Here is a 57,671-nt window from a genome sequence, read left to right on the forward strand (position 1 = left end):
GGTTGCGGCAGGCGGTTTTCCAAAGCGAAGCCAGCCGAAAGCAACTCGGTGAGAAACCAAAGAAGGCCGTCCCAATCCGGGGCGGCCTTTTCTTATTGGGAAGCAGATCAGATGGTTCCAAGTCTGCCATTGTTTTCGATTTGGTAGTGCCCCCGACCCTCGGCTTGAGAAATCTTAACCTTCCGCCCATCTGCTCCAGAAGCTGAATGTCTACCTGATGTGCAACGCCGAAAGCGACCTGTGCACGCTCGGCAGAATGCCCGAACAGCAGGAGGACGCGATGTTTGGCTTTGAGTTTCTGAATTACGGGGCGCAAATCCTTCACAACAAGGACCTGGAAGACATGCGCGACGCCATTCTCAGCGATGATGATCACGAAGTCGACTGCACCGTCAGCGATTTTTTTCGGGAACGCAGAAGGCTTGGGGGCAAGCAAACCGGTGCCCTTCGCCGTGACTTTGGCGGAAAGCAGGCGGGCTGATCAGAGCTTTGGTTCCCACGGGGCGCGACCGACCATACGATCCGCCTCGGCGGTGATGTCATTCATGTGCTTCTCGAGGCTTTGACGCAGTTGCTCGATCTGCTCTTCCGACGCCTTGCGGGGTACGGTCTCAGTCCATTCGCGGCAAAGGAAGACGCCTTCGTTGCGCCAGGGGCGCGGCAGCAGCAGCCGGTCCCAGGTGCCCGCCTCACGGCCATGGCGGGCCGAATAGGTGATGCCAAAAACGCGTTTGCCCGAGCTGCGCGCCCAGACCAGCGGGACGGTCGAGCACACCCGTTCCGGGCCGCGTGGACCGTCGGCAGCTATGCCGATCGAGATCCCCTGCTTCATCTTGCCCAGCACTTCACGCGACAGGGCCACGTGACGCTTGTGGCTGGACATGGCGATGGTGTCCATGCCGAAGAGCTTCTGCACCCGGCCCACCATGCTGCCGGCGCGCGCGGCCGATGTGATCGAGCAGATGCGCCCTTTTTCCAGCGGAAAGAAATAGGGCGATTGGGCCAGCCGCTGGTGCCACAGCACGACGATGACCGGCTCGCTCTGTTCCGCAAGTTTGTCCAGTTCGTCATAGCCGATCCGCTGCCATTTGGTGTTGCGATGGACCATCCTGATGTAGCTGGCGATGCGGCGCGCGGCCCAGTTCAGGGTCGTCTCGCTGTCGGCAATCTTCTTGCGAAGGCTCAAGGGTAATTTCCTCTCGGTGGGCCGAACCTTGTCTTATAGAACTGCACGACGCACGCAACTTCTTTGTCGATTGCATATGTGCCCGAGAAACTGAAAAAGCCTCTTGAGTCCGTCGCGCCGCTGGCATATCTGATGGCGCACCACAGGGGTATAGCTCAGTTGGTAGAGCGACGGTCTCCAAAACCGTAGGTCGCGGGTTCGAACCCTGCTGCCCCTGCCATTCTCCAAGAAATTCAGCAATGCTGCCTCCACGGTCAACCGTGCTGCGCCGGTTTGGTTCGCCAAACCTCTTGACGTGCGGGTAAAGAACGAAAAGGCTGTTCAGTCAGTTGGATAATGAACAGGCCACGGTTTGCGACGCGCGATCTGCGCGGGGTGGACCGAGCCAAAACAAACCGGCGTTGGACAGGCCGTTGGGGGAGAAATGACGGATATCGCCGCTTTTCTGGAGAAGTTGGGGCTATCCAAATACGCCCCGGCCTTCGCTGCGGCAGAAGTGGCCTTGTCCGACCTCGTTCATCTGTCCGAGCATGATCTGATCGATCTCGGGCTGCCGCTAGGGCCCAGACGTCGCCTGCTTGCCGCAACCGCGCGTTTTGCCCAGGACACGGCCGGTGACGCCGTGCACACTCGCCGACAGGGCAAAATCGTGGCCGAGCGCCGGCAATTGACGGTCATGTTCGTTGATCTCGTCGGCTCGACGGCAATGTCCGAGCGCCTGGATCCGGAAGATCTGGGCGAGCTGGTGCGGCGATTCAAAGAGACTTGCACAACCGCCGTTTCGAAATTCGGTGGTCACATCGCCTGTTTCATGGGGGATGGCGCGATGATCTATTTCGGCTATCCGCACGCGCAGGAAGATGCGGCCTCGCGCGCGATCGAGGCCGGGTTGCAGATTTTGGACGAACTGCCTGCGATCGACCGAAAGGAAGAGCTGCAGGCGCGGATCGGAATCGCCACGGGACTTGTGGTGGTCGGCACCATCTATGGGGACGGGTTGCGGGAAAACGACGTGGTCATGGGGCGGACGCCGAATCTGGCCGCCCGTTTGCAGGGTCTGGCCGAACCAAATTCGCTGATCATCAGCCCCTCGACGCGCCGCCTGATCGGGGGCGCTTTCCGGCTGAAGGATGCCGGCAGGCATGTTCTCAAGGGGTTTGCGGACGAGATTCAGGCCTGGACCGTGGAGGGTACCGCGCGGATCGAACGGCGGTTCGAGATCAATCCCGAAGCGGGTTCCGGCCGTCTGATCGGTCGCGGCTCCGAGTTTCGCAAGCTGTGTGACAAGTGGAACGAAGCCAGTCACGGGGCGGGTCAATCCGTTCTGATCTCGGGTGAGGCGGGGATCGGAAAGTCCCGGCTGATCGAAGGGTTGGCGCACGAGTTGCAGGGTCAGGACATTCTGCGTCTGAATTTTCAATGCTCGCCGCTGCACACAAGCAGTGCTCTGTATCCGATCGTGCAGCAACTGGAACGTTCCGCCGGGTTCGCGCCGGCGGATACGGACGCCCAAAAGCTGGACAAGCTTCTGCCGCTGCTGCGGTACCTGACATCCGAACAACAGCGCCTGATTGCGGATCTGTTGAGCATCGATGCCGATGATGCATTGGGACCCTTGGACCTGCCGCCGCAGGTCAAGCTGGAAAAGACGCTGGAAGCCGTCACGCAGCAATTGGTGTCGATGGCCCGAAGCAAACCCGTTCTGTTGCTGTTCGAAGACGCGCATTGGGTGGACCCGACCACGCTTTCGCTGACTGACAGGGTGATCGAGCGGATTCGTGACCTGCCGGTTCTTATCGTGGTCACGGCCCGGCAGGGATTCGACCCCAGCTGGGGGCACCACCACAACACGTTGCACATCCCCCTGACCCGATTGTCGAATGCCGAGGTGGCGGAAATCGTCACGGATGTTGCGGGGGGCAAACCTTTGCCGGGACCGGTCTGCGACCTGATTGCCGCCAAGACCGATGGGATCCCGCTCTTTGTTCAGGAGGTGACGCGCGGCCTTCTGGAATCCGGCCAGTTGCGGCTGACCGAGGATGGCTATGTCCTGCGCGGTCCGCTTCCGTCGCTGTCGGTACCCAGCACGCTCAAGGATTCGCTGATGGAGCGCCTCGACCGCCTAGGCATGGCAAAGGACGTGGCGCAGACCGGTGCGGTGTTCGGTCGACGCTTTTCGGTGGCTCTGGTCGCGGCGGTCTCCATGCTGCCGGCGGCGTCGATGCAGGCCAGCCTGGAACAATTGGCCATGGCGGGCATCATCCAACGGCCGCCTGACGGGGCCGAGGACGAATATCTGTTTCGCCATGCTCTGATCCGGGACATGGCCTATGACAGCCTTCTGCGGTCCGAGCGGCAGGTCCTGCACGATCAGGCTGCGGGTGTATTGCTGGACCAGCAACCCTATCTTGCGCAGACCCAGCCCGAAGTTCTGGCCCAGCACTATACGCTGGCAAACCGACCCGAAGAGGCCGTTACCCATTGGCAAAACGCCGGTCAGAGAGCGATCGAGCGGTCGGCCCTGTCCGAAGCACTGACCCATTTGTCCAAGGCGCTTGGTCTTGTGTCTGAGCTGCCGAAAAGCCGCGACCGCGACTTGCGCGAGATTGATCTGCAAGTACTGCGGGCGGGTGTCTTGCGCTCGACTGACGGGATTGCGGGCGAAGCGACAGGCGAAGCCTATCGCCGGCTGCGCGAGCTGTGCCGCCGGGCCCGCGAGACGGAACGCCTGTTCCCGGTTCTCAATGGGCTTTATGCGTTTCACCTTGTGCGGGCCGAGTACCGCCTGGCCGGTGAGGTGGCGGACCAGATCCTGGACCTGGCCGAAGTCAGCGGCCGGACCGAGCATCGGATGGTAGGGCACCGCGCCATGGGCGCCGTGCAACTGCACATCGGCAATCTGACAGATGCCAGAGCGCACCTTGAGCAGGCCTGGACCCTTTACGATTTCAAAACACATGGGAAGCTGGCCTATGTCTACGGCACCGACCATGCGGCCATCACAGCCGGCTTCCTGGGGGTCTGTTACAGCCTGATGGGTGAGCCGGCCCGCGCGCGGAGGGTTCAGGCGCAGGCTCTGGAGTGGGCCAATGAATTGCAACACGCGCACAGCGTGGCCCAGGTCCTGACCTATACGTGCATGGTCCATCTGTTGCACCGCGATATCGACGCACTGGTCGCGACCGTCGCACCGCTGGAGGAGATTTCTCGCGAGCACAGGTTGGCCTTCATGTCGATCACGGCCCGCATGTGGCTCAGTTGGGCACGGGCGCACCAGACCCCGGACGCCGAGCACATCGCGGCCCTGCGGCAGGCGTCGGATGACTGGTGGTCCAGTGGCGCCGGAAACTACAAAAGCTTCTTTCTGTCGCTGATCGCGGAACTTCTGGTGCGTGCCGGGGGGCTCAAGGCCGCCAAGCAGGCGCTGACGCAGGCCGAACTTTGGCGCAAAGACACCGACGAAGGATGGGCCGATGCCGAGGTTTTCAGGGTCCGCTCGTTGCTTGACGATCATGGGCGGAAAGATCCCGAACCGATGCTCAAACAGGCGGTGTCCGAGGCGCGCAAATGTGGGGCCAGCCTGTTCGAATTGCGCGCAGCCGTTGAGCTGACGCGCCGCGTATCCAAAACCGGGGGGCCGCCGGGGCCATGGCTGTCCGATGCCCTGGAACGTTTCGACCCAAAGGCCGACATCCCTGAATTCCTCGAAGCCCGGGCATTGCTTGAAACGATCTCTTGACCGGCACGGAAACTTTCTGCCAGCTTGGGACGGGCAGAAATGGGTTGATGGAAAGACCGTAATACGTGCGCGCAGTGTTTTTTCCCTGCGCGTTCTGCATGTTATGCCAAGGGAGCGTCCATCATGCGCAAGATAAGCAAGACCATTCTGGCCAAGGATCGCGTCGCCTCCAGCCGAACGGACCTGTCGCTGCAGCGCTATCATCCGATCACACCCGAACAGATCCGGGAGTTTGAAAAAGGCCTGGTTGGATCGGTTGTTTTGCCGACGGATCCGAACTACAACACGGATCGTCAGCTTTGGAACCCGGCCTTTCAGGACTACCCGGAAATCATTGTCTATTGCGAAACCATTCAGGACGTGCGGGCCAGTCTGGCCTTCGCGCGGAACCATGATCTGTGGGTGGTCAGCCGATCGGGCCGGCACAGCACCGCGGGGTACTCGGTCAACAATGCGATGGTGCTGGATACCAGCAGGATGTGGTACGTGACGGTCGACCCCGATACCCCGATGGCCTATGTCGGCCCCGGCACCCCGTTCAAGGTCCTGAACTCGGTGCTGGATTCCTATCATCTTCATGTGCCGGGTGGCGCGTGTCAGGATGTCTGCGTGGCCGGGTTCATGATGGGCGGAGGATACGGGTTCACGTCGCGCCTGTTCGGAATGGCCTGCGACAATGTCCTGGGCGTGACGGTGATGCTGTGGGATGGCAGTATCGTAATCGCGGATGACACGACCAACCCCGATCTTTTCTGGGCGATCCGGGGAGGCACCGGCAACAATTTCGGGGTGCTTCTGGAAATCCGGTTCAAGCTGCACAACCTGTACGAAGTCTGGGGCGTTCATATCAAATGGCCACTGGACAGGGCTGCCAAGGCTTTGGAGTTTCTGCAGGCCAACTACATGAAGGACGGTCTCTCGGACAAATTTGGGGCCTACATCTTTCTTGCGTATCAAGGAGACCAGAAGGTTCTCTTGGTCTCGGCCCTATATCACGGGCCCGAAGACGAAGGGCGCCGGGTCATTCAGCCGCTGTTGGACGAACCCATTGGCGGCCACATGGAAAACAGCAAGACAGGGACCTACCAGCAGATCAATTCCTGGCTGTATGATGAGAAATACGACATCCCGGTGGTCCCGGATCAGGCCCGCGAAGACAAGCAGGGCGGGTATATCGCCCGCCAACTGTCGCAAGATGAATGGAAAAGGGTCGTCGACTATCTGGACAGCACGCCAAACGCCTACGGGGCGGTGGCGATCGAGCCGTATGGCGGGGCGATCAATCGAATGCCGGTTGGCAAACAGGGAAACGCCTTCATTCACCGCGACGTGTCGATGAATTTCTACGTTGACGTGTTCTGGTTGTCCGAGGATGAGAAAGACGTCGTGGTCCCATGGTTGGATGGGTTCATGCAGATGATGACGGACGAGGGCTTCTTCATCGATCGCTGTTATCAGAATTATCCGCGGCGCACTCAGTTGAACTATCGTTGGCTCTATTGGGGCGACAACTTCAACTCACTTCTGTTCGTGAAGCGGAAATTCGACCCACAGAACTTCTTTCACTACCAGCAGAGTATTTCTCCGGTTCCGGACGACGCTCCGCCGGACATCATTCGGGACAAGTCGACTCCGTTCTTCTCGGACCCGACGATTACCTATCAAAGCTATTCGTACCCCTGAAAACGGGTTGCGGACCGGCATGGCCAAACTGGAGAGCGCCCGGCATGGACACGATACAGGAAATCTTCTTTCTGCCGCCGATGGCCGTTGCCAGGCTTGGCCCGGGCGAGACCCCGCTGGAAAGCTACGAATGGCAGCAGGATCTGGACGCGCATGGCAACAACAAGACGGTCATACGCTCGAACGTGACTTTGCGGGAAAACGAGGATGGGAGTGTCTCGGCCTACCTGCCGGACCCGCGGAAGATTCGATTTCGGGATGAAGGCACCGGCGCCCTGCGCCCGGTCGCGCCGTTCTTTGAACTGTGGGCGCGAATGTTCGATGCTGAAACCGGCGAGGCCTATGAAACTCCTGTGACTCTGAACCTTCTTGAAGGGCAGGGGTTGTCGCTGAAGAACATCCGCTACACGGTCGCTGTAGGTAATCAGAAAGCCGCCCGCCGCACCGGAGATGCAGCCTGCGGGTTTCGTACACGGGTCGAGATCGCGGCCGAGGATTTTACTCCTAAACCCTTGCTGGCCTTCAGTCCGCACACGTCGGAACAGCAACCGCTGGTCTATGAACACAACCCGATCCCGCTGGGCTCGGTGCGGGTTGTCCGCCCGGTCCAAGGGACGGACGAGCCGGTGCCCGGCGAGATGGTGGACCGCAGTCTTCTACGTTTGCGGTTCACTCCGCCCAAGGGCGAGGTATACGGCCCGCCCGACGCCGCCTTCGGCCCTGCAACCCTTGCTGTTCCGGGATACAAGAATGACCCGCCCAAATCGGAATATGGCCGGATTCATGAGATCGTGCCGGCGCAGAACCGCATCCTGAACCCGGACACGCCGTGGTCGAAGTGGATCATGATGTCGGGGTTGTCTGACGATCCCGAACCGCATGACAGTTATGATGGTGCACGGGTCGGCAATGATCAGTCCTGGGGGGTGGTTGACGACACGTGTGATGGAACGATCGAGGCCACGCTGGCTGTTCGCGGTCAGCGTTTGGTCGCCCGGGCGCGCATCTTCACCGGACCGCCGGATTTCGCACCGGATTGCCGGCCTTTCTACAGCCTCGAAGACGATCTGGCGGATCGCGACATGTCGTTGATCTCGGTCACCGCCGAAAACTATGTTGATGCAAAAACCGAAGTGGTCGACATCTTCCGAAGGGCGTTCGAGACCAACAGCCTGATCAATCTGGATGACATCCGGGCACAGGGCCTCAAGGACAATGCCTCTCTTCAGGCGCAGACCAAAATCGCACCCACACCGGGCCTGCCGTCCACCGATGCGGCATCGATGACGGAAAAGGACGCGGTGCCTCTCGACAAGATCGATGAGTTGATCCGCCCACAGCCGGTGTCGGTTTTCTCGAACTCGGTCCCGAATGAACAGCTGCCCTATACGGTCGCCACCAAGTTTGTGCATGAGCAGTTGATCGATGAGGAAAACCTTTTGGACTTTCTGCGCCGCAGGCCTGATTTCGTGCGGCGATTGATGCGCCCGCCCTTTGGCGTTCTGGCCCAGTTCGAAGAGGACCCGAACCCTGACCAGACACCCGATCCTGCCTTCCGCGACCCACGGATCGTGCGCGACATAATGCACGACGCCCGCATGCCGCCTTACATGCGGGATTCAAACTATTTTCCGCTCTCGTTGTCACGGCGGCAGTACCACCTGGTGATGTCTTTCATCGATTACCTCGAGGCGCACCCGCCCGCGCCCGAAACCGAACCGGTAGGAGAGCCTCGGGATGTCTGACAAACCAGCGCCGATCCGCATCAAACCCCGCAACCTGACGGCCCGTGCGGCCTACAAGGTGCCCGGCAACCCTGACAACACCCGGCTGGACGGGTCGGTCGGCAATTGTTTTCCGGGGCTGGAAATGGACGTACGCGACCTCGATCGCCGGTTCTTTCCGGGATTGGTTTTCAATGCCGTACGTGTCCCGCTGAACCCGGTTCCGGAAGCACCCGAAAACGCGCAAGGGTTTCATCTGGTCTATGTCGACTATTTCTATGACCCGATGTTGCCCGATGACAGTTCGGCACCTTGGGTGCAGGATTTGCTGGACGCCTATCGTGGTGACATCGGCGCCGAGCTGTCCAGCGGCCGGTGGTTTCTGGCCTGGGTCGAACAAGGCGGGCGACGTATCTCGTTCCGTGATGACAAGGGCAATCCCTACGACGGCATGCTGGTCTGGCGGTTCATCCGCAGCCTTGAATGCGGCGACGACCATCCGGTGACCATCGCACTGGAGCGGCGCAATCACGACGGTGTCGTCGATGCACCGCCGGTCGTCCTGCACGGATACCGCCGGCAGTACCGCACCGAAGCCGGCGTGTTCGATACGGCCTACGACCCCGGAGAGCTGACCCAAAGCCTGTGCAATCCCTGGTCGCATGACTTTCGGGATTGCGGCTGCCACTACTGGCCATCAAACCACCCGGATGTGGTCACTGCCGAAGTACCGCATGACACCCGCCTGCCGACTGGTGCGCCCGACGATCCGGTCGTGGCCGAAACCTATCTGGATTGGCTGCGTTCGGACAAATCGCCCTCGGGCAATGTGGCGGCGTTGAATACCGTCGAACAGAACCGCCCGTTCCAGATTGACCACTACGAGGTCAACCAGATGTGGAGCGACCTGCCGATCGTCGTCGAGGGACGCGAGACCGGCGAAGTCTACGAGGCCGACACGGACCTGCCCGGTGTCGAACCGTATGAAAGCGTAGCGGCGATGGTCCAGGACCTGCAGACCCGTCTGGCGCCGATGGAGATGACGCTCAGCCTGCAATACCTCTATGCCTATTTTTCGCTGGCCGATCCCGAAACCGTCGGTTCCGAGCGCTGGCCAACGCTGAAGGATGATCTGATCTTTGCGCGGCGCGCCCTGCTTGAAGTTGCGATCGGCGAGATGACCCACATGCGCTGGGCAAACCAGTTGCTGTGGTCGTTGCAGGGCAAGGATTACGAACCGGTGCTGACGCCCGCGCTTGCCCTGCCCATCGGACCCAAGCGGATCATCCCACGGTCGTTGCGCCCTTTGACGCCTGAGGCCATCGACGACTTCATCGAGATCGAACGCCCCGACGGGTTCATCGACCGTGCTTATGCCCAGTGCGTGGCGACACTGGAACACAAGGCGTTCACCGATCGGCGTCTGTATGCTTTGGCCGTGCGGATCGACACCGACGGCGACGAGCATTTTCTGCGGTTCCGCCAGATGAAGGACGTTCTGGCCAAATACCAAACGGGCCGCGGCACACCTGCCTATCTGCGCCCGATCCAAGTGGGCTCGGAAACGCAGGCGAAAGAGGTACTGGATCTGTTCCGCCGCATCACCGATGGGCTCGAACAGGCCTATCAAAACGAGGCTCAGAACCGATTTACCGAAGCGCAGAAGTATATCCAGCAGGTGCGCGACACGATGAAAAGCTTCCGGGTCACCGGTGAAGCCTTGGCGGAAAAGGGTATCGGTATCCCGTTCTGGCCCGAGGTCGAGACATGACCGACCCATCTGCCGAGGTGCATTTTTTCGAAACGACATTGGGCGAGCACATGCTCGCCGTAGATGGCTCGCGCGTGTTCGATGTGGCCGAAGGAACGGCGGATCACTTCGCCCGTATGGCCGCCGAAAGTCAGCGAGAGTTTCTGACGCAGATGGGTCTTGATGGTGTGCCGTTCATTGACGACGCGCCGCCGCGCCGCATGCCGGTCAGGTCTTTGTCGCTGGCGGTCGCGCAGAAATGCAACTTGGCGTGCACCTATTGCTATGCCTCGCAGGGCAGCTTTGGTGGTCCTGCCCGCAGTATGGAATGGGAGGTCGCGAAAGCCTCGGTCGATCGGCTGATCATGGACTCGGAACCCGGCACCCGGATCAATCTTGCCTTCCTGGGAGGCGAGCCGTTGATCAATCGCAACCTGATCCGAAAAACGACGGTTTATGCTGCTGAACACGCGCAACGCAACAAAGTGGATGTGGGATTTTCGATCACGACGAATGGCACGTTGCTGCGCCCGGAAGACGCTGAGTTTTTCGAAGACCACGCCTTTGCCGTCACCATCAGTCTGGATGGCGTTGGCAAGGCACATGACCGGTTGCGCCCCAACCAGGGTGGGCGCGGCAGCTACGACACCATTCTGCGCAAGGTGCTGCCGTTGCTGGACAAACAGCATCGCATGCAGGTGGGCGCTCGGGTCACCGTGACACCGCGCAACCTCGAGTTGCCTGAGACCCTGAGCCATTTCATAGGCATGGGTTTCCACTCGGTCGGGTTCTCACCCATGCTGGCTTCGCCAACCGGGCGCGAAGAAATGAGCAGCAAGGACATGGCCGAAATGCTTTCGCAGATGATCCGCTGCGGACGCGTTTTCGAAGACGCAGTGCTGCAGGGCCGCCGCTTTCCCTTCTCGAACATGGCCGCCGCAATGCACGAGATCCACCTTGGCACGCACCGGCCCTACGCTTGCGGAGCCGGTGGCGGATATTTCGGGGTTTCGGCGGATGGCGATCTGTTCGCCTGCCACCGCTTCGTCGAGGATGACTTGGCCGCGATGGGCAATGTCCATGACGGCCCGGATGCGCGGCGAGAAGCCTGGCTGGCCGAGCGCCACGTGCACAACCAATCGCCGTGCAACACCTGTTGGGCACGGTACATGTGCGGTGGCGGTTGCCATCACGAGGTCATTCATCGTGGCCGCCCGGCATGTGATTATATCCGCGGCTGGCTGGATTATTGCCTGCAGGCCTATGTCAGGCTGTCGGCTGCCCGCCCGGATTTCTTCGGCGACGCTGCCCGCCGTTCGGCCTGAGGGCGCAGCGGATGGCGGCCGAGATTGAAGCCGAGATCTGCGTGATCGGCGGTGGCCCGGCCGGGGCCGTGACAGCGATGCGGCTGGCACAGCTGGGGCGACGGGTCTGTCTGCTGGAACGGGCCATCTTCCCACGCCAACACATCGGAGAGTCACTGCCTGCCTCCATCTGGCCCATTCTGCGGTTTCTGGGTGTGGGCGATGCTATGAAAGCTGCGGGATTCCTGCAATCGTCGGGTTCCGTCCTTATGTGGGGCGGTGCGTTTGAAAGGCGGGGTGAGCCAGTTGACGATCCGGGCCTTCTGGTGGATCGCAGCCGGTTCGATGCCATCCTGCTGGACGCTGCACGCCAGTCGGGTGTTCGTGTGTTGCAACCCGCACGCGCCTATCGACCACGGCGCACCGGCGCCGGTTGGGAGGTACCGATCCTGACTGCGCAGGGAAAAGGCCGGCTGCGCGCCGACCTTTTGGTGGATGCGGCGGGCAAGCATGCGGGACTTGGTCGGAGGTTCCGCCCGGCCTCAGCGCCATTGACGGCGCTCTATGCCTACTGGCAAGCCCCTCCGGGTTTTGGCACGCAGGCCCGCGTGGAGGCTGGTGATGCCCATTGGTATTGGGGCGCAGCACAGCCGGATGGTACGGTCAACGCTTGCGTTTTTGTCGACCCGTCGGATTGCACTGGTTTGTCGCCGGCAGCCCGGCGTGATCTGTATCTGAACCTTCTGGCACGATCGACTCTTCTGGCCGGCTGTCTGGAGCAGGCGCGAATGGGCCCGGTGCGCCGGTGTGATGCCAGCAGCCAATGTGAATTGACCCCGCCCGCCGATGATCTGCTGCGTGTGGGCGAAGCGAGTTTCTCGGTCGATGCGCTGTCATCGCAAGGGGTGCATCTGGCTATGGCGCAGGCCATGCAGGCCGCAGTGGTTGTAAACACGATTCTGACCCGGCCCGGCGACACCAACATCGCGCTGGGATTCTATTCGGAACGACAGCGCGAACGCGTCGAAACCCACGCCGAATTGGCGGCGGCATTCTATGCACGTCACCACGAGGTCACCTCTGGGCCGTTCTGGAGCCAGCGCGCACAGCCGCTGGACTGGCTTCGCCGCCCGCCTGCGGACCTGCAGAATGCCGAGCTGTCCACCGGCGAGGTGCTTCGCCGGTCGCCGGAGGCGAAGCTGGTACAGGGCGGTGTGCAAGGCGACGCGTATGTTCTGAGGTCAGAGATTCTGACCCACCCCAATCTGCCGCGCGCGGTCCACTCGCTGGCAGGGGCCGAACTGGCGCCGTTGATATCCGATCTGCGCGAACCACTCTCTGTGCCCGATATTTTGCAGCGATGGTCGAGCCGCATCGGACCCACCTCGGCGGCACAGGTCCTGCGGTGGCTTTGGCACACCAAAATCCTTGTGCCGGCCGGTGAGCTGTGGCGCAATCGCGGTTCCCCTTGACTGGCGAATGGCCTAATGTCCCGCCAGGATAAAACAGCCGAAAGAGGTCACATGTCGCGCTTTGATGGGTATTTCCTGCGGCAGCTATTGGTTCTTTTCGGCTTCTTCACGCTTGTTCTGGTGGGCGTGTTCTGGATCACCCGCTCGGTCAGCCTGTTCGAACACGTCATCAGTGGCGGCCAGTCAGCTATGGTGTTTCTGGAGTTCACGGCGCTGACCCTGCCAACACTTGTCCGAACGGTCATGCCGATGGCGGTCTTTGCCGCCGCAGTCTATGCCACCAACCGGCTGAGCCGGGAAAGCGAGCTGACCGTGATGCTGGCCACCGGGTCCAGCCCATGGCGGCTGGGCCGGGCGGTGTTGCTATTTGGTCTGGTGGCGGGGCTGATGATGGCGATCGTCAGCGTCATTCTGCGGCCCGCATCCGTAGAACAGCTGGAATTGCGCCAGGCTGAGGTGGCAGGTGACATCACCGCGCAGTTGCTCAAGGAAGGGGAGTTCATGCACCCGGCTCGGGGCGTGACCGTCTATATCGGTCGGATTGATCTGGATGGCACATTGCACGAGGTGTTCGTGTCCGACCGTCGCGATCAGGAAAACCCCGCCACATACTCCAGCACGTCCGCCTATCTGGTGAACAACGGATCCGGCGTTCATCTGGTCATGGTGGATGGGGTTGCACTGCGGCTGAACAAGGAAGGCAAGACGCTGTCGTCGACCCTTTTCGACGACGCATCATACGACATTTCGGAGCTGTCCCGAAGCACCGACAATGGACGCCGCAGTCTTGAGGCGATTCCGACGATCGAGTTGTTGGGCGATCTTGACGCTGTCGCCGCGGCGGATGGCTACCCGTTGGGGGAATTGGTGGAAGAGCTGCACCAGCGGTTTTCCTGGATCGCGATCTGCATCACTGTGGCGCTGGTTGGGTATTCGACGCTGATGCTGGGCAGTTTTTCCCGGTTCGGCCTTTGGCCTCAGATATTCGCGGCATTCACGATTCTTGTCTTGTTGGAAGGCGTGCGTGGGTTCGTATCTCCGGTGGTGATCAAGGATGCGAAGCTATGGCCGCTGCTCTATGGTCCAGCCGTTGTCGGGTTCGCAATATCGGCCGTGTTTCTGGCTTTCGCCGGAAGACCGATCATTCGCCGGCGGGTGAGAACTGCCGCACCCGCGCCATCCCCGGCCTGAGGTCAGCCCCGCAGCTCTGACAGGCACTGGTATAATTCATCCAACAGTTTTGTGTGGTCATCCTCGGCGCGCGAGACTAGGTGAACCGGTAGAATTAGTGGTGCCGCTTCCTCGACTTTGCGCAGCGCGCCACTTTCAAGGTGCGGGGCGACGACGCTGAGCGGGAAAAAACCGCGCCCACCGCGTTGCAGGATATAGCGCAGTGCCATCATGCAATTGCCCAGAAACACGGTTTGCCCAGCAGACAGCCGGGCAAGACCGCGTACATGCTCCTGATAGCCTTCACCAAGTTCGAGATTGATGAAAACAGGATCGGTACCGGACTCAGCCAGATGGGGCGTCTCGACAAGGATCAAGTGCTCGCGCGGCAAGTCCTGGCACGAAATCCCGGACCGCGATGGCCTCTCATGTGTCAACGCCACGTCCAGAACGTGCGAAGCAACGGCCTCGGACATGTTCAGCGTGTGGTCATAGTTGAGCGTCAACAGAAGTTTGCCAAACCTCTGCTCGAACCGGACGGCCAGATCGACCAGAAGCGGGTCCCAGATGCTGAGCTGAGCGCCCAGGCGAAGGGCCACACGACCTTGACTTTGGGCCGGCAGGTCCTGCGAGGCGAAGGACCAAAGCGACAGCATCTGTTCGGCATAGGGTTTGAACTGCGCCCCGAAGTCGGTGAGGCTGGTACCGCCGGCACCACGTGAAAACAGGGCTTTGCCCGTAGCGGCCTCAAGCTGGCGAATCCGTGCACTGACAGCCGTCTGTGTCACGTTCATCCGTCGGGCCGCAGCATGGAACCCACCGGTTTCCGCCACGCATAAAAACGTTTCGAGCTCACGCATCTGCATGTGAGACTATTTTTTGATCGACGTGATAAAATCAATTCATTTTTTCTATTGGCTGGTCGCGGCTAGTCTGGCAGTGACCCGCAGCCAAAGGACCTGCCATGCTGGACAAAAGCCACAAACCCACCTGGACCAGTTTCGAAGAGGCCACCAAGGCGGATTGGGACGCCGTCATGGAATATGAAGAGGCCTATAACGCGGCTTTGCCCGACCGGATTCTGGACGCGATCCGGTCCTTGGACGAGGAATGGACACCCTATCCGGTCAACCGGTATCAGCACAGCCTGCAGGCCGCGACGCGGGCCTACGAGGATGGCGCGGATGAGGAACTGGTCGTGGCTGCTCTGATCCATGACACCGGGGACATCCTGTCACCCTACAACCACGGTGAGCTGTCAGCGGCGATGATGAAGCCCTATGTCAGCGAACGCACCCATTGGATCCTGAAACATCACTGCGTGTTCCAGGGCTATTACTACAACCACCATCTGGGTGGAGACCGCAACGCGCGGGACAAATACCGCGACAGCCCCTATTGGGAGGACTGCCGCTATTTCTGCCACGAATACGATCAAAAGGCGTTCGACCCGGACTATCCGACCAGGCCGCTGGAGTTCTTCGAGCCCATGCTGCGCCGCGTGTTGAACAAGGGCGAGGGGCACATGGAACTCAACGAAACCGCCGAGGACTAGCAGGAGGCCATCAGGCGATAGACGATCTGTGCCGTGGTGAAATCCCACGCCGCGTTGCCGTCCGGGGCCAGTTCGACCACGTCGAAGCCCACGCAGCGGCGGCCTTTCAAGGCGTGTTCGACCAGATGCAGCGCCTGATAGTATCCCAGCCCGCCCGGAACCGGCGTGCCGGTTGCGGGCATCAATGACGGGTCCAGCCCGTCGACGTCAAAGCTGACATAGACCAGTTCGGGAAAGTCCTCGGGCAGGTCGACGGCATGAATGTTGCCGGTGACCAGCTCTTCGGCATCCACATGGAAGACACGGTTCCTCAGACGGCTTTTGGCTTCTTCGGTCGAGAAGGCGCGTACGCCGAATTGCGCCAGACGGACGCCTTCCTCGGCCAGCAGATGCATGACCGAGGCGTGGCTGTGTTTCTCGCCCTGATAGGCGTTGCGCAGATCGGCATGGGCGTCGATCTGCACGATGCCGAGGGGCTGACCCAATGCGCGGGCCACGCCCATCACCGCGCCATAGCTCAGCGAGTGTTCACCGCCCAGCGTGACCGGCACCGTGCCGGCGCGGATCGCGGCCTCGGTGCGCTGGGCCAGACGCTCCATGACGTCCGGCAGCGGGCCGGTGCAATCCAGCGAAGGTTCGGTGAAGATGCCATCGACACAGGGTTCGGAATGTCCAGTAATGCGTTCGAGTTCATTGCTGGCTGCGATGATCGCGGCGGGGCCGCCTGCAGTACCCGAACCGTAGGAGACCGTCCGTTCCAACGGCACCGGGATGACACGGAACCGGGCGTCTTCGCTGCGTTCGGCCTCGGTCAGTTCGCTGTCGAGGAAAATGCTCATGAAAGCCTCTCTTTGAAGTCGTCGTAGCCGAATTCCCTGATGATCTTCAGGTCATCGGTTTCGCTGTTCCACAGGGCGATGGTGGGCAGGGGCACGCCGTTGAACGTGTTGGTCTTGACCATCGAGTAATGCGCCTGATCGAGAAAGGCGAAGCGCTGCCCGATCCGCAGCGGCTCGGCCCAAATGTAGTCGCCGATCACGTCTCCCGCCAGGCACGAGGGGCCGCCCAGGCGATAGGTGTGGCCGGTTTCGGCTTCGTCCATCAGGGCGGGGCGGTAGGGGGCCTCGATCACGTCGGGCATGTGGCAGGTGGCCGAGATGTCGGTGATCGCCAGGTCCATGCCGTTGTGCGGCAGGTCGAGTATTTCACCCACCAGGATGCCCGCGTCCAGTGCCACGGCTTCGCCGGGTTCCAGATAGACCTCGACGCCGTATTTGGCGCGGATGTGTTTGATGAACTCCACCAGCCCGTCGCGGTCATAGTCGTTGCGGGTGATGTGGTGGCCGCCGCCGAAATTCAGCCATTTCAGGCTGTTCAGGAATGGCGCGAGCTTCGGTTCGACCGCCGCCCATGTGCGCGCCAGCGGCTCGAACCCCTGTTCGCAGAGCGTGTGTATGTGCAGGCCATCCACGCCCTCCAGCGCCTTGGCGTCTAGTTGGCTGACCGGGGTGCCGAGGCGCGAACACGGGGCGCAGGGGTCGTATTTCGCGACCTCGCCTTCGGAATGCTCGGGGTTGATCCGTAGCCCGACTTGCCGCCCCTCAGCTTGTGCCTTGGCACGAAAACGGTCTTTCTGCCCGGGGCTGTTGAAGATGATGTGATCTGAGAGCGCAAGGATTTCGTCGATGTCGGTTTCCTTGTAGCCCGCGCAGAAGGTCGCGACCTCGCCGCCATATTCCTCGCGGCCCAGCCGGGCCTCGTAGATGCCGCTGGCGCAGGTGCCGCCGATATACTGGCGCACCAGCGGGGCCAGAGCGAACATGGAGAAGGCCTTGAGCGCGGACAGAATATGTGCGCCGGACCGCTCGCCGATATCGGCCAGAACCGCAAGGTTTCGCTCCACTGCCTTTTCGTCGACGACGAAGCAAGGCGTAGGAACGCGATTGAGGTCGAAGGTGCGGAAGGCACCGGCGTCTCCGGCCTGTGTCTGCATCAGTTGGGTCATGTCCGGCGTCTCCGATTGGTGGATAAGCCGGGGGTGCGACTTGTCGCCATTGTCGCTCGGACCAATGGCGACCCCCCGGGATATTCTGGGCCAGATGAAGCAGGGCGGTCGCGCGGACCGCCCCGAGGGTTCAGAACTCGACCGGGCCATCGAGTTCGTGGACCTGCCAGGGAAGGCCGTGCTTGTTGAGCATGTCCATGAAATCATCCGGGTCGAGCTGTTCCATGTTCCACACGCCCGGCTCGCGCCAGTTGCCCTTCAGCACCTGCGCCGCGCCGATCATGGCCGGGACTCCGGTGGTGTAGCTGACCGCCTGGCTGCCGACCTCGCGGTAGCATTCCTCGTGGTCGCAGATGTTGTAGATGTAATAGGTCTTTTCGCCCGTACCGTCCTTGGCCTGGCCGGTGGCGATGTCGCCGATGCAGGCCTTGCCCTTGGTTTCGGCGCCCAGATCGCCGGGATCGGGCAGCAGGGTCTTCAGGAACTGGATCGGGATGATCTCGACCCCGTTGTGGACCACCGGGTCGATCCGGGTCATGCCGACATTCTGCAGCACGTTGGCATGGGTGATGTAGGCATCGCCGAAGGTCATCCAGAAACGGGCGCGCTCGATCTCGGGGAAGTGGGTCGAGAGTGACTCCAGTTCCTCGTGATACATGAGGTACATGTTCTTCGGCCCGATGCCGGGGAAGTCGAACTCGACCTTGTGGGTCATGGCCGGCGTCACTTTCCACTCGCCGCCTTCCCAGTGGCGGGCGTCGGCCAGTACTTCGCGCAGGTTGATCTCGGGGTTGAAGTTGGTGGCGAATTCCTGATCGTTCTGGCCGCCATTGGCGTCCAGAACGTCGATCTGGCGGATCGAGTCCAGCTTGTGTTTCTTGAGCCACTTGGCAAAGACGCTGGTCACGCCGGGATCGAAGCCCGAGCCGAGGATCGCGGTCAGGCCGGCCTGCTTGAACTTGTCCTGATAGGCCCACTGCCAGTGGTATTCGAACTTGGCCTCGTCCTCGGGCTCATAGTTGGCGGTGTCGAGATAGTGGCACCCGGCCTCGAGGCAGGCATCCATCAGCACAAGGTCCTGATAGGGCAAGGCCAGGTTCACCAGAAGCTCGGCCCCGGTGTCCTTGATCAGCTTGACGGTGTCGGCGACCTTGTAGGCGTCAAGCTCGGCAGTTTTGATGTCGACGCCGGTGCGTTCCTTGACCGATTTGGCGATGGCATCGCATTTCGCCTTGGTGCGGCTGGCCAGCGTGATCTCGGTGAAGATGTCGGAATTCATCGCCATCTTGTGCACGGCGGCGTGGCTGACGCCACCCGCGCCAACAACCAGTGTCTTGCCCATGGGAAATTCTCCTTTCGCCGGGGTTATTCGTAGTAGGTATAGCCGTTGATGCTGTCGCGATAGGCAGTCATCAGGGTTTTGCGTTCATTCGCCTTGAGCGTGCCGGTCGAGATCGCCTCGTCGACCATCTTGCGGAAGGCAGCGATGCAGTCGCTTGGGTCGAACTCGACATAGGACAGGACTTCGCTGATCGTGTCACCCTCCTGTTCATGCAGCAGGTCGAACCCGCCATCGGCGCGCAGGTCGATGGTGACCACGTTGGTGTCGCCGAACAGGTTGTGCAGGTCGCCTAGGGTTTCCTGATAGGCGCCGACGAAGAACACGCCCATGTAATAGTCGCGATCTTCGGGCAGGGAATGCACCGGCAGGCTGGGAGAGACACCGTCGGCCAGAATGAACCGGTCGATCTTGCCGTCGCTGTCGCAGGTGATGTCGGAAAGTACCGCGCGGCGGTCGGGGGCCTGGTCCAGCATCTGCAGCGGCACGATCGGGTGCAGCTGGTCGATCGCCCAGACATCGGGCAGCGACTGGAACAGCGAGAAGTTGCAGTGATAGATGTCCGCCAGCTTTTCCAACTGGTCGTCCACATCGGTTTCGACATCGTCCGAGGCAGCCAGCGCCTTGATCCGCGCCATCAGCGACAGGTAGATGCGCTCGGCCCGGGCCATCTGGCGCAGGTCCACGTAACCGCGGCGGAACAGGGCGCGCAGCTCGTTGCGGTAGAAGGTGGCGTCGTTCCAGCATTCCTGCAGGCGGTCTTGGCTGAGATAACCGTTCACCGCCGCCAGATCTGACACGAGGTGGTGGTCGTCGGGTTCCACCTCGGGGCCGTTGGGTGCGTCATAGAGCGTGCTTTCCAGCACGTTGAACACCAGCATCGACGAGGTCGCCACCACCGCGCGGCCGCTTTCGGTCACCAGCGTGGGGTGGTCCACTTCGGCCTCGTCCATGGCATAGGCCACGGTTTCCACCACATTGGCGCAGTATTCCTCGACCGTGTAGTTGATCGAGTTTTCGGTCGCCTTCTTCTCGCCCGTGTAATCGACGCCCATGCCGCCGCCCAGATCCAGGTGCGTCAGCGGCACGCCCTCGCGGGTCAGTTCGGTGTAATAACGGCAGGCCTCGCCCACGGCGCGGCGTACGTCGTTCACGTCGGGCACCTGGCTGCCCAGATGCGAATGCTGCAGCTTCAGGCAATGCAGCAGGCCGGCATCGCGCAGCTTGTCGACGACCGCGACCAGCTGATCGGTGTTCATGCCGAAGGTCGACCGATCCCCCGAGCTTTCCTGCCATTTGCCGCTGATCTGGTTGGTCAGTTTCACCCGCACGCCCAGCAGTGGTTCGATGCCCAGCCGTTCGTAGACCTCGATGACCGTGTCGGCCTCTTTCGGGCTTTCCAGAACGATGACCGTGTTGAACCCGATCTTGCGGCTGAGGATGGCCAGTTCGATGAACTCTGCGTCCTTGACGCCGTTGCACACGATCAGCGCCTCGGGTGCCAGACGGTGCGCAAGGGCGATCACCAATTCGGGTTTCGAACCGGCCTCGAGCCCGTAATTGTATTGCTTGCCGAATTCGACGATCCGGTCGACGACCTGCGCCTGCTGGTTCACCTTGATCGGGAATACGCCGCGATAGGACCCCTTGTAGCCAGTACGCGCGATCGCATCGCGGAAGCTTTCGTTGATATGCGCGATCTCGCGTTCCAGATATGAACTGATGCGCAGGATCATCGGCGCCTTGATTCCGCGCTGATCAAGGTCGTGCAGAATGCCGGGCAGGCTGATGGCCGCCGCATCGGGTACCATGGGATTGCGCAGACCGATCTCGCCGTCCTCCGTCACCTCGATGAGACCCTTGCCCCATTTTTCAACCCCGTAGATGGAATGCGGTGCGACGGGCGTCTGTTTCAATCCAGTCAGTCCTTGCGTTGCAGGCGTGGAAATTTCGCCCGCCAATACGGCAGCCGTTCGATTCTTCCAAGTGTAATCTGTATCGGAGGTTAGCCCAATTCAGATCGCAGGGCGAATGGGAACCAGATGGTTGTCCCAACGGACCCGAGGATGGGGCGATACCGCCGGGTTTGACCCAACCAGATGCCCCACATCGCCATGCCCGGTGGTAAAGACAAAGCCGGATGGCCCGGGGCCCAACCCGCACACGTCGCCGAGCGAATGGGCGCTGTCAAAACGAGCTGCCTCGGCATCAAAGACGTGCAGCGCGTTGCCGCGTGGGCAGGTGATGGCGACCTGACGCCCCTCGGCGGAAAAGGCGACACTGCCTGCATAGCCGGCCAGCGTCGCCTGAATGTCATCCGGCGCGGACAGAAGGTGGTAACGGCCACCCCGCCGATTCAGCCCCAGCAAGGCCGGCTTGTGGGACAGGTCGCCCTGCCACTGCATCGCGAAGGCCAGCAGGCCATCCGCACGAACGGCCAGATGCCGGATCGAGTTTTTGTGCAGCGCCGCGGGCAGCTCGACCTGCTCCAGAACCGATCCATCGAGGCTGACATAGGTCAGGTTCGGGCGCATGGTCGGCAGGTTCAGCTTGCTGCGCCCTGTGTCCGGATGGGTTTCGATGCCGCCGTTGGCGATGGCCAGCGATTTGCCGTCGGGCATCAACACCACGTCATGGGGGCCGACCCCCGCCGAAGAAAACTCGCCCAGCCGGGCATAGCTGTTGGCCGCGTCCCAGACGCCGATGACCCCGGTGCCTGCCTCATAGTCGTTTTCGGTGGTGAACAACCGGCGGCCGTCGGGCGAAAACGCGCCGTGGCCATAGAAATGACGCCCGTCCGGCGCGTCGAGCCGGGCCAGCTGGTCTCCGGTCGCGCAATCGATCACCAGCGCAAACCGCCCCGGGCGGCGCGCGAACGCAACGGCCCGGGCCAGATGGGGATGGGCGGCGGCGGCATGCCCGCGACCGGGCAGCGGGATCGAGAACCGCACATCCCCTGAACCGGTCAACCCGACCAGGCGATACGACCCGTCGTCGAACAGCGCAGCCGACAGGAAATCGGGCGAACCGACCGCAGCCCAGCCCGGCAGGGGGGCAAGAGTGGCCGCTGCCAAACCGGCCAGGAATCCTCGGCGGCTGGTCATGGGTCAGTCTCCGTCCAGCGAATTGAACCCGGCGCTGATGCCCAGGGTCGGACCCAACTGCGCGGCGGCCAAGCTGCGGATGTCGTTGATCGACTGCTGCAGCGCCTCGATCCGCAGCCGCCCCTGTGGCTCGGCCACGCCAGCCAGCGCGGGATCGTCCAGCGCCTGTGCCCGGGCGATGCTGCGGGCAAAGGCATCGTCCAGCGCGGCGGCAATCTGCGGGTGGTCGGCCGCCAGCCGCGCCGCAAGATCGCGCAGCGCCACCAGCAACAGTTCCACATGCCGCAGCGACCGCAGCGACCGGCGGGCCTCGGCCCGGTTGGGGCGGGGGCGGTCGAAACTGCCCATCGGGCGGCCCAGACGCGTATCGGCCGTGAATTCGAGCCCGGTGGTCAGGGCCTTGTAGAGCTCCTGCAGGGCTTCATCGGCGGACCGATAGGGGCTGTCCGGCCCGGGTTGGGTAAGGATGCGGGCATAGCCGTGCCAGTCCCGGTCGATGGCCCGGGCGGTGCGATGGATGTCGGCGGCGATGGCGCGGATCAACCCGCAGCGATAGGCCGCATCGCCCTGATCGGCAAAGGCCGGGTCGTACAGCATCCTCTCGAGCGCGAGGAAACCGCGCCCGGCGATCGAGGTTTCTGCAAAGGCATCGGGGCCGGCAATGGCCGGATCTTCAGCCGCGATCATCGCCGACAGCGCCTTGGGCGTGAACCCTTTGCTGTCGGGCCAGAAGGCCAGGGCAAAGGCACGGTCTCCGACCTCGGTCGGGCCGAACCGCAAGTGGCTGGCGGATATCCAGGCGTCGAAGGCGACGTGATAGGCCGCGCGCAGGTCGACGGATCCGGGCGCGCAGTCCGCGCGAGCAGTGGCATCCAGCGCAGCCGTCGTTTCGACAAGGTGATCGAAACGCGGCAGGATATGGGCTTGGGTCACGTCGGTCAGGATCGCATCGCGGCTTTGTGCCACCGCGCAGAGCGGCATCAATGCGGAAAAGATCACGGCAATCAGGCGCATCGGTCAGAGACTTTCCAGGAACCGGATCAACGCATCCCGATCTGGCTTGGGCAACGAAACGACTGCATCACGCGCGGCCTGGGCCTCGCCGCCGTGCCACAGGACTGCTTCGAGAAGCGAGCGCGCCCGGCCGTCATGCAGGAACTGGGTGTGTCCCGAAACCCGCCGGGTCAGGCCAATCCCCCACAGCGGCGCGGTGCGCCATTCGCGGCCCGTGGCGCGGGCCTCGGGGCGGTTGTCGGCCAGTCCCTTGCCCATGTCGTGCAGCAGCAGGTCCGTATAGGGCCAGATCAGCTGGAAACTGTACTCGGGCCGGTCGGGCAGGCGGTGGGTGACGAAAGCGGGCGTGTGACAGGACGCGCAGCCAATGGTGAGGAACACCTCTTTCCCGCGCAGAACCTGCGGGTCATCCACATCGCGGCGGGCGGGAACGCCCAGGTTGCGGCTGTAGAAGGCCACCAGATCCATGCCTTGCTGGTCGATCTCGAAGCCGCGTTCGTCGCCGTCACCATGCGGGGCGGCCTGGCAATCGGCCTGCGCAGGGGTGCAGTCGCCAAAAGGCGCGGGGTAGAGCGGGCTGGAAATGCCGATATCGCCGGCGAAGGCCGCGGCCGACTGCTCCATGATCGTCGGCATGCCCGCCTTCAGCCCGAACCGGCCCAGCATGGGTTCGCCGAATTCCGTCGACCACACGATGTTGGGCCGCCCCGAGATCCCGTCCCCATCGGCGTCGTCGGGGTCGGCCTTGGCCAGGATGTCCTCGACCGGGATCGCCTCGAGCAGGCCCAGACCGATCATCTGCGGCGCCACGCGCGGGCTGAGCATCGCGTCGGGGTGCAACGGCCCATAGCCCAGATCGGCCGCCCTGTAGGTGGGCTTGCGCAGCGACACGGTTTCGCCGTCGGACAGAGCCACCGGGATTTCCTCGTAGGTGATGTCCAGCCGGTATTCAGCCTTGTGGCCGGGCAGGGCGAAATCCTGCATCTGGCCGCCATAGGTGGGTTCGGGCAGGGTGGCGAGATACCCTTCGATCCCTTCCGGCGCGTCCGCGGGCGTTCCGGGGATGGAAACGCGCAGGAACATCGAAATGGCGTTGTCTTCGGGTCCGGCCGGGGTGTGGCCACGCCCGTCCTTGATGTGGCAGCGCTGGCACGACCGGGCGTTGAACAGCGGCCCTAGCCCATCCGAGGCCAGAGTCGAGGACGGAGACGACACCCAGACCTTCTTGAACAGCCCGTTGCCGACCTTGAAATCCAGCTCCTGCTCAAAGCTCAGGTTGGCCGAGGGTTGCGAGAACGCATCCGCGTCGGTCCGGGCGCGCACCGTTGCGGCGCCTGCCGGCAGGTCCTCATAGCGCTGGGGCTGCGTCAAATCCGACGGCGCTGCGGTGACTGTGGCGATCCGTGCCCGTTCAGCGCCGGTTCGGGGGAGGGGGTTCAAATGACTGTCCCGCAGATCCTGAGACAGGGAAGGGGTGGCCGCAAATACGGCCACCACGAAAAGGCCCGTCTTATTCGGCCTCGTCCATTTTCGATGCATTGAGTTGCGCATAATTTGCTTCGCCGAGTCTTTCGTACAGATCGAGCTGGGTTTCGAGGAAATCGATATGGCCTTCTTCATCGGCCATCAGTTGTTCGAACAGCGCCATCGACACGAAGTCGCCGGCCTGTTGGCAGTATTCGCGCGCTTCCTTGTACAGGGCTCGGGCGTCGATCTCGGCCGCCAGGTCGCATTCCAGGGTTTCCTTGGGCGTCTGGCCGATGCGCAGCGGGTCGAGCTTTTGCAGGTTGGGGTGGCCGCCGAGGAAGATGATCCGCTCGATCAGCTTGTCCGCGTGCTGCATCTCTTCGATGCTTTCCTCGCGGCTTTTCTTGGCCATGTGGCCCAGGCCCCAGTCCTCCTGCAGGCGGTAATGCAGCCAGTACTGGCTGACCGCCGTCAGTTCATGCCGCAGGGACTTGTTTAGGTATTCGATGACTTTGGGGTCGCCCTTCATCTGCACTCTCCTGTGTATCATCCACGCGCAGGGCGCGGAGTTGCATGGGTACTTCGAGGTTATCGGTTGCGCGCATCGTGTCCAGAAACAGCGGCATACACCCGCCACAATCCGCCGATTTTCCCAAAGCATGGTAAATCTTGCCCGGCGTGATGATGGTTTGAGGATCTGCCGCGCGCATCCAGTCGATTGCCGCGCGGATGTCGTGATCCGTGATGTTGGTGCAGTGGCAGACGATCATGGCGACTCGGCCTTTCGTAATTCCTAGTCAAATAGTAGGGTATTTGCTTCGGGTCCAGACACAGCTTGTCGCAGGGCCGGGCGCAAGCGGTCGCTGCGCCCGGCTGCTTTGGTTCATCAGTGGAAAACGGCGTCGGGGTTGTCGAGGCTGTCGGACCCTTCGAATGCGACATTGCCCAGGCCCAGCACGGACACGATGCGTTCGATCGTCTTGGTCTGATCGATCAGACCTTCAACGCCGCCCATAATCAGTGTTTCGCCACCGACATTCCCGCGCTCGAGCATCTGATCGTATGCAAATCCGGCCTCGGCTGCGGTTTTGATCTGGCCCAGCGCGTACATTGTGTTCGCAAGCTTGGTCTTCATCTCGGTGTCCAGAGCCGGGTCCGAGGCCGCAACCAAATCCGACAGGGACGGACCCGAAACCGGAGTGCCGTCAATCTGGACATACCGACCCAGATAGACGTTCTGAATCCCCAACCCGTCATAGTAGTGGCTGTTGTGCGTGTTGTCCGAGAAACAGTCATGCTCTTCTTCCGGGTCGTTCAGCATCAGTCCAAGGCGCATGCGCTCACCGGCCTGTTCGCCATAGGACAGGGAACCCATGCCCGTCAGAATTGCACTGATGCCCGAGTCGGCGTCGTTGGTCAGGGCCGCCCGCGCGGCACCGTTGTCCTGCCATTGCGCAGCCATCCACTCCAGATCCGAAACCAGCAGGTCGGTCGCCGCCACCAGATACTGGGCCCGACGATCGCAGTTGCCGCCGGTGCAGGATTCGTCCTGCGCATAGTCCGTCCACGGACGGTTGCCGGCGCCCTCGCCGTGACCGTTCAGATCCTGGCCCCACAGCAGGAACTCGATGGCGTGATAACCCGTTGCCACATTGGCCTCGATCCCGTCGGCCTCGTGCAGGGTCTCAGACAGCAGCTCGGGCGTGATCTCGGTGGCGTCGACCGGCTGGCCAGACAGCTCAAAGCTGGGCGAGGCAACCACGTTCAGAACCGCAAGCTCGTTTTCGTCCGTCGCGCCGCCATAGGCCGCATCCACATAGTCGATCAGACCCTCGTCCAGAGGCCACGCATTCACCTTGCCTTCCCATTCGTCGACGATCGGATTGCCGAAGCGATAGACCTCGGTCTGTTGATACGGAACGCGCGCGGCAACCCAGGCCTGGCGTGCGGCGGTCAGGTTTTCAGCAGAAGGCTGGTCAACCAGCGCGGCAACGGCGGCCTGCAAGTTGCGGGCAGCACGCAGGCTGTCGTCATATTTTGCTTCGGCAATGTCAGCATAGGTGTCCAGAATGTCGACCTTGGCGGGAGCGTCGCCGGCGGCTGCAGCCGTTGCCATCAGCAAGGCTGCCAGGCTGGTCGTCGAAAATACGCGGGTCATGAAGTTCAGGCCTTCCTGTCGAAATGAATGGGCAAGAGCACCCAGTGCGGGTGCAGAGATGAATATTAACTGAGTGAAATTGTAAGTTATGTCAACCCGAGTCTTTAAGTCGGGAATTAATTTTGAAACACGCCGCTGTTTTGGCCAAATACGGTTTGGCTGGATGGGTTCTCTGGATCTGTCTAGCCATTTCCGGCGGGGTCAGACGGCGTTGCGCGCCGTTGCCTGCGGATGGCGCGAAGATACAATGATGGTGTGATTCTTGAGTTGGTGGTGGTTGCGTGATGAGATCCTTGGCGTTTGCCCTTTGCGTGTTTCCCCTTGCGTTGGACGCGCAGCAGGAAGTGGCGCCAAAACCCGCAGCACTGAAGATCGCCTTATTGGATTCGGGGTACACGCTGTCCCTGTCTGTTCCTGCGTCAGAAATCGTTGGCTTTGAACTTCCCGCTTCAAGCGCAGAGGAAAAGGCGAAGGTCGCGGTCGCCATTTCGGACCTGTCACAGCCCATGACCCTGTTCGCGGTCACGGCCGAGGCGGGTTGTGCCACGGCCACGGCGAACGTGGCGCTGGTCGGCGGCGAAGCCGGTTCGGCCTTGGGGCCTGGCGATCACCGGCCCGAATTTCAGGCCGAATACACGATCAGGTGCAGCAACCTTCAGGCGCTTGGTGAAATGAGATTTGATTACTTCGACCGGTTTTCGCAGGCTGAACGTGTGGACGTGCGGGTTCAGTCACCGGGTGGTAGTCACGCCGTCGCGGTTACACGAGAGACCCCGTTGGTTGATCTCTCCGAGTTTATGTGACCGGGGTTTCTTTCATTCCTTGTGGTGAAAGATGAAGCCGATGAAGTTCAGCAACAGCTGCGCAGCAAGGATCTGCGTGCTTTCGGTCGGGTCATAGGCCGGGGCAACTTCGACAAGGTCGATGCCAGCGACCTGCCCTTTCCGGGCAAGGCCCTGCAGGATTTCCAGAACGTCGTAGTACAAAAAACCGCCGTGGCTTGGTGTTCCGGTGCCCGGTGCAATGGATGGGCAAAACGCGTCAATGTCGATGGTCACGTAGTATCGGACGCCCGAGGGGATGCGGCCCAACACTCCTTCGGTCCCCAGCTTGCGGATCTGCCGTACCGACAAGATGTCGGAGCCGCGCGCGCGTGCATCTTCGTAACCTTCTTTCGCCGTCGATGAGACGTTGCGGATGCCCAGCTGGGTCATACCCGAGACATAGTCCTTCTCGATCGCCCGCCGCATCGGGTTTCCATGGCCCGCCGTAACGCCATGACGCTCGTCCACGAAATCCAGATGTGCGTCGATCTGGACCACGTGAATGGGACCGTTTCGGGCGCAGTCCTGATCAAAGGCGTTGATGCAGGGAATGTTGATGGAATGGTCACCACCGATCGTCACGGGCAGAGCGCCGGCCTCAAGGATCTTGCGTACCCCGTATTCGATATTCGCGTGGCTGGCTTCGGTTTTGGTGTGGATGATGTCGGCATCCCCCAGATCGACGATGCGCACCTCTTCGCCCAAATAGGTGGCATCGTCCTCGTGATCATAAGCACCTGCATGACCAAAGCTGAACAGAGTCGATGCCTCGCGCACCGCACGCGGGCCGAACCGGGCTCCGGACCGGTATTGGCAGCCGAAGTCGAACGGGGCGCCCAGGATGGCGACATCGGCATCGATCCGGTCCCAATCCTGCACATATGGCTTCTTGCCGAATGTGGCGATGCCGACGAACGGCAGATTCAGGCGGCCGGATTCATATCCATGTTTTGACATTGGGGGCTCCGTTGCTTTGAACCGGCCGCGGGTCTGGCGGGTTGCTTGCACGTTGGCGTCTATCACCCGATCAATCAAGGCCACTCTGCCCCAGCGGTGCATCAGGTTGCGAAGCTGGGTAAACCCCACAATCCCGGTGATTTTTCTGCAAATCTGTACTAAGAATGCAAGTATCGCTCGTATTGCCTGCGCAAATTGAGGGGTGGAGCCAGCATTGAATGGCGCCACGCGTCGGGCGGTCTGCCGTTTGTCCGGCGGGGGAGACTGCAAAATACAAATGCTGATTTCAGGAAAGTGACCACGAAATACGAAACCATTGCGCCACTGACTTTTTGGGGGAGGAACTGGCCGTGACCACACAGACGATTTCCAATTCAAAACCGATTGAAGCCACATCTGCCGATTGGGAGAAGGTATTCGCAGTCCTGCCCGGCGAAAAGGTGCGGCAGAGCGCCGAGCGGCTCAGGCAGCATTTCGATCTGTTCAAAGTTCTTGAGGACACGGTTCTGCCGCCGCGCGGGATGTATGTGGTTTTGGACGGCATCGTGAAGCTGCGCCAGAACGACGTTGATCTGGCGACCGCCGATACCGGGGACTATTTCTACGAGGAGCATCTGGAGATCCGCGACATACCGGTCAGCCTGCAGGCCGTGGCCTTGCCCGGCACTCGGCTGGCCTTTCTGGCCAGTAACGAGTGGCTGGATATCCCCGCGGAAATTCGACGCGAATGCTACGCCACGCTGTTCGGCGATTTGGTCAGTGTGCATCTTCAGAATTTCCAGCAACCCATCAACTGCTGCAGCGTGACCGCGGCCGCGCTGAGCATGTCGGCGCTGGGCTTCAGCTGCGAGGTGAACGACATCTTCCGCGTCTGCGAACTGCCCACCAGCTTTGTCGTCAATGACGGCATCTCGCTGGGTGAACTGTTCGACGTGGCGTGCACCTATATCCATTCGCAGGGTCTGCGCGACCTGGTGCAGGTCCAGGCCTATTTCATGGACGAGGCCACGACCTCGGTGCCGCTGCTGCTTGAGGCGATTGACGAATCCAATCGACTGGGCGGAGACAACGACATTCTGGTGGCGAATTTTCAGGTTGGGGTCGCGCATGGCAAGCCCACCATGCCCGGCGGCCATTTCGCGGTGATCGCCAAGTGCAACCCCAGCACCGGGTTGGTGCACATGATGGACGTGCATCCCGAAAAATACGGCAAGCTGTGGGTCACCACGATCGACCGCCTGTACGCTGCCATGTCCGACCGCGACGGCACTTCGATGCGGGCGCGCGGCCTGCTGCGGTTCTCTGCACGCGAAGCGGTACAGACCACGCTGCAGACCTTCCGGCAGGACTGCAACTATGTGGACAGCACCAGGTATCTGGCCCGCGATCCCAAGAAGCGCCGCAACCTGTTCCGGCGGGCCAGCCCGAACATGAACAGCCTGGGCGTTCTGGCCGAAAGCCTGCAGATCTTGGGCGATGTCCAGGTCACCGAAGACAAGCTGCTTATTGCGACCCAGACCTCGTACACCGAGGCGCTGAGCCGGGTATCGACCGCCAAGAAGATGAGCGAGATGGCCCAGCGGTATCTGGCTGGAACGTCCGAGGTGCATATCGGCAGCACGTTCCGCAGTTATGCCGAACGATCCGGGAAGGACAAAAGGTCGCCGCAAGACTGGTTCCGGGATCAGCTGCGCAGCCTGAACGAACATGAGGGGCGCCACCTGATGATCAACATCGACTTCAACCGCGTGTTGGGGTTCGAGGTGATCCGGCCGCCCGAAAACGTGTTCCGCGAGACGGCGCTGCTGGAAGAGTTCTGGTGCTTGTGCGTGGCCTATGACGAAAAGGCCGATCTTGTAACGGTCGTAGATATGAGCCCGGCGACTTCGCAGGTTTGGCAGGCGCCGCGCGGGCATATCTTTCGCGGGCTGCGCGACCTGAAAAGCCCGGCCATGCTGGTGATCGAAGAGACCCAGCCCCCGGAAGACCCCAGCGACGTGGCTCGGATCGTCCGGGAAAACCCGCTGGTTTTGTTCTACGAGGATGAGGACCCGTGGTCGAACATGCTGAAGAACATTCTGGCCAATATCGGCGCGACCGGTCTGAAATTGGTCGATGTCGCCGGACACGGGGCCAACGCCATGAAAATGCGCCGGCAACTGGTGGCGGAAAGCGGCAAGGAAAAGGTGCCTTATCTCTTCTTCCATGGGAAATGCCTGGGCAAGCGCAGCGATATCGTTGACATGATCCTGGAAGGCGGCCTGCAGGAAGACATGAAGAAAGCCGGTCTGCCTGTCTTGCTGCGCCACGAGTCGCCGAGCCTCGACAAGAACATCTTCGGGTATCCCAAGGGCGGGTTGACAGCCCCGCCAAACGGGCGCCGGAACGTTCTGCTATGCGCCTGCGGCTCGTCGGCTGCGGACAAGGTGCCTCAGTTGGTCGCCCGGATCACCGAGGCAGGTCACAATGTGAAACTGATACCTTCGGTTTCGGCCGAAAAGTTCTTTCGCGATATCGGGACCGACAAGGCCAGCGAGGCCCGCAAGGCAAAAAAGACCGGGAAGAAAAGCAAGACAGTCGACGACTACATCACCCACAATGACTACTACCGCGACGATGACGAGTGGAACTTTCGCTATACCGAGTTCGGAATGCCCTTGCGCGCCTCGCATCTTGCGCTGTGCGACTGGGCCGATTGCGTCATTGTCGCGCCGGTCACCTGCAACACGATGGGCAAGATCGCCAACGGCATTGCCGACAACCTGCTGACCTCGGTTTTTGTGGCCTGGCAGTACCGCAATAAGCCGGCGATCCTTTGCCCGGCTTGCAACACCAACATGTGGAACAACGTCACCACCCAGAACAATGTCGAAAAGCTGCGCGATCTGGGGATTGATCTTGTGGGTCCCCGCAAGGGGCGCTTGTCGAACGGGATGATGGGCATCGGCATGATGGCCACGCCCGACCAGATCATGGAGGTGTTGGAAGAAGCCTTCGAAGAGCTGGAAAACCACGAACACAACATCTGCAAATGGGCGCAGGATGCTGCGGCCTCGGATGACTTCGCCCAATGGGAGCCGGTGTTTCAGGCCATAGATGATGGGGTCGCCGGTATCGACATTGTCGATGACCATAATGGCGACACGCTGCTGCACTATGCGGCCGGGGGCGAGGGCGAGCTGACCGAGAACGGGCAAGACCTGGGAAAACCGGACATCGAGGCTGCCAAAGCCCTCATCGCAAGAGGTATCAACGTGAACGCGGTCAATGATCACGGATTTACCAGCCTGCATGTCGCCGCGATGAACAACTCGGCCGAGATGGTAGAAACACTGCTGGCGGCGGAGAGCATCGATGCAAGCCCTCTGATCCACTTCCTGCAGGATCCGGTGCGGTCCAGGGGCATCAGGGTGTCGGACGAGATCCGCGCGATGCTGGATGAATGGGCCAACACGCACGCCCTGTCAGAACCGGAAGAGGTGGAAGACGAAGACGACCTGATCGATGAACGCGAAAAGACCTATCTGTATTTTACCTACGGATCGCTCAAAAAAGGATTTCCCAACCACGACGCTCATGCGGACGTTCTGGATGATTTCGTTGGACAGGCGGTCACTCGGCAGCCCATGCCCCTGATCGTTCCGAAAGAGCCGTTTTGCGACAACCCGAACTGTGCCTATCTGCACCGCATGGCCACACTGGTGGATCGCAAGGGCACTGGCCGTCCAATCAAGGGCGAAGTCTACCGGGTAACCTCGGACGGGTTGAAGGAACTCGACAAGCTTGAGGGTTTTCACGGACCGGGCGCGGCTGACAATGTCTATGTCCGCAAGCGGATCAATGTCCTGATGGATGGGGTGAAAAAACCGGCCTACGTCTACGTCATCGCCAATCCGGAAAAATACCTTGCCGAACTGGAAAGCGGTGCGTCCGAGTTGGTCGACGAATACTCGATCGACATGGCCACAGGGACGCTCAAGCCCGGGTATGAGGCGGCCGCTAGCCGTCCTGATGCGTGATGGCTTCGGGCGCATCCGTTGACGGAGGTGACTTGAGGCTGAGGTTGTAGGCCGTGATCGCGATCATGCAGCTCAGGACAAAAGGCCAGAACGCGGCCTTTGGAATCAGGTTGTCACGATAGTGGATCAAGCGCAGCGACGGCGCGGACTCGGAGACGAACAGATAGGTGTTCACCGAGACCACAAGCAGCATGAAGTACATCAGGAAAAAGAAGGACTCCATGTAGATCACCGGTGACCCGGCAAAACCTTCGCGCAATTGCACATGGGCCAGCAGGATCACGAAGAACAGGACCGAGCAGGTTCCGATCACGCTTGAGGTGCTGAAATCGTGCCGTTCGACCAGGTTCGGCTTCCGCGTCACCGTCATTACGGCGCCGAACAGAAGCATCGTGACTACGATCAATGGGATCATGTGCACCACGAAGGCGTTCGCAAAGTTGCGTTTGATGACAAAGTTGTAGTGCAGTTCGGGCAGTCTGGTCTGAAACTCGTTCTGATTGATGCCCAGCGTCGTGTCCAAATCGGACAGCTTGTAGTCAAAATAGGTGTTTTCGCGCTCCCAAGTGCCCATGACGATGCGGTTGTCGATCCCGAAAATGTCCTTTGGTCCAGTCGCGGGATAGGCGTCGAAGTCGGGAACCAGGGCGACGTTCACGTCAAACCGGCCCGGCCATAACCGCACCCAGACGGTTTTGTGGTCGAAAGGATAGCTGGTGTAGTCGAAGGACTGGCGCAGGGTCTGCTCAAAGTACCAGCCGATCACTTCGCCACCGGGTTCTGGCATCCGGTAGGCTTCTTCGATAAGGCCGCTCCCGACATCCACGGACTCGGGCAGAAGGAACCCGGCCTGACCGGGTTCGGGCTTGATCGCGTCATGGATGCCGGTTTGATAGTGCTGCCAGACATAGCCAGTGACGTGGACATCGCTTGCGTCGACGAAGCTGAAGGATTTGAGGAATATTCCCGTCCTGACCCGATAATCCGGCGCGTTCTCCAGCGACTCCAGATAGGTATCGACCGAGGCCTGATCCGGCAATTGGGTCGGGTCCTGCTCGAAATGGTTCAGCGAGGCCCAAAGGTAGAACAATACAGCCGTCAGGATCAGCGACACGAGGCCTGACAGACCCCAGACCTTTTTCTCGACCGTCATTCCGCGCTCTGTTTCTTTCTGTTGTTCCATCGTCATGCGGCTCATGCCGTCGATTGGCCGGCCATCCCGGCCACCGGGAAATCCAGATGCCCCATCAGCGACCGCACCACGCCCAGATCATCGAACTGTGATCGAAGTTCTGGAAACTCGGCGTGGTCAGACAGGGCGAGGCCCTGTTGCCCGGTCGCAGCCAGAAGGCGCGTGTGACGGATGGACAGATCGGCCATCGGCAGTGGTTCTGAGGCGGTGAACTCGGACAAGGCGTCGGCAAAGCGGATCGCGCGGTCCCAATCCTGGCGGGCCAGCATTACGGCGCAGGCGTCTGCGTAGAAATGCAGGTGGCTGTGCCCAACGCAGCCTTCGCCCAGTATCCGGACGCCCTGATCCAACAGATCATCCTGGGCATCCGGGTCGTCCAGAGCCAAGGCCAATGCCGACAGCGCCTTGGGGCCGACAAAGTTGCGGCCATGTTCCAACGCGATTTCCACGGCGCGCCGCCCCACCTGTTCAGCCTCTTGCCTTTGCCCGGCGTAAACCTGCGCCCGCGCCAAGTGTTCCAGCGCCTGAGCCTCGAGTCGCTTGGCACCGACGCGCTGGGCGATATCGGCGGATTGGATGAAGGCCTGCAGCGCACCGTCCATGTCATCCTGAAAGGTGCACGCGACGCCCAGGCAGGTCTGCGCGACACATTCCGGCACGAAGGCAAAGTATTTCTGCGAGATTTCGATGGCTTCCTGCGCATCGGCCCGACCTTGCTCCACGTCACCCGAGTAACTGCGGGCAACACTGAGATTGTGAAGGTTGGCGGCCAGGTCCCGGACCAGTCCTTTGTCCCGCGCTCTTTCGACGGCCTGAGTGTAGAACCCTGCGGCGGTACGCATTGCGGCATTCATGAAATTCGCATCGCCAAAGCCGCTGAGGGCGCCGACCTCCAGCCGGACGGATTCCAGTTTGCGGGCCAGCGTCAGTGCTTTTTCGTTGCTTTGCAGAGCATCCGCGACCCGTCCCAGCGGGAAATAGATATTTCCGCGAACATAGCTGATCTGGGCCAGATCCCGTTCCGATCCATTGCGGTCAGCGGCGGCCTCGGCGATGTCGAGGCTGTGCAGCGCATCCTGGTACAGGCTGGCCTGGCGTGCGGCTTGTGCCAGACCGATATGAACGCGGCAACTCTGCGCGTCAGTCTCGGCCAGGGCAGCGGCTTCGTTGAACTCGCTCAGGGCCTCGTCCGACAGGCCCTGAAGTCGATGAGTTTCCGCGCGGGCACACATCAGGTCAAACCGGATACCCGGCGGCGCCGAAAGCTCGAGCGCGCGTTCGATCAACGGGCTGGCCTCGTCAAACTGGAAGGCCTGGATCAGGTTTTCGGCGGCCTCCAGATAGGCTTCGGCTGCGTTGGAGGCGTCGGCACGGTCCAGGTGTTGGGCGCGCAAGGTGGCGTCCTTGCCCTCGTACCAGCTTGCTGCCTGCCGGTGCAGCCGGGCGCGCTCGGACTTGACCAGCGTCGCATAGGACCCGTCGCGGATCAGAGCATGCGCAAACATCAGATCTGCCCCGGCCTCGCGGATCAGGGCCGAGCGGATCAGGTCGGACGTGTCCAAATGGCCTTCACCCAGCAGATAATTCAGAACTTCAGGCGAGAACCGCTGCCCCAGAACCGATGCTGTCTGGATCGCCGTTCTGCTACGACGATCCAACCCGTCCAGACGGGATTGCACGATGCCTTGGATGCTGCCGGGGACGGTGTCGCGGGTCAGGCCGTCGATATTGCGCAGCAGTTGCTCGAGAAACAGCGGATTGCCTCCGGCGCGTTGCACGCAGGTTTCCAACAGCTCGGGGTCGATGGCGGTGAATTCTTCGACCAGTTTCCGCGCCTGTTCGTCGCCCATCGGCGAAAGCTCAAGCTTGGACACCAGCGCACCGTCCGTTCCCATCTGCCATTCCCGATCGATCGGGTCGCCTTCGACCCGGCTGGTCATCATCAGAACGCAAGGCAGGTCCCGCGTCGCGGCAGCCATGTAAGAACACATGGTCAGAATGTCCGGTGGCGCCCAATGTATGTCCTCGACCTGGAGCAGAAGGGGGGCCTCGCGGCTGCGGGCCTGCAGCAGTTCGTCGATGACCTGTCGCCGACCCCGCATGCGTGCGGCGTTGTCCATCGCGGCATAGACTTCGGCCAATCCGGGATCCTGTTCAAGTTCGAGCAAAGCGTTCAGATGGGCTGAACTGGCAGGGTTGATCCACCCCCGGTTGATCGCGTCATGAGCGGCCGCGGTGCTGGCATCGGAGTCGTCGATCGGGTCGAGCCCCAGAAGGCTGCGGGCGATGGACTGGATGGCCGAATGTCCCTCGCGTGTGCCGAAATCCATCACCACGCCCCCGTGGATCGAATAGGAGCGGTTTGCGGCCAGCTCGGCCACCTGTTCCGAAAAGTGGGTCTTGCCGATACCGGGTTCGCCAAGAATGATGTGAACCTCACCCTTTCCATGGCGCTGGCACCGGTCGAATGTCGCCGAGAACAACGACATCTCGCGTTCCCGCCCGATGAATTTGTGGCGCCGCGTGCGGATGTTCCGGGCCAGACGGTCCAGACGCCAGATTTCGACATCCTTGTTCAGGCCTTTGATTGCCTTGGTGCCGATCGCCTCGCCCACGAACAGAGGGCCAAGCGCGCGCTGGATGTCATCCGACACCAACGTTTGACCCGGCGCAGAAATGTCGGTCAGGCGGGACGCAAGATTCACGCCGTCCCCGGTTACGGTGTATTCGGTATGGGCTTCGCTTCCGGTGGTGCTGGCGATGACCTGCCCCGAGGCGATGCCGATATGGCACGATAGGGGCGGGTCAAGTGTGGGCAGCGCGGCGTGAATCTCCAACGCGGCGCGGGCCGCCCGTTCGGTGTCATTGGTGTGCGAGATCGGCGCCCCGAACACCGCCATGACAGCGTCTCCGATATGCTTGTCGATCCGGCCTCCAAATTTCTCGACGGCGCGGTCGACCTTGCCAAAGAACGCATTCAGCAGCGCGTGCATGTCTTCGGCGTCGTGTTCGCTGGACAATTTGGTAAAGCCGGTCAGGTCCGCGAATAGAACCGTGACCTGACGTTTTGCCGGCTCCAGTTCGACCTCGGGTTCAAACGCGCCGACGGTTTCGGGGACGTCCAGCTCGGATATCGCGCGCAGCAGCCGGCGACGGTCGCCGACGGCGGTCACCCCGATCTCGCGCAAATCCTCGCCCGTAAGTTCAGGAAGAATTGCAAAGTCGATTTTGTTTTCCGCGAACGCTTGGGCGTAATCGGACAACCCAAGGGCGCTCAGCCATTCCCTTAGGTCGCCAGACATTGGTGCCCTCAGAAGTATCCACCCGCAGGCAGCCTAGTACAGACCACCGGGTCGAGTCTGCATTTTTTATAGTAATATTCGATTATGACTGCGCAATCCGCCGTTTCCGGTGTTTCGCAACGGCTTTGTGCCGCACCTTTCCAGGGTGGTGTTTCAGGAAGGATTCGTTTGCTCAATCCATGAGCAAATCTGATCAAGATCAAGTCAGAGTTGACTCGTATCCGCTATCCACGCAGCATGAACGGAGTACCACAAATGTTTCTAGAACAGGTGGGCGGCACATGTCCGCAGTAGCCAGCAGGCGCGCGTTCCTGACAGGACGCCTGCCTCGCGAAGACGAAAGCGTGAAGCGGCCGCCAGGAGCGGCGCGCGAAAACTTCCACGATCTCTGCAATCGATGCGGCGACTGTGTCGCGGTTTGCCTCGAGAGTGTTTTGGCGATGGACGACGCAGGCTTGCCGGTGTTTCAGCCGCAGCAGAGTGGATGCACCTTTTGCGGAGACTGTGCCGATGCGTGCAAGACCGACGCATTGAGCCTGGACAGGTTCGCCGAGTGGCCTTGGCGCGCGAAAGTGTCCGACACCTGCCTTTCGGCAAATGGTGTCAGTTGCCGGGTGTGCCAGGACAGCTGCGATGAAGGGGCCATCCGATTCCGCCTGAAAACCGGAGGCCGCGCCGAAGTGAACCTGGAACTGGCATCATGTGTCGGTTGCGGGGCCTGCTCGGCCGCATGCCCGACCGGTGCCGTTTCCCTTGAGAGATACCAACCCGCCACAGTGGAGGTGCGTGAATGAATATCTGTGGATGCCTCGTGCATGTCGCGCCGGACCAGACCTCGGCGGCACGGTCGGCGATGACTGCGTTCGACGGGGTCGAAGTCCATGCCGAATCCGACGACAGCCGGTTCGTTGTCGTTGTCGAGGACACGCCGACACGGCTGGCGTCCGAGATCATCATGGACCTGCATCAGATCCCCGGGGTCGTCTCGCTGACCCTGACCTATCACCATTTCGAAGATCTCGCGGAGACCCGTCCGCGTCCTGAAACTCCCAGCCAAGATTCCAGCCGGAGGCTCTTGTCATGACCATTTCCGAATCTCGCCGTACGTTTCTGAAAGCAACCGCCGCCGCCGCGACCGCGTCCGCGGCCGGTATCCCGTTGGCGACGGGCCAAGCTGCCGCCCAAGTCGCCAATGCCGACATCCGGTGGGACAAGGCACCTTGCCGGTTCTGCGGCACGGGCTGCTCGGTTCTGGTCGGCACCAAGGAAGGCCGCGTGGTTGCAACGCAAGGCGACCCGGACGCTCCGGTGAACCGGGGGCTGAACTGCATCAAGGGCTACTTCCTTTCGAAGATCATGTACGGCAAGGACCGTCTGACCACCCCGCTGTTGCGCAAATCGAACGGCGTCTATGACAAGAACGGTGACTTTGAGCCCGTCAGCTGGGACGAAGCCTTCGACGTGATGGCCGAGAAGTGGAAAGAGGCGCTGGCCAAGAAAGGCCCGACCAGCGTGGGCATGTTCGGCTCGGGACAGTGGACCGTGTGGGAGGGTTATGCCGCGGCCAAGTTGATGAAGGCCGGGTTCCGCACGAACAACATCGACCCGAACGCGCGGCACTGCATGGCCTCGGCCGTGGTGGGCTTCATGCGGACCTTCGGCATTGATGAGCCGATGGGCTGCTATGACGACCTCGAGCATGCCGACACCTTCGTGCTGTGGGGCTCGAACATGGCCGAGATGCACCCGATCCTGTGGTCGCGCTTGACCGATACGCGCCTGACCAAGCCGGGCGCGCAGGTGCATGTGCTGTCGACCTTCGAACACCGCTCGTTCGAACTGGCCGACAACGGCATCATCTTCAAGCCGCAGACCGATCTGGCCATCCTGAACTACATCGCGAACCACATCATCCAGACCGGCGCGGTGAACGAGGAGTTCGTCAAGAACCACGTCAACATCACCAAGACCGCTACCGACATCGGTTACGGCCTGCGCGAGACCAACCCGCTGCAACAGGCCGCGGCGAACCCGGACTCGGGCAAGCTGGAGCCGATCTCGTTCGAGGAATACGCCGCCTCGGTCGCCGACTACACGCTGGAATACGTCTCTGAACTGTCGGGCGTACCGGCGAACCAGCTTGAGCAGCTGGCCAAGGAATATGCCGACCCGAACCGCAAGGTCATGAGCCTGTGGACCATGGGCTTCAACCAGCACACCCGCGGGTCCTGGGTGAACTCGTTGATGTACAACGTGCACTTGCTGGTGGGCAAAATCTCCGAGCCCGGCAACTCACCGTTCTCGCTGACCGGTCAGCCTTCGGCCTGTGGCACCGCGCGCGAGGTTGGGACTTTTGCCCACCGCCTGCCCGCCGACATGGTGGTGACCAATGATGAACACCGCAAGATCACCGAGACCAAGTGGAACATTCCCGAAGGCACCATTCCGCCCAAGCCGGGCTTCCACGCGGTTCTGCAGAACCGCAAGCTGAAGGATGGTGACCTGAACGTCTATTGGGTGCAGTGCAACAACAACATGCAGGCCGCCCCCAATATCAACGAAGAAGGCTATCCCGGCTATCGCAACCCCGAAAACTTCATCGTCGTATCGGATCCGTACCCAACGGTGACTGCCGTTGCGGCCGACCTGATCCTGCCGACCGCCATGTGGGTCGAGAAAGAAGGGGCTTATGGCAACGCCGAACGCCGCACCCAGTTCTGGCGTCAGCAGGTCAAGGCCCCGGGCGAGGCCAAGTCGGACCTGTGGCAGCTGATGGAGTTCTCGAAACGCTTCACCGTCGAGGAGGTTTGGGACGAAGAGTTGCTGGCCAAGATGCCCGAGCATCGTGGCAAGACCCTGTTCGACGTACTGTATGCCAACGGCAAGATCGACCAGTATCCGCTGTCGGAAACCGCCGAAGGGTTCCACAACGACGAATCCGAGCATTTCGGCTTCTACGTCCAAAAGGGCCTGTTCGAGGAATATGCCAGCTTTGGCCGCGGCCACGGGCACGATCTGGCACCGTTCGAAACCTATCACCAGGCCCGCGGTTTGCGCTGGCCGGTCGTGGACGGGAAAGAGACGCTCTATCGCTTCCGCGAGGGCTACGATTCCTATGTGCCTGAGGGTGCTGGCGTCAAATTCTATGGCCACAAGGACGGAAAGGCCAAGATCATCTTCGCGCCCTACGAACCGGCAGCAGAGGAGCCGGACGAAGAGTTCGATCTTTGGCTGTGCACCGGCCGGGTGCTGGAGCACTGGCATTCCGGGTCGATGACCCGCCGCGTGCCCGAGCTGCACCGCGCCTTCCCCGCCGCCGTGGTGTTCATGCACCCCGAGGACGCCAAGGAACGCGGCGTGCGCCGCGGGCAGGAGATCGTGCTGTCCACCCGCCGCGGCGAGGTGATCAGCCGTGTCGAGACCCGTGGCCGCAACAAGGTGCCGCGTGGCCTCGTGTTCATGCCGTGGTTCGACGAGGGCCAACTGACCAACAAGCTGACGCTGGATGCGACCTGTCCGCTGTCGAAAGAGACGGACTTCAAGAAATGCGCCTGCAAGGTCGAGCGGGCGTAAGGGCAGGGATCGCAAAGGTCGCGTGTAATGTCTCTGGTCGGCAAACCTCTTTCGCCGCAACGGCGCCGGTTCCTGCAGGACTCGGCGCGCGCGGCGGGTGGCTGTCTGGTCGCCGGGTCGGTGCTGGCCTATCTGGCCCGCGACGCCCGCGCCCTGCCGGCCGAGGCCTTGCGACCGCCGGGGGCATTGCCCGAAGATGGCTTTCTGGGGGCCTGCATCCGCTGCGGGCTGTGCGTCCGCGGTTGCCCCTATGACACGCTGAAGCTGGCCGAGTTGGGCGTCGATGCGGTGGCGACCGGTACGCCGTATTTCATCGCCCGCGACGTGCCCTGCGAGATGTGCGAAGACATCCCCTGTGTTGCGGCCTGCCCGACTGGGGCGCTGGACAAGGGGTTGCAGGATATCGACGGCGCCAAGATGGGTGTTGCGGTTCTGGTCGATCAGGAGAACTGCCTGAACTTCCTGGGGCTGCGCTGCGACGTGTGCTATCGCGTGTGCCCCGTGATCGACGAGGCGATCACGCTGGAACTGTCGCACAACGACCGGTCCGGCCACCACGCGATCTTTGCGCCGACGGTTCATGCCGACCGCTGCACCGGCTGTGGCGTCTGCGAGAAAAGCTGCGTTCTGCCCGAGGCGGCGATCAAGGTTTTGCCCGCACGGCTGGCGCGCGGCAGTTCGGCCGAGCATTACCGCAAGGGATGGGAAGAAAAGGCCGAAAAGGGCGGGCCGCTGGTCGAAGGCATCATCGACCTGCCCGATCGCCTGCCCGGACCGGGCGCGGACAACCTTGCCGCGCCGGGCGGGTACGAACCGGGCTACAACCTTCCGGGGGCAGGCCAATGACGGCGCGGACACATATGCCCGTCGGGCACGAGGCCCGCGAGGTCAAGGGATGGGTCGGCGCCCATCGGTTCCTGCTGCTGCGGCGGTTCACTCAGGTGTTCTTTCTGGCGCTGTTCCTGTTGGGACCGTGGTTCGGCATCTGGATCGTCAAGGGCACGCTGGCCGGATCGTTGACGCTGGACGTGCTGCCGCTGACCGATCCGTTCATCCTGCTGCAGGGGCTGGTGGCCGGCCACTGGCCGGAAATGACCGCGCTGATCGGCGGGCTGATCGTTCTGGTGGCCTATGCGCTGATCGGAGGGCGGGTCTATTGCTCGTGGGTGTGCCCGATCAACCCGGTCACGGATGCCGCGCATTGGCTGCACCGCCGGCTGGACCTGCCCAAAGGCTGGCAGCCCAAACGCAGCACCCGATTGTGGATATTGGCGACCGTTTTGATCGTGTCCGCCCTGACCGGCGTGATTGCATGGGAACTGGTGAACCCCATCACCATGCTGCACCGCGGGCTGGTCTTTGGTATGGGTTTTGTTTGGGCGATGGTCGTGGCGATCTTTGTCTTTGACCTGTTCGTGGCCCGGCATGGCTGGTGTGGCCATATCTGCCCGGTCGGGGCCTTCTATGGCCTGATCGGCACCAAAAGCCTGCTGCGGGTCAGCGCCACCAACCGCGCCGCCTGTGACGACTGCATGGATTGCTATGCGGTCTGCCCGGAAAACCAGGTGATCTCGCCCGCACTGAAGGGCAAGCCGGGATCCAGCCCGCTGATCCTGTCGCCCGGCTGCACAACATGCGGCCGCTGCATCGACGTGTGCTCGGTCGATGTCTTCAAGCTTACCCACCGGTTCGATGACGCCGTCGTCGCGCCACCCGATCCAGCCGCCGCGCCAGAACCGCGCGCCGCCAGACCTGCTTAAGGGAGTGCCAAGATGAAAAAATCAATAGCGACAGGCGCAATAGCCCTGATCCCTGTTCTTCTTGTGACCGGGCTTGCCTTTGCGCAATCCGCGTCCGTGACCACGTTGCGAGGCGTGGATATCGATGATCCGGCCATCCTAGATGATGTGCACCGCAACATCGAAGGGCGCATGCAGCGCAACTATCGCCAGCAGCCGCCGCTGATCCCGCACAAGATCGACCAGTACCAGATCGACATCCGCACCAATCAGTGCCTGTCCTGCCACGACTGGACCAAGGCCGGTGAGCGCAACGCGCCGACCCTGTCGATGACCCACTATCTGGATCGCGAAGGCAACGAGCTCGATCAGATCGCGGGCACCCGGTATTTCTGCAACCAGTGCCATGTGCCGCAGGCGGATGCGCCGGCCCTGGTCGACAACCTGTTCCAGCCCTCGGCCGGAAACTGATCCAGCTTTGGACTGAAAGGAGCACCGAATATGGCAGACTCTCCTGAAAAGCGCGGCTTGATCGGCCGCATCTGGGCGTGGATCTGGACTCCGGCCGCCGCGTTCAGCGCAGGCTTTCTGGTTCTGGCGGGCTTTCTTGCCGGCATCCTGTTCTGGGGTGGGTTCCACTGGACCCTTGAGATGACGAATACCGAAGAATTCTGCGTCTCGTGCCACACGATGGAAACCAACCTTGGCGAATACCGGGAGACGATCCACTACAACAACCACTCGGGCGTACGGGCCATCTGTTCCGATTGCCACGTGCCCAAGGAATGGAGCTTCAAGATCGAAGCCAAGATCATGGCGGTGAAAGACGTCTATCACGAGCTGGTCGGCACCATCAGCACGCCCGAGAAATACGAGGATCACCGCCTGCAGATGGCCTCGGCCGTGTGGAAAAAGATGAAGGCCTCGGACAGCCGCGAATGCCGCAACTGTCACAATTTCGAATACATGGACTTCACCATTCAGGAGACGCGCGCCGCCAACGAACACCAGCGTGCGATCGACGAGAACATGACCTGCATCGACTGCCACCAGGGCATCGCGCACAGCCTGCCGCCGGGCTATCTGGAGGAGTATCAGAAAGTGGTCGCCTCGCTGGATCCGGTGACCGGCACCGAAATTGCGCAGAGTACCGGCGCGGCCGAGATCCGATCATTCCTGAACAGCACATCCGACTAGGAGTGGCACGACATGCTTGAGATTCTTGGAACAATCGGCGGCAACATCCTGAGCCTGCCCGGCATTCTGGGCCTTGCGGTGGGCATGATGACCCGCCAACTGTGGTTGGCCGCGACCATGGGCGCGGTGATCGGCATACTGGAAACCCTGGCTTTCGCCCATTGGGCCTTTGCCAAGGTCGAGCCCATGGAGCTGATCATCGGCGTGCTGGTCGGTGTGTGCGCCAGCAGCATTGGCTGTCTGATCCGCCAGAAAGGGGCGACCGTCTAGGGCGACAGTCGCCGCTTACTCTTTGCGGTTCTTCAGGTGTTTCAGAACGGCGCTTGCGATCATGGTCACCACCCCGGGGGCAAGCGTTCCCAGAGGGTCGCGTGAGACGGTTCTAAGGTCGCGGACCGTCTCGCGAGCCTCTGACATCATGTCCTGAACCTCGGCCTCGATATCGCCGATCGCCATGTCGCGCAGTTCTGCTACTGGCGCAGTGTCGGCCTCGGCGCTGACCGAGTTGGCGATAGCCGCGAGTATCAGCGCCACGATCAGGTTGATCAGGGCGATGACCAGTGCAGCCAACGGCTTGGACATCACTGACGCCAGAGCAAGATAGCCCGCGACATTCAGCATGATGATGGCCAACCCGCCCGCCAATCCGGCTGCGGCGAAAAAGCCTGCGCGTTTGGCCAAGACGGTCATGTTCCGCTGAGCGATCAGCCGTTCGGTGCGCAGGATGATGGAAATGTTTCGGGAAATGCGGCTCATCTGACTGTCTCCTACCTGGACCGACCGATCACGTAGCCCAGAGCAAAAACGCCCAGGGCGAACAGGATGGCTTTCTTGTGTGGCATGGCATCCAACTCGGCCAGCGCGGTCTCGATCTCACCGGACCAGTCTTCGAACTCGGCCGACAACTTATCGGGAATGTCCTGGACGGCCTCTTTCACCTTTTCGCCCGCCTTGCGCGCGCCCGATTTTTTGTCCTCGGCCTGCTCCTCAAGCTGCCGCTTCAACTCAGCGACCTGCTGTTCAAGTTCCGCTTTGGTAACCATTGGCGTTGTCCTTTCGTGAAGCGGCCAGTCGCGCGGGCGATGGGCCGATAATCCGGTTTGGCGGCATCGAGATCAGTCTTTGGGACCCACACGGCCATCGCCCGACATCAGTATGGCGATGGGGCGCGTGGCCGGAATGTGGGTCAGAATGATCATGATGCAGACAGTGATCGGCACGCTCATCAGCGCACCGGGAATGCCCCAGATCGCGGTCCAGAATGTCAGGGCCAGTATGACCATGAGAGGGGACAAGTTCAGACTTTTGCCCAGCAAGGTCGGCTCAAGAATATTTCCGACCGAGAATTGCACGGCCCCGCATCCCAACAGCACCATCAGGAACGGGCTTAGTTCCTCGAACTGGACAAGAGCGACCAGAGAGGGCAGGGCGACACCGATGATCGAGCCGACCGTGGGGATGAAATTCAACAGAAAGGCCAGAACCGCCCAGGTCTCGGCGAAATCCAACCCAACCGCCCACATGACAAGAAAGCTGCCGAACCCGGTTAGCGCGCTGACGAAAGTCTTGATCCCGACATAGCGCTGGATGCTGGCGGACGTGCTGTGCAGCACGTTGCGAACTTTGTTGGCAAGCCTTGGATCCGAGATCGCGAGGTCAATCTTGGTCTGCATCGGCAGGCGTTCAACCAGCATGAACGGCACGTAGAGCAGCACAAGGAAGAAGGCGCTGAGGAAGGCGCCAGCGGATCCGATGATGCTGCCGGCAAAACCCGACAGGTTGATCTGGCTCAGCGCCTTCTGGGCCGCGGCATAGTTCTCGTTGCCGACGAGGGCGACAAGTTTTGCCAGGATACCGGACAGGCGCTCTTCGTATTTCGGGAAAGCCTCGGACACCAGACCGGCCTGGCTGGACAGGATCGACAGGATGATCAGCAATCCAAACAGGATCAGGCACAAGGCCCCAAGATGCGCCATCCATTTCGGTACGGAATGGCCCAGAATGACGATCCGGTGGATCCGGTCAGATGTTGCAGTAAGCAGCACAAACAACAGTATGGCGAAGGAAAGCGGTATCAGAACCGAGGACGCCAGCACCAATGACGCGATGGTCAGAAACAGCAGAACAACCAGCTGATACCAGAAGGTCAGCCCAGGCTTGCCCACGCGCTGGTTGTCGGCCTTGGGTTGAGTTGCCATGCACGTCTCCTGCGGGCTCAGCACCATTGCGGCCCGCCACCGTTGGTCGGTTCCGCCATTAGGCACAGATATTCGGCTGTTCTCAAACAAAATTCTCGAAAGAGTTGATTTCTGGACAGGTTGCAAACGGGTCTCTACGCTCGGCCTTGGATCAAATCCAAGGACCAAAGCCCATGCGCCGCACATCGACCAATTCGCTGCTTGTCATCGCGCTTGCGATCAGCGCAGGCATTGCGATTTGGGGTCTTGTCGACCCGGCGGGGCTGGGCCGGTTGGCGTCTGCCGCTGTTGCGACGCAGTTCGAAAGCCGGGGCTGGTTCATCATGCTCGAGGCCAGCGGCCTGTTGTTCGTTGCGCTGTTTCTGGCCTTTTCGCGCTTTGGGCGCATCCGGTTGGGGCCGGATGGTGCCGATCCCGAGTTTTCGACTCCCGCATGGATCGCCATGCTGTTTGCGGCCGGGATGGGGGTTGGGCTGCTGTTTTATGGTGCGGCCGAGCCGCTGACTCATTTCGAAGAGCTCAGAAAATACGAACCAGATCCGAGGGCCGCCGGAAACGCTCTGTTCGTAACCTACCTGAACTGGGGCTTTCATGCCTGGGCAATCTACGGGGTGGTCGGTCTGATCATTGCCTATTTCGCCTTCCGCCGTGGGGGCACTCTGCTGCTGAGCGCGCCGTTGAACGACGCTCTGGGGTCGGCCCCGTGGGTTCGGGCGATGGGCTGGGGCTTTGACCTTCTGTCAATCGTTGCCATTGCCGTGGGGTTGGCTGGTTCGCTGGCCATGGGGGTGTTTCAGGTGCAGACCGGGCTGGCCGGATTGCTTGGCGTGGCAGATTCGGCGGCTCTGACGCTTCCGGTCTTTGTCGCCATGTGTGTGGCATTTGTCATTCCTCTGCGCCGGGATCTGGGGGACGGCATGGCGAAGCTATCCAATGCTGCGATGCTGATTGCCGTGGCAATGATGATCTATCTGTTGATCCTTGGCCCCACCTCATACCTGATGAACGGTATCGTGAGCGGCTTCGGAAGATACGTGTTCCACGTTCTGCCCGCAGGGTTTGCCACGGCCGAGTTCTTTGGTGACGACCTCGTCAACTGGTTCCAGGATTGGACTCTGAACTACATGATCTGGTGGCTGGCCTGGTCGCCGTTCGTCGGTATCTTCATCGCCCGGATTTCCCGGGGCCGAACGATCCGGGCGTTTCTTTTGGGTGTGATCGTCGCGCCAACCTTGTTCTCGATCCTTTGGTTTGGCGTGTTTGGCGGGCTTGGGTTTTTTGACGCGCTGCGGCAGCAAGGTTCCTTGTCCGTGGTCAATCAGCAGAATCTTGACGCGACCACATTCGCGTTGCTTCAGCGGTTTCCACTGTCCGGACTGACGCAGACTGCGACCATCGTCGCGGCGTTTCTGTTTGTGGTCACCAGCGTCGTCAGCGCCGGATTTACCCTCGCGATGATCGGAACCGGTGGTGATGAAAACCCGTCTCCCCGGATCCGAACGGTGTGGGGGGCAATTCTGGGTGCGTTGGGGCTTGCCATGGTCTTTGTCGGGGATATCGGGCTGGTGCGATCTGTGATCGCAATTTCGGCGATCGCCTTTGTTTTCATAGTTCCGGTTCTGGTGGTCTGTCTGTTCCGGGTGCTGGCGCGGGAGGAAGGGCCATGACAGGTGAGTTTCTGGATACCGTTCTGAACGTCACCGTCTTTCTGTACCTGGGTTTTCTGATCTGGCTGTGCCTGCGCCCGGACCCCTGAGGCCCGTTCGCCGGGAAAGGGGATGTCACCATCCGTCAAACCTGATGGGCGTAACCCAGAGAACGCCGCGTCTTCCCTGCAGGTTGAATTCCAGCCACGCCCCATGCAGATGGCGTCATCAACGAGACAACCGCCTTGATCTCGGAGATATAGGGCGGCATGCGCAAGAGTTGGCAACCCACAGCGAACTAAGTCTTGAGCGCCCAAACAGCGTATTGGCGGAGAGCTTTTTGATCCGCTGCCGATCAAAGAGGTTGGGTGAGGACCGGGCATTCCGCCCTATTTGTGTCGTATGAATTTGCGCGCCGGATTCCGGTGTTGACATTTTCTGATCTCGGCTAATAATTTTACCAACTAAAATAATGTGGGTGAGGGCGCGTCTCGTGTATCTGGGTTTGGATCTGGGGACCTCGGGTCTCAGGGGAATTCTTGTGGACGAGGCCGGGCAAGTTCTGGCCGAGGCTGAGGCTGAGATCGCCACGTCGAACCCACAACCGGGCTGGTCCGAACAAGCCCCGCAAGACTGGATCGACGCCTGTGTAACCGTCATGGGCCGGCTGCGTGAGACGAACGGCGATGCACTGGCGCAACTGCGGGCGATCGGACTGAGTGGCCACATGCACGGCGCAACGCTGTTGGATCGGGACGGCACCGTCCTGCGGCCGTGCATTCTGTGGAATGACACCAGATCGGCGCTAGAGGCCAAAGAGTTGGACCAGACCCCCGGGATGCGCGAGATCACGGGCAATATCGTGTTCCCCGGGTTCACCGCGCCCAAGCTGGAATGGGTCCGTGCCCATGAACCCGACCTGTTCGCCCGTACGGCCATGGTGTTGTTGCCGAAGGATTATCTGCGGTTCTGGCTGACCGGGGAATATGTCAGTGACATGTCCGACAGCGCGGGAACGTCCTGGCTGGATGTCGGCGCGCGAGACTGGTCGGACAGGGCGCTGGAGTTGGGTCACATGAGGCCCGATCAGATGCCGCGACTGGTCGAGGGCACTGACCATGGTGGCGAACTGCGGGATGAACTGCTTCGGGAATGGGGGCTGTCCGGCCCGGTTGTGGTCGCTGGCAGTGCTGGCGACAACGCCGCGGCCGCTTGCGGTATCGGCAGCATCGACGAGGGGTCCGGGTTTCTGTCTCTTGGCACCTCGGGTGTGCTGCTGATGGCTCGGAACAGCTATGCACCGGCACCCGAGACGGCGGTTCATTGCTTTTGCCACGCGGTGCCTCGGCGATGGATTCAGATGGGCGTCATCCTGTCGGCGACCAACAGCCTGAACTGGCTGTCACGCAATCTGGGCCAACCGGTCGAGGCGCTGGCCGGGGCGCTGCCCGACCAGCCAAACGGGCCGTCGTCGTTGACCTTTCTGCCCTACCTGTCCGGCGAGCGGACGCCGCATAATGACAGCACCATCCGAGGAGCTTTTCTGGGCCTAGACATCGCTTCGGAGCCGACGGATCTGGTGCAGGCAGTGATGGAGGGTGTCGGTTTCGCAATGCGCGATTGCCTTGAGGCCCTGAGGAGCACAGGCACCGAACCGGCGCAGTTGATTGCAGTAGGTGGCGGTGCGCGGTCCCGCTATTGGCTTCAGACCATCGCCACCACGCTGGATGTGCCGCTGGCCCTGCCCAAGGGGAGCGCGTTCGGGGCTGCGACTGGTGCCGCGCGGCTGGCCATGTGCGCAGCCGGAGACGTAACACCCGAACAGGTCATGACCCCGCCAGAGATCGACGCCATCATCGAACCGCAGAGTGATTTGACCGAAGCATATGACAGCGCCTACAGACGATACAGAGCGTACTACAAGGCGTTGGCGCCATTGGCTGGATGATGAACAAAAGTCGCATTGATTGCACTGATATCCCGGTTGTCGCCCTGCAAGACGGGGACATGCGGGTGTCGTTGTTGGGCTATGGGGCGATCACGCAAGGGTGGTGGTACAAGGGCCAACCGCTGATCCTTGGCTATGACGACTCGACCGAATACCTGAACGATCCGTTCTATCTCGGCGCGCTCGTCGGGCGGGTCGCCAACCGGATCGGCGGCGCAGGGTTCGATCTGGACGGCACCCATCATGCGCTGATTGCGAACGAAGGGTCGAATACGCTGCATGGGGGGCCAGAAGGGCTCTCGCGCCAGTTCTGGCGGGTCGAGCAGCTTTCGCCGTGCGAGGCGGTGCTGGTCCATGTCTCGCCCCACGGCGCGGGCGGATTTCCGGGGGCTGTGCGCTTCGAGGTCAGGGTCCGGTTGGATTTCCCTTGCCTGACATATTCGATCTCGGCCTGGCCGGACAGGCCGGCCCCGATCAGCATTGCGCAACACAACTATTACACGTTGGGGTCGGCTCGAGGCATCTCGGAGCACCGATTGCAGTTGGCGTCAGATCGTCACTTGGAACTGAACGATCAGGGGATACCGTCTGGCGGGATCGTCGACTCTGCATCGGTCGGGCTGGATTTCGCGGCCCCCGAACCGATCGGACAGGCCGCCACGGACCTCGATCACTTCTTCCTGTTCGGCACCGGCGGCATGGTGGCCCAACCGGTTGCCACCCTTGCGGCGCCGTCGGGATTGACGATGACGGTCCATTCAGATCAGCCCGGGGCGCAGGTCTACTCTGCCGCCCATTTGTCTGCGCCATTTGCACCGCATGCCGGGCTCTGTATCGAACCATCGGGCTATCCGAATGCGCCGAACGTCCCCGCGTTTCCATCGATCATATGTACGCCCGAAAAACCGTATCACCAGACGCTGATGCTTGAGATATCCGAGGCAGGGGCATGAGTGTGATCCGTTCATTTTCGGCCTTGGCTGTTCTTGCCAGCTTTGCCTCCGGGACAGCGGCCCAGAACCTGGGCCCGGCTCCCGAGTTCATCGAGCCCGACCTTGCGATCGTGGAACTGGGCCAAATGCTGTTCTACGACCCGATCTTGTCGGGAAACGAAAATATCAGTTGCGCCACATGCCACCACCCAAGGTTCGGGACCTCGGACGGGATGTCGCTGGGCATCGGAGAAGGCGGGATTGGGCTGGGCAGCGCCCGCGGGCTTGGGTCTGACAACCGGCCCGAACAGCGCATCCCGCGCAATTCCCCGGCCCTCTGGAACCTTGGCGCGACCGAGTTCACGACGTTTTTTCACGACGGCAGGCTCGAGGATGATCCTGAGCAACCTTTCGGCATCAGAACACCGTTGGGGCAGCATATGCGGCCGGGGTTCCGCTCGGCACTGGCGGCTCAGGCCATGTTCCCTGTTCTGTCGCCGGATGAGATGGCCGGACACTACTCGGAAAACCCGATCAGCAAGGCGGTGCGACTGGGGCTTCTAACGCAACAGGGTGGTGCATGGGATCTGATCGCCGGGCGGGTGGCTGCGGTTCCGGAATATCAACGGATGTTTCGCGACGTGACCCCCGAAAAGGAGGTCTCGTTCGTAGCCATCGCCAACGCGATTGCCGATTTCATCGCCTTTGAATGGCGTGCCGACAACAGCCCCTTTGATCGCGCGATGCGCGGAGAGGAACCTCTGCCGCCCGACGCGGCGCGCGGCATGCAGCTGTTTTACGGCAAGGCCGGTTGCGGATCGTGCCATTCGGGGTGGTTTCAGACTGACCACGGGTTTCATGCGATCGCGATGCCGCAGATTGGTCCGGGAAAGGCTGCTCGTTTTGAAAACCACGTCCGGGATGATGGTCGACTGCGCGTAACCGGTGCAGCCGAAGATGCGTTTGCGTTCCGGACACCGTCGCTGCGCAATGTGACGCTGACTGCGCCCTATGGTCACGATGGTGCCTATGCTCGGCTCGAGGACGTGGTTAGGCACCACCTTGACCCCGAAGGCGCGCTGCGGCGCTACTCGATCGAAATGGCAGAGCTGCCTGTCTTTCCCGGAGCCGATAATCAACGGCCGCTACAGGATCAGGCCTTGGTCGATGCCATCGCCGCGGCCAACGAACTGCAACCGATTGCCCTGTCAGACGCAGAGATTGACGACATCCTGAGTTTTCTGGCCGCGCTGGAGGATCCTGCCGAACGGCTGGGTGTACCACAGCGGGTGCCCAGTGGGCTGCCAGTCGACAAGTGATCAGCGCTGCAGTCGGATGATCCGGTTGGTGTCGTATGTCTCCCAGTCCGAGCGGTCTGCGCCGGGCCAGACGACACGAATGTCCACGGTCCTGGCGTCGCCCAGACCGAAATGATGCGGCCCTGCCATCCCGCTGGCATGGCCTCCGCCGATCGTGATCTCGCGGGTCTGAATTCCGGCAGCGGTCCGGACTTCGACAAAGGCACCGATGGCCTGCGAATTGACGTCGTGCTGGCCCAGATCCACCACGATCCAGTTCCCTGTTGCGGGCTGGTTCTGATAGATTTCGGCGGGTGATCCGCGATTGACCACAACAAGGTCCAGCCAGCCGTCATTGTTTAGATCATGCAGCGCGGCGCCGCGAGATTTTGCCATCGATGCCACACCGGCCCCAGCCGCAGATTCGAAAAACTGACCGGATTCCATCTGCAGTAACATGCTGTTGGGGTCGTCCTGAGCCGCATTCGGCATCTGCTCGACATTGCCCTTCGCGACGAAAATGTCGTCACGCCCATCGTTGTTCACATCCGCGAATTGCGCGTGCCAACCGGTCGATGGTCGCCCGTCCGCGCCGATGTGCGGCCGGTGTGCGGTCGTACCCTTGTCATAGGTCGCATCACGCCATGTGGGACCGCCGGCTTCGGGGTCGAAAACCTGGAACTTCTGATCTCCCATCGAGGTCAGGTAGACATCGGGATAGCCATCCCCCGTCAGATCGCGCGACGCGATGCCCATGCCCCAGATCGAATAGGGCAGCCAACCGTCGGCCTGATCATACAGACGCGGAGTATCTTCCATCGCCCACATCTGTTCCTGTCCGTCTCGGACATAGTAGTGCCGATCGTTGCTGATCCGCAGATCCGCGCGTCCGGTCCGGCCCCAATCCGAGAACAAAGCCGACAGCGCACAGTATCCGGGTTCCAGCCGAACGGGCGGGCCATAGGTTTCGCCAAGGGGGCGGTACAGCAGAGTGGGGCCGCAGGCCTCGAATGGGCCATTCGGATTGTCGCGGTCCACATAGGTTCCGAAGGCGAGAGTGGGCAGTGTCCGCCCGGGTTCCCACGTGGCCGAGAAGGCCGTGGTCCAGTGGTCATCGGGCTCAAACCCAAGCCCCGCGAATGGGCTGAACTGGCAATCGGGCCCACCTTTGAGCAACAGGTCCGGCCCAACGCGCAGAACCACAAGGTCCAGGATGGTATCGCCGTCGATGTCCATCGGGTAGGCGCCGGTCACACCTGTCAGGGACAGCGGCTCTGGCGTGCTTGCCTGAAAGGAGATTTGCGTCTGAGAGGTATTTCGGAACAGCTGCGATGGGTTCGCCCCACCAGCAAGGAAGAGTTCCGGCAAGCCGTCCCCGCTGCAGTCGAAAACCGCGACGCCGCCACCCACGAAATGCTCCCAACCGCCGTCGTAGACATGAGAGGGAATGTCGATCGGTTGATACCGGGGAATGGCAGGATCGGCACTGGCGGTCGTGGCGAGGGCCGCCACCAAGGCGAGTTCAGCTCGCATGGGCTGCGATCTCCTGCACCTTTAGGATGGACACTTGCTCGATCCCGTAGGCCGCCGCGCCCTTGGCCCACATGAGGTCGCCCCAATGATGCACCTTGATCTCGGGTAGGGCGGTGTCGACATTCACCACTCCGTTTCGAATGCGTGCCATCACGTCGTCCGAACACAGGTGCTCAAAGCTGACCTGTGCTCCGGACAGAATGATGCAATCGGGGGCAAACAGATTGATGAGGTTGGACAGGCCCAAGCCGAACATCTGGCCGGCGCGGGCCAGAACGGAAATCGCCCGTTGGTCTCCGGCGTGCGCACGGTCGTGAATGTCGGAAACGGTTTCCAGCGCGCTGCTTTGCCCGGCGACCGTCATTTCTCGGATCAAAGCATAGTCGCCGACATAGGCCTCGAGGCATCCCCGTTGCCCGCATTGGCACAGCGCCCCGTCCAACTGGACCTTGGCGTGCCCGAATTCGGCCCCGCAGCCGTGGTTGCCCCGGAACAGCTTGCCGTCCAGAACGATGCCCAGTCCGACACCGTGCTCGATCGTGACGACAAGAAAGTTCGACAGGCCCTTGCCCAGCCCGAACAGCTGTTCGGCCTTGGCCACCAGGTTCGCATCGTTTTCGATGAAGGCCGGGCACGGCAGGCCTTCGTCCAGAAACGCGGCGAAGTTCACATTGCGCTCGGTGATCGAAGATGACCAATGCACGAAATTCCTCTCGGCATCGACCAAACCGGCGATGCCTATGGAAACACCTGAAAGCCCGTCGATCGTACGGTCGATCTTTGCGCAGGTCTCCTCAAGCGCAAGGCGCACAGTGCGGACGAAATCGCGCGGAGACATTCTGGCATCTTGCAAGGCGTACATGTGCGAGGTGACTTCGTTGCCTTCGAAATCGACCAGGATGACCGAGATGACCTGGCGCGCGACCTTGAGGCCTGCCACAAGATAGGAGGGCCCGTCCAGTTGCAGAAGAACCCGCGGCCGCCCGCGTTTGGCAGATTTGGAATGCGCCTCGCCTTCGGTCTCTCGGACCAGGCCGGCGGAAATCAGGTCAGCGGTTGCAGCGGTGACGGTCGCCGGGCTGGTCTGCAGGGCCGATGCGATGTCGATCCGCGAAATCGATCCCTTGGTCCGGATATGCTCCAACACCCGCAGGCGCGTGGCATTCCGTTGGTCCAGCGAGTTTTGAGAAGCCTTGCTTTTCAGCATCTTGTCTCCGCGAATCTTCTGTTGGCCTCAATCTATTGGGATTTGAGGTCCACGAACAGAGTAAATATTTTACCCGCTGAAATAAATATGATACGCAGAAATACGAGGGCCGCGAATCATGACGCGATGGCCCCATCAACGGGAGGAAATCATGAAACGAATTCTCAGCTTTTCAGCTGCTGTTGCCATGGTTGGCTCGGCTGTCTTTGCCGAGCCGGTCGTCGGTGTAAGCTGGTCCAACTTTCAGGAAGAGCGCTGGAAGACGGACGAAGCGGCAATCAAGTCTGCGCTTGAGGCCGGTGGGGCCGAATATATCTCGGCGGACGCCCAGTCGTCCTCGGCCAAGCAGCTGTCCGACATCGAAAGCTTGATCGCACAGGGTGTGGACGCTCTGATCATTCTGGCGCAGGACGCGCAGGCCATCGGTCCGGCCGTACAGGCCGCCGCGGATGAGGGCATTCCCGTCATCGCCTACGACCGCCTGATCGAGGACGATCGCGCGTTCTACCTGACCTTCGACAATGTCGAAGTGGGACGCATGCAGGCGCGCGCCGTGTACGAGGCGATGCCCAAGGGCAACTACGTCATGATCAAGGGTTCGCCTACGGATCCGAACGCGGACTTCCTGCGCGGTGGTCAGCAGGAAATCCTTCAGGCGGCGCTGGACAGCGGTGACATCGTGATCGTCGGTGAAGCCTATACTGATGGCTGGTTGCCCGCGAATGCGCAGCGGAACATGGAACAGATCCTGACCGCCAATGAAAACAAGGTCGATGCGGTTGTCGCGTCGAATGACGGGACCGCAGGTGGTGTTGTCGCGGCGCTGACTGCGCAGGGCATGGAAGGTATCCCAGTGTCGGGTCAGGATGGCGATCACGCCGCGCTGAACCGCGTGGCCTTGGGTACGCAGACCGTTTCCGTCTGGAAGGACGCACGCGAGCTGGGCAAGGCAGCCGGCGAGATTGCCGTCGCACTCAGCAGTGGCACCGACCCGTCGGAAATCGACGGAGTGGTCAGCTGGACCTCGCCGGGCGGAACGACGATGAATTCTGTCTTCCTGGCTCCGGTTCCGATCACCAAGGACAATCTGTCGGTTGTTGTGGATGCCGGATGGATCGCGCTGGAAGATCTGTGCCAGGGCGTCGAGAACGGCCCCGCACCCTGCAACTAAACTCCAAAGTCCCCGGCCTGCATGGGCGGGCCGGGGACCCTTGCTGAATATGAAAGATCGGAAATGACCGAAACTTCGTCTCAGCCGATACCTCAGAAAACCAAGCCAAGCCTATTCCAACAGCTGGAACTGGACATGCGGCTTTTGGGCATGATCGGCGCATTCGTGATCCTGTGCATCGGGTTCAATATCGTCACTGACGGACGGTTCCTGACGCCCCGCAACCTGTTCAACCTGTCGATCCAATCGGTTTCGGTGGCGATCATGGCCTGCGGTATGGTGTTCATCATCGTAACCCGGCACATCGACCTGTCCGTTGGCGCTTTGCTGGCGACCACCTCGGCGGTGATGGCCATGACGCAGACCGAGTTGTTGCCGCGCGTGTTGGGGATGGGTCTGGACCATCCCGCCACCTGGATCATCACCATCTTGGTCGGTCTTGCCATCGGAACGCTGATCGGAGCGTTTCATGGCTGGATGGTCGGCTACCTGACCATTCCGGCGTTCATCGTGACTTTGGGTGGCTTTCTGGTCTGGCGCAACGTCGCCTGGTATCTGACAAGCGGGCAGACAATCGGGCCGCTGGACAGCAATTTCCTGATGTTCGGGGGAACGAACGGAACCTTGGGAACAACGGCAAGCTGGCTGTTCGGGTTGTTTGCGGCGGCTATTGCAATCTGGGCGCTGTGGGGCAGCCGCCGGGCCAAGGCGGCGCATGGCTTCCCGGTCAAACCCGTCTGGGCCGAGGCAACGCTCGCCGGGATCATTGCCGCAAGCATCCTGGGATATGTGTACATCCTGAACAGCTATGCCATTCCGACGCGCCGGTTGCAGCGTATGTTCGAAGCCCGCGGCGAGACGATGCCCGAGGGCCTGATCGTCGGGTACGGCATCCCGATCTCGGTCCTGATCCTGATCATCGTCGCCGTGACCCTGACGGTCGTGGCCCGCAAGACCCGGTTCGGGCGCTATATCTTCGCGACCGGCGGCAACCCGGACGCAGCCGAGCTGTCGGGCATCAATACCCGCCTGCTGACCGTCAAGATCTTTGCGTTGATGGGCTTCCTGTGCGCGGTTTCGGCAGTGGTCGCCTCGGCGCGGCTGGCCAACCATTCCAACGACATCGGAACACTGGACGAACTGCGAGTGATTGCGGCTGCGGTCATTGGCGGAACCGCCCTGTCCGGCGGGATCGGCACCATCTATGGCGCGATCCTTGGTGCGCTGATCATGCAGGCGCTGCAATCGGGCATGGCCATGGTCGGCGTGGATGCGCCGTTCCAGAACATCGTCGTCGGCAGCGTGCTGGTTCTGGCCGTCTATATCGACATCGTCTATCGCAAGCGATTGGGTGGAAAATGACGCAAGCGCAGGAAACTCAGAAAACGCCGCCGGCATCCGGTCGCGGTTCCGGGCAACCACCTCTGGTCGAGATGCGAGACATTTCGATCTCGTTCGGCGGGATCAAGGCCGTCGACCAGGTCTCGGTCGATCTGTATCCCGGCGAGGTGGTGGGATTGCTGGGGCACAACGGGGCTGGCAAATCGACGCTGATCAAGGTCCTGTCCGGAGCCTATCAGATGGACCACGGGCAGATCCTGATCGATGGCAAGCCGGTCGAGATCAACAATCCGCGCGACGCGCGGGCCAACAATATCGAGACAATCTACCAGACCTTGGCCCTGGCCGACAATCTGGACGCCACCTCGAACCTGTTCCTGGGACGCGAAATGACTACGCCTTTCGGTCTGGTCAACGACGCGGCGATGGAGGCCGAATGCCGTAAGATCATGGCGCAGCTGAACCCCAACTTTCAGAAGTTCAACGATCCGGTTTCGGCTCTGTCCGGTGGCCAGAGACAGTCGGTGGCCATCGCGCGGGCTGTCTATTTCAACGCCCGCATCCTGATCATGGACGAACCGACGGCCGCCTTGGGCCCGCACGAGACGCAGATGGTTGCCGATCTGATTCACCAGCTCAAGGCGCAGGGGATCGGAATTTTCCTGATCGACCATGATGTCCATGCGGTCATGGATTTGTGTGATCGGGCCTCGGTTATGAAGAACGGCAAGCTGGTCGGCACGGTCGATATCGCGGACGTGACCGACGACGATCTGCTGTCGATGATCATTCTGGGCAAGCAGCCCGGGCAAAACTCGGAATAGGGGGCAGGTATGACAAGCGGTTTCTTCGAGGGTATCGAAAAGGTCCGGTACGAAGGCGTAGAAAGTCGGAACCCGCTGGCGTTCCGTCACTATGACCCGG

At 61.3% G+C, this 57,671-nt stretch carries 47 protein-coding genes and 1 tRNA gene (1 of these 48 running past the window's edge); 27 read left to right on the top strand and 21 right to left on the bottom strand.

Features of this window, described 5'->3' with window-relative positions; all coding sequences use genetic code 11:
• Both ACR0EF_RS00005 and ACR0EF_RS00010 read right to left on the bottom strand, forming a co-directional pair.
• Positions 1–436, bottom strand: a 436-nt coding sequence (locus ACR0EF_RS00005) for a hypothetical protein (protein ID WP_480771311.1), incomplete at its 3' end; no start/stop codon positions are given.
• Positions 437–481: 45 nt separating this feature from the next.
• Positions 482–1,186: a lysophospholipid acyltransferase family protein gene (locus ACR0EF_RS00010; RefSeq protein WP_170365189.1), complete on the bottom strand. Its 705-nt coding sequence runs from the start codon at positions 1,184–1,186 to the stop codon at positions 482–484.
• Positions 1,187–1,330: 144 nt separating this feature from the next.
• On the opposite strand from ACR0EF_RS00010, the gene ACR0EF_RS00015 reads away from it, so the two are divergent.
• From ACR0EF_RS00015 to lptF, 8 genes are all read left to right on the top strand, one after another.
• Positions 1,331–1,406 (top strand) — tRNA-Trp (locus tag ACR0EF_RS00015).
• A gap of 204 nt (positions 1,407–1,610) precedes the next feature.
• Positions 1,611–4,925, top strand: coding sequence for an adenylate/guanylate cyclase domain-containing protein (locus tag ACR0EF_RS00020; RefSeq protein ID WP_170371930.1), 3,315 nt, complete (start codon positions 1,611–1,613; stop codon positions 4,923–4,925).
• A gap of 123 nt (positions 4,926–5,048) precedes the next feature.
• Entirely contained in the window at positions 5,049–6,608 is a 1,560-nt protein-coding gene (locus tag ACR0EF_RS00025; RefSeq protein ID WP_170371928.1) for an FAD-binding oxidoreductase, read from the top strand.
• 44 nt (positions 6,609–6,652) lie between these two features.
• Complete coding sequence (locus ACR0EF_RS00030; protein WP_170371926.1) at positions 6,653–8,353, top strand: hypothetical protein; 1,701 nt, start codon at positions 6,653–6,655, stop codon at positions 8,351–8,353.
• On the top strand, positions 8,346–10,103 hold the full coding sequence (locus ACR0EF_RS00035; protein WP_170371924.1) for a ferritin-like domain-containing protein: 1,758 nt from the start codon (positions 8,346–8,348) through the stop codon (positions 10,101–10,103). Before ACR0EF_RS00030 ends, ACR0EF_RS00035 begins: the two co-directional genes overlap by 8 nt.
• Positions 10,100–11,407 (top strand): radical SAM/SPASM domain-containing protein, encoded by a 1,308-nt coding sequence (locus ACR0EF_RS00040; protein ID WP_170371922.1) that lies wholly within the window; start codon positions 10,100–10,102, stop codon positions 11,405–11,407. The genes ACR0EF_RS00035 and ACR0EF_RS00040 overlap by 4 nt, the downstream gene beginning before the upstream one ends.
• An 11-nt stretch (positions 11,408–11,418) precedes the next feature.
• A complete protein-coding gene (qhpG, locus tag ACR0EF_RS00045) occupies positions 11,419–12,858 on the top strand; it encodes a flavin-dependent monooxygenase QhpG (protein ID WP_170371919.1) in 1,440 nt (479 codons plus the stop codon).
• A gap of 51 nt (positions 12,859–12,909) precedes the next feature.
• A complete protein-coding gene (gene lptF, locus ACR0EF_RS00050) occupies positions 12,910–14,049 on the top strand; it encodes an LPS export ABC transporter permease LptF (RefSeq protein ID WP_170340129.1) in 1,140 nt (379 codons plus the stop codon).
• A gap of 2 nt (positions 14,050–14,051) precedes the next feature.
• Here the strand turns inward: lptF and ACR0EF_RS00055 are convergent, their stop codons facing one another.
• Positions 14,052–14,888: a LysR family transcriptional regulator gene (locus ACR0EF_RS00055; protein WP_170369953.1), complete on the bottom strand. Its 837-nt coding sequence runs from the start codon at positions 14,886–14,888 to the stop codon at positions 14,052–14,054.
• 104 nt (positions 14,889–14,992) lie between these two features.
• Between ACR0EF_RS00055 and ACR0EF_RS00060 the strand changes: the two genes are divergently transcribed.
• Complete coding sequence (locus ACR0EF_RS00060) at positions 14,993–15,583, top strand: HD domain-containing protein (protein ID WP_170339515.1); 591 nt, start codon at positions 14,993–14,995, stop codon at positions 15,581–15,583.
• Here ACR0EF_RS00060 and speB (ACR0EF_RS00065) read toward each other — a convergent pair.
• From speB (ACR0EF_RS00065) to ACR0EF_RS00110, 10 genes are all read right to left on the bottom strand, one after another.
• The gene (speB, locus tag ACR0EF_RS00065) at positions 15,580–16,422 is read right to left on the bottom strand and encodes an agmatinase (protein ID WP_170340135.1); all 843 of its coding nucleotides are present in this window, start codon (positions 16,420–16,422) and stop codon (positions 15,580–15,582) included. The two genes, ACR0EF_RS00060 and speB (ACR0EF_RS00065), sit on opposite strands and share 4 nt — an antisense overlap.
• Positions 16,419–17,588, bottom strand: a complete 1,170-nt coding sequence (gene nspC, locus ACR0EF_RS00070) for a carboxynorspermidine decarboxylase (protein WP_170371917.1) — start codon at positions 17,586–17,588, stop codon at positions 16,419–16,421. The genes speB (ACR0EF_RS00065) and nspC overlap by 4 nt, the downstream gene beginning before the upstream one ends.
• A gap of 130 nt (positions 17,589–17,718) precedes the next feature.
• Complete coding sequence (locus tag ACR0EF_RS00075) at positions 17,719–18,930, bottom strand: saccharopine dehydrogenase family protein (RefSeq protein WP_170371915.1); 1,212 nt, start codon at positions 18,928–18,930, stop codon at positions 17,719–17,721.
• 23 nt (positions 18,931–18,953) lie between these two features.
• A complete protein-coding gene (speA, locus tag ACR0EF_RS00080) occupies positions 18,954–20,843 on the bottom strand; it encodes a biosynthetic arginine decarboxylase (protein WP_170371913.1) in 1,890 nt (629 codons plus the stop codon).
• 99 nt (positions 20,844–20,942) lie between these two features.
• Positions 20,943–22,031 carry a DUF1513 domain-containing protein gene (locus ACR0EF_RS00085; RefSeq protein ID WP_170369947.1) on the bottom strand — a complete coding sequence of 363 codons (1,089 nt, stop codon included), beginning with the start codon at positions 22,029–22,031 and terminating at the stop codon, positions 20,943–20,945.
• Positions 22,032–22,034: 3 nt separating this feature from the next.
• Positions 22,035–23,045: an imelysin family protein gene (locus ACR0EF_RS00090; protein WP_170371911.1), complete on the bottom strand. Its 1,011-nt coding sequence runs from the start codon at positions 23,043–23,045 to the stop codon at positions 22,035–22,037.
• 3 nt (positions 23,046–23,048) lie between these two features.
• Positions 23,049–24,584: a di-heme oxidoreductase family protein gene (locus ACR0EF_RS00095; RefSeq protein WP_174825196.1), complete on the bottom strand. Its 1,536-nt coding sequence runs from the start codon at positions 24,582–24,584 to the stop codon at positions 23,049–23,051.
• Positions 24,556–25,041, bottom strand: coding sequence for a bacterioferritin (gene bfr, locus ACR0EF_RS00100; protein ID WP_149776400.1), 486 nt, complete (start codon positions 25,039–25,041; stop codon positions 24,556–24,558). The genes ACR0EF_RS00095 and bfr overlap by 29 nt, the downstream gene beginning before the upstream one ends.
• A complete protein-coding gene (locus tag ACR0EF_RS00105) occupies positions 24,989–25,282 on the bottom strand; it encodes a (2Fe-2S)-binding protein (RefSeq protein ID WP_170369941.1) in 294 nt (97 codons plus the stop codon). Before ACR0EF_RS00105 ends, bfr begins: the two co-directional genes overlap by 53 nt.
• Positions 25,283–25,398: 116 nt before the next feature.
• A complete protein-coding gene (locus ACR0EF_RS00110; protein ID WP_170371907.1) occupies positions 25,399–26,670 on the bottom strand; it encodes an imelysin family protein in 1,272 nt (423 codons plus the stop codon).
• Positions 26,671–26,996: 326 nt separating this feature from the next.
• Between ACR0EF_RS00110 and ACR0EF_RS00115 the strand changes: the two genes are divergently transcribed.
• The gene (locus ACR0EF_RS00115) at positions 26,997–27,473 is read left to right on the top strand and encodes a ZrgA family zinc uptake protein (RefSeq protein WP_170369937.1); all 477 of its coding nucleotides are present in this window, start codon (positions 26,997–26,999) and stop codon (positions 27,471–27,473) included.
• Positions 27,474–27,485: 12 nt separating this feature from the next.
• On the opposite strand, the gene speB (ACR0EF_RS00120) is transcribed toward ACR0EF_RS00115, so the two are convergent.
• Positions 27,486–28,451 carry an agmatinase gene (speB, locus tag ACR0EF_RS00120; protein WP_170371905.1) on the bottom strand — a complete coding sequence of 322 codons (966 nt, stop codon included), beginning with the start codon at positions 28,449–28,451 and terminating at the stop codon, positions 27,486–27,488.
• A gap of 350 nt (positions 28,452–28,801) precedes the next feature.
• Between speB (ACR0EF_RS00120) and ACR0EF_RS00125 the strand changes: the two genes are divergently transcribed.
• Positions 28,802–32,470: a flavoprotein gene (locus tag ACR0EF_RS00125; RefSeq protein ID WP_170371903.1), complete on the top strand. Its 3,669-nt coding sequence runs from the start codon at positions 28,802–28,804 to the stop codon at positions 32,468–32,470.
• Here ACR0EF_RS00125 and ACR0EF_RS00130 read toward each other — a convergent pair.
• Positions 32,451–33,668, bottom strand: a complete 1,218-nt coding sequence (locus ACR0EF_RS00130; protein WP_254437510.1) for a hypothetical protein — start codon at positions 33,666–33,668, stop codon at positions 32,451–32,453. The two genes, ACR0EF_RS00125 and ACR0EF_RS00130, sit on opposite strands and share 20 nt — an antisense overlap.
• Entirely contained in the window at positions 33,665–36,964 is a 3,300-nt protein-coding gene (locus tag ACR0EF_RS00135; RefSeq protein WP_170369931.1) for an adenylate/guanylate cyclase domain-containing protein, read from the bottom strand. Before ACR0EF_RS00135 ends, ACR0EF_RS00130 begins: the two co-directional genes overlap by 4 nt.
• Positions 36,965–37,245: 281 nt before the next feature.
• Here ACR0EF_RS00135 and napF point away from each other — a divergent pair, with 281 nt between their 5' ends.
• From napF to ACR0EF_RS00175, 8 genes are read left to right on the top strand one after another with little or no spacing between them, the layout of a single operon-like run.
• Positions 37,246–37,758 (top strand): ferredoxin-type protein NapF, encoded by a 513-nt coding sequence (napF, locus tag ACR0EF_RS00140; protein WP_170370459.1) that lies wholly within the window; start codon positions 37,246–37,248, stop codon positions 37,756–37,758.
• Positions 37,755–38,048, top strand: coding sequence for a chaperone NapD (locus ACR0EF_RS00145; protein ID WP_170369928.1), 294 nt, complete (start codon positions 37,755–37,757; stop codon positions 38,046–38,048). Before napF ends, ACR0EF_RS00145 begins: the two co-directional genes overlap by 4 nt.
• Complete coding sequence (gene napA, locus ACR0EF_RS00150; RefSeq protein ID WP_170369926.1) at positions 38,045–40,537, top strand: nitrate reductase catalytic subunit NapA; 2,493 nt, start codon at positions 38,045–38,047, stop codon at positions 40,535–40,537. Before ACR0EF_RS00145 ends, napA begins: the two co-directional genes overlap by 4 nt.
• A gap of 27 nt (positions 40,538–40,564) precedes the next feature.
• Positions 40,565–41,383 carry a ferredoxin-type protein NapG gene (gene napG / locus ACR0EF_RS00155; protein WP_170340167.1) on the top strand — a complete coding sequence of 273 codons (819 nt, stop codon included), beginning with the start codon at positions 40,565–40,567 and terminating at the stop codon, positions 41,381–41,383.
• Positions 41,380–42,297, top strand: a complete 918-nt coding sequence (napH, locus tag ACR0EF_RS00160; RefSeq protein ID WP_170371901.1) for a quinol dehydrogenase ferredoxin subunit NapH — start codon at positions 41,380–41,382, stop codon at positions 42,295–42,297. Before napG ends, napH begins: the two co-directional genes overlap by 4 nt.
• A 12-nt stretch (positions 42,298–42,309) precedes the next feature.
• A complete protein-coding gene (locus tag ACR0EF_RS00165) occupies positions 42,310–42,747 on the top strand; it encodes a nitrate reductase cytochrome c-type subunit (protein ID WP_170339556.1) in 438 nt (145 codons plus the stop codon).
• Positions 42,748–42,777: 30 nt separating this feature from the next.
• Complete coding sequence (locus ACR0EF_RS00170; RefSeq protein WP_093964455.1) at positions 42,778–43,473, top strand: NapC/NirT family cytochrome c; 696 nt, start codon at positions 42,778–42,780, stop codon at positions 43,471–43,473.
• Between the two features lie 12 nt (positions 43,474–43,485).
• Entirely contained in the window at positions 43,486–43,743 is a 258-nt protein-coding gene (locus ACR0EF_RS00175; RefSeq protein ID WP_170340171.1) for a hypothetical protein, read from the top strand.
• 15 nt (positions 43,744–43,758) lie between these two features.
• On the opposite strand, the gene ACR0EF_RS00180 is transcribed toward ACR0EF_RS00175, so the two are convergent.
• The 3 genes from ACR0EF_RS00180 to ACR0EF_RS00190 all read right to left on the bottom strand — a co-directional run bounded on the left by ACR0EF_RS00180 (position 43,759) and on the right by ACR0EF_RS00190 (position 45,671).
• On the bottom strand, positions 43,759–44,229 hold the full coding sequence (locus tag ACR0EF_RS00180) for a phage holin family protein (RefSeq protein WP_170340174.1): 471 nt from the start codon (positions 44,227–44,229) through the stop codon (positions 43,759–43,761).
• Between the two features lie 11 nt (positions 44,230–44,240).
• Entirely contained in the window at positions 44,241–44,516 is a 276-nt protein-coding gene (locus ACR0EF_RS00185) for a hypothetical protein (protein WP_170339561.1), read from the bottom strand.
• 72 nt (positions 44,517–44,588) lie between these two features.
• Positions 44,589–45,671, bottom strand: coding sequence for an AI-2E family transporter (locus ACR0EF_RS00190; protein WP_170340177.1), 1,083 nt, complete (start codon positions 45,669–45,671; stop codon positions 44,589–44,591).
• A 173-nt stretch (positions 45,672–45,844) separates the two neighbouring features.
• Between ACR0EF_RS00190 and ACR0EF_RS00195 the strand changes: the two genes are divergently transcribed.
• From ACR0EF_RS00195 to ACR0EF_RS00210, 4 genes are all read left to right on the top strand, one after another.
• Positions 45,845–47,338, top strand: coding sequence for a BCCT family transporter (locus ACR0EF_RS00195; RefSeq protein ID WP_170365139.1), 1,494 nt, complete (start codon positions 45,845–45,847; stop codon positions 47,336–47,338).
• Between the two features lie 472 nt (positions 47,339–47,810).
• Positions 47,811–49,265 (top strand): xylulokinase, encoded by a 1,455-nt coding sequence (xylB, locus tag ACR0EF_RS00200; protein WP_170371899.1) that lies wholly within the window; start codon positions 47,811–47,813, stop codon positions 49,263–49,265.
• Entirely contained in the window at positions 49,262–50,218 is a 957-nt protein-coding gene (locus tag ACR0EF_RS00205; protein ID WP_170371897.1) for an aldose epimerase family protein, read from the top strand. Before xylB ends, ACR0EF_RS00205 begins: the two co-directional genes overlap by 4 nt.
• Positions 50,215–51,516 (top strand): cytochrome-c peroxidase, encoded by a 1,302-nt coding sequence (locus ACR0EF_RS00210; protein ID WP_170369910.1) that lies wholly within the window; start codon positions 50,215–50,217, stop codon positions 51,514–51,516. Before ACR0EF_RS00205 ends, ACR0EF_RS00210 begins: the two co-directional genes overlap by 4 nt.
• Here ACR0EF_RS00210 and ACR0EF_RS00215 read toward each other — a convergent pair whose 3' ends face one another.
• Both ACR0EF_RS00215 and ACR0EF_RS00220 read right to left on the bottom strand, forming a co-directional pair.
• Positions 51,517–53,028, bottom strand: a complete 1,512-nt coding sequence (locus ACR0EF_RS00215) for a CRTAC1 family protein (protein ID WP_170371895.1) — start codon at positions 53,026–53,028, stop codon at positions 51,517–51,519.
• Positions 53,018–54,235: an ROK family transcriptional regulator gene (locus ACR0EF_RS00220; RefSeq protein ID WP_170340190.1), complete on the bottom strand. Its 1,218-nt coding sequence runs from the start codon at positions 54,233–54,235 to the stop codon at positions 53,018–53,020. The genes ACR0EF_RS00215 and ACR0EF_RS00220 overlap by 11 nt, the downstream gene beginning before the upstream one ends.
• Positions 54,236–54,386: 151 nt before the next feature.
• Here ACR0EF_RS00220 and xylF point away from each other — a divergent pair, with 151 nt between their 5' ends.
• The 4 genes from xylF to xylA all read left to right on the top strand — a co-directional run.
• On the top strand, positions 54,387–55,406 hold the full coding sequence (xylF, locus tag ACR0EF_RS00225; RefSeq protein ID WP_093965002.1) for a D-xylose ABC transporter substrate-binding protein: 1,020 nt from the start codon (positions 54,387–54,389) through the stop codon (positions 55,404–55,406).
• A 63-nt stretch (positions 55,407–55,469) separates the two neighbouring features.
• Positions 55,470–56,768, top strand: coding sequence for a sugar ABC transporter permease (locus ACR0EF_RS00230; protein WP_170339578.1), 1,299 nt, complete (start codon positions 55,470–55,472; stop codon positions 56,766–56,768).
• Between the two features lie 71 nt (positions 56,769–56,839).
• The gene (locus tag ACR0EF_RS00235; RefSeq protein ID WP_093965003.1) at positions 56,840–57,571 is read left to right on the top strand and encodes an ATP-binding cassette domain-containing protein; all 732 of its coding nucleotides are present in this window, start codon (positions 56,840–56,842) and stop codon (positions 57,569–57,571) included.
• A gap of 9 nt (positions 57,572–57,580) precedes the next feature.
• Positions 57,581–57,671 carry the 5' end (the start) of a xylose isomerase gene (gene xylA, locus ACR0EF_RS00240; protein WP_170371893.1) on the top strand. It continues 1,217 nt past the right edge of the window, so only the first 91 of its 1,308 coding nucleotides appear in the window; the start codon lies at positions 57,581–57,583; its stop codon lies off the right edge, out of view.

Source organism: Ruegeria sp. CG8 (assembly GCF_056537165.1).

Excerpts from the sequence above, each read along its gene's own strand:
- ACR0EF_RS00020 (WP_170371930.1), top strand. The coding sequence starts at position 1,611 with ATGACGGATATCGCCGCTTTTCTGGAGAAGTTGGGGCTATCCAAATAC.
- ACR0EF_RS00025 (WP_170371928.1), top strand. The coding sequence starts at position 5,049 with ATGCGCAAGATAAGCAAGACCATTCTGGCCAAGGATCGCGTCGCCTCC.
- ACR0EF_RS00030 (WP_170371926.1), top strand. The coding sequence starts at position 6,653 with ATGGACACGATACAGGAAATCTTCTTTCTGCCGCCGATGGCCGTTGCC.
- ACR0EF_RS00035 (WP_170371924.1), top strand. The coding sequence starts at position 8,346 with ATGTCTGACAAACCAGCGCCGATCCGCATCAAACCCCGCAACCTGACG.
- ACR0EF_RS00040 (WP_170371922.1), top strand. The coding sequence starts at position 10,100 with ATGACCGACCCATCTGCCGAGGTGCATTTTTTCGAAACGACATTGGGC.
- qhpG (WP_170371919.1), top strand. The coding sequence starts at position 11,419 with ATGGCGGCCGAGATTGAAGCCGAGATCTGCGTGATCGGCGGTGGCCCG.
- lptF (WP_170340129.1), top strand. The coding sequence starts at position 12,910 with ATGTCGCGCTTTGATGGGTATTTCCTGCGGCAGCTATTGGTTCTTTTC.
- ACR0EF_RS00055 (WP_170369953.1), bottom strand. The coding sequence starts at position 14,888 with ATGCGTGAGCTCGAAACGTTTTTATGCGTGGCGGAAACCGGTGGGTTC.
- ACR0EF_RS00060 (WP_170339515.1), top strand. The coding sequence starts at position 14,993 with ATGCTGGACAAAAGCCACAAACCCACCTGGACCAGTTTCGAAGAGGCC.
- speB (WP_170340135.1), bottom strand. The coding sequence starts at position 16,422 with ATGAGCATTTTCCTCGACAGCGAACTGACCGAGGCCGAACGCAGCGAA.
- nspC (WP_170371917.1), bottom strand. The coding sequence starts at position 17,588 with ATGACCCAACTGATGCAGACACAGGCCGGAGACGCCGGTGCCTTCCGC.
- ACR0EF_RS00075 (WP_170371915.1), bottom strand. The coding sequence starts at position 18,930 with ATGGGCAAGACACTGGTTGTTGGCGCGGGTGGCGTCAGCCACGCCGCC.
- ACR0EF_RS00085 (WP_170369947.1), bottom strand. The coding sequence starts at position 22,031 with ATGACCAGCCGCCGAGGATTCCTGGCCGGTTTGGCAGCGGCCACTCTT.
- ACR0EF_RS00090 (WP_170371911.1), bottom strand. The coding sequence starts at position 23,045 with ATGCGCCTGATTGCCGTGATCTTTTCCGCATTGATGCCGCTCTGCGCG.
- ACR0EF_RS00095 (WP_174825196.1), bottom strand. The coding sequence starts at position 24,584 with ATGCATCGAAAATGGACGAGGCCGAATAAGACGGGCCTTTTCGTGGTG.
- bfr (WP_149776400.1), bottom strand. The coding sequence starts at position 25,041 with ATGAAGGGCGACCCCAAAGTCATCGAATACCTAAACAAGTCCCTGCGG.
- ACR0EF_RS00105 (WP_170369941.1), bottom strand. The coding sequence starts at position 25,282 with ATGATCGTCTGCCACTGCACCAACATCACGGATCACGACATCCGCGCG.
- ACR0EF_RS00110 (WP_170371907.1), bottom strand. The coding sequence starts at position 26,670 with ATGACCCGCGTATTTTCGACGACCAGCCTGGCAGCCTTGCTGATGGCA.
- speB (WP_170371905.1), bottom strand. The coding sequence starts at position 28,451 with ATGTCAAAACATGGATATGAATCCGGCCGCCTGAATCTGCCGTTCGTC.
- ACR0EF_RS00130 (WP_254437510.1), bottom strand. The coding sequence starts at position 33,668 with ATGAGCCGCATGACGATGGAACAACAGAAAGAAACAGAGCGCGGAATG.
- ACR0EF_RS00135 (WP_170369931.1), bottom strand. The coding sequence starts at position 36,964 with ATGTCTGGCGACCTAAGGGAATGGCTGAGCGCCCTTGGGTTGTCCGAT.
- napF (WP_170370459.1), top strand. The coding sequence starts at position 37,246 with ATGTCCGCAGTAGCCAGCAGGCGCGCGTTCCTGACAGGACGCCTGCCT.
- ACR0EF_RS00145 (WP_170369928.1), top strand. The coding sequence starts at position 37,755 with ATGAATATCTGTGGATGCCTCGTGCATGTCGCGCCGGACCAGACCTCG.
- napA (WP_170369926.1), top strand. The coding sequence starts at position 38,045 with ATGACCATTTCCGAATCTCGCCGTACGTTTCTGAAAGCAACCGCCGCC.
- napG (WP_170340167.1), top strand. The coding sequence starts at position 40,565 with ATGTCTCTGGTCGGCAAACCTCTTTCGCCGCAACGGCGCCGGTTCCTG.
- napH (WP_170371901.1), top strand. The coding sequence starts at position 41,380 with ATGACGGCGCGGACACATATGCCCGTCGGGCACGAGGCCCGCGAGGTC.
- ACR0EF_RS00165 (WP_170339556.1), top strand. The coding sequence starts at position 42,310 with ATGAAAAAATCAATAGCGACAGGCGCAATAGCCCTGATCCCTGTTCTT.
- ACR0EF_RS00170 (WP_093964455.1), top strand. The coding sequence starts at position 42,778 with ATGGCAGACTCTCCTGAAAAGCGCGGCTTGATCGGCCGCATCTGGGCG.
- ACR0EF_RS00175 (WP_170340171.1), top strand. The coding sequence starts at position 43,486 with ATGCTTGAGATTCTTGGAACAATCGGCGGCAACATCCTGAGCCTGCCC.
- ACR0EF_RS00180 (WP_170340174.1), bottom strand. The coding sequence starts at position 44,229 with ATGAGCCGCATTTCCCGAAACATTTCCATCATCCTGCGCACCGAACGG.
- ACR0EF_RS00185 (WP_170339561.1), bottom strand. The coding sequence starts at position 44,516 with ATGGTTACCAAAGCGGAACTTGAACAGCAGGTCGCTGAGTTGAAGCGG.
- ACR0EF_RS00190 (WP_170340177.1), bottom strand. The coding sequence starts at position 45,671 with ATGGCAACTCAACCCAAGGCCGACAACCAGCGCGTGGGCAAGCCTGGG.
- ACR0EF_RS00195 (WP_170365139.1), top strand. The coding sequence starts at position 45,845 with ATGCGCCGCACATCGACCAATTCGCTGCTTGTCATCGCGCTTGCGATC.
- ACR0EF_RS00205 (WP_170371897.1), top strand. The coding sequence starts at position 49,262 with ATGATGAACAAAAGTCGCATTGATTGCACTGATATCCCGGTTGTCGCC.
- ACR0EF_RS00210 (WP_170369910.1), top strand. The coding sequence starts at position 50,215 with ATGAGTGTGATCCGTTCATTTTCGGCCTTGGCTGTTCTTGCCAGCTTT.
- ACR0EF_RS00215 (WP_170371895.1), bottom strand. The coding sequence starts at position 53,028 with ATGCGAGCTGAACTCGCCTTGGTGGCGGCCCTCGCCACGACCGCCAGT.
- ACR0EF_RS00220 (WP_170340190.1), bottom strand. The coding sequence starts at position 54,235 with ATGCTGAAAAGCAAGGCTTCTCAAAACTCGCTGGACCAACGGAATGCC.
- xylF (WP_093965002.1), top strand. The coding sequence starts at position 54,387 with ATGAAACGAATTCTCAGCTTTTCAGCTGCTGTTGCCATGGTTGGCTCG.
- ACR0EF_RS00230 (WP_170339578.1), top strand. The coding sequence starts at position 55,470 with ATGACCGAAACTTCGTCTCAGCCGATACCTCAGAAAACCAAGCCAAGC.
- ACR0EF_RS00235 (WP_093965003.1), top strand. The coding sequence starts at position 56,840 with ATGCGAGACATTTCGATCTCGTTCGGCGGGATCAAGGCCGTCGACCAG.